This window comes from Microbacterium sp. NPDC058021 (assembly GCF_042885955.1).
Taxonomy (GTDB): Bacteria; Actinomycetota; Actinomycetes; order Actinomycetales; family Microbacteriaceae; genus Microbacterium.
The window spans coordinates 618,692-675,928 of the sequence record NZ_JBHVRF010000002.1; the positions used below are offsets into that span (position 1 = coordinate 618,692).

At 71.4% G+C, this 57,237-nt stretch carries 51 protein-coding genes (2 of these 51 only partly in view); 27 read left to right on the forward strand and 24 right to left on the reverse strand.

What is annotated here, in order from left to right; translation table 11 throughout:
- The 17 genes from ACFVR6_RS06460 to ACFVR6_RS06540 all read left to right on the forward strand — a co-directional run.
- On the forward strand, positions 1 to 527 hold the 3' portion of the coding sequence (locus ACFVR6_RS06460; protein ID WP_386960034.1) for an AAA family ATPase. It extends 439 nt beyond the left edge of the window; the window shows 527 of its 966 coding nt (coding positions 440–966); its start codon lies off the left edge, out of view; its stop codon occupies positions 525 to 527.
- Positions 524 to 1,879 (forward strand): DUF58 domain-containing protein, encoded by a 1,356-nt coding sequence (locus ACFVR6_RS06465; RefSeq protein WP_386960037.1) that lies wholly within the window; start codon positions 524 to 526, stop codon positions 1,877 to 1,879. Before ACFVR6_RS06460 ends, ACFVR6_RS06465 begins: the two co-directional genes overlap by 4 nt.
- Entirely contained in the window at positions 1,876 to 4,404 is a 2,529-nt protein-coding gene (locus tag ACFVR6_RS06470) for a transglutaminase domain-containing protein (RefSeq protein ID WP_386960039.1), read from the forward strand. Before ACFVR6_RS06465 ends, ACFVR6_RS06470 begins: the two co-directional genes overlap by 4 nt.
- A 66-nt stretch (positions 4,405 to 4,470) precedes the next feature.
- On the forward strand, positions 4,471 to 5,832 hold the full coding sequence (locus ACFVR6_RS06475) for an FHA domain-containing protein (RefSeq protein ID WP_386960041.1): 1,362 nt from the start codon (positions 4,471 to 4,473) through the stop codon (positions 5,830 to 5,832).
- Positions 5,832 to 6,683, forward strand: coding sequence for a PP2C family protein-serine/threonine phosphatase (locus ACFVR6_RS06480; protein WP_386960047.1), 852 nt, complete (start codon positions 5,832 to 5,834; stop codon positions 6,681 to 6,683). The genes ACFVR6_RS06475 and ACFVR6_RS06480 overlap by 1 nt, the downstream gene beginning before the upstream one ends.
- The gene (locus tag ACFVR6_RS06485) at positions 6,676 to 7,791 is read left to right on the forward strand and encodes an FHA domain-containing protein (protein WP_386960050.1); all 1,116 of its coding nucleotides are present in this window, start codon (positions 6,676 to 6,678) and stop codon (positions 7,789 to 7,791) included. The genes ACFVR6_RS06480 and ACFVR6_RS06485 overlap by 8 nt, the downstream gene beginning before the upstream one ends.
- Positions 7,788 to 9,302, forward strand: a complete 1,515-nt coding sequence (locus tag ACFVR6_RS06490) for a serine/threonine-protein kinase (protein WP_386960053.1) — start codon at positions 7,788 to 7,790, stop codon at positions 9,300 to 9,302. The genes ACFVR6_RS06485 and ACFVR6_RS06490 overlap by 4 nt, the downstream gene beginning before the upstream one ends.
- 14 nt (positions 9,303 to 9,316) lie before the next feature.
- Complete coding sequence (locus tag ACFVR6_RS06495; RefSeq protein WP_386960056.1) at positions 9,317 to 10,069, forward strand: hypothetical protein; 753 nt, start codon at positions 9,317 to 9,319, stop codon at positions 10,067 to 10,069.
- A complete protein-coding gene (locus ACFVR6_RS06500; RefSeq protein WP_386960058.1) occupies positions 10,066 to 14,586 on the forward strand; it encodes an FtsK/SpoIIIE domain-containing protein in 4,521 nt (1,506 codons plus the stop codon). Before ACFVR6_RS06495 ends, ACFVR6_RS06500 begins: the two co-directional genes overlap by 4 nt.
- Positions 14,587 to 14,636: 50 nt before the next feature.
- Positions 14,637 to 14,930 carry a WXG100 family type VII secretion target gene (locus tag ACFVR6_RS06505; protein WP_257495991.1) on the forward strand — a complete coding sequence of 98 codons (294 nt, stop codon included), beginning with the start codon at positions 14,637 to 14,639 and terminating at the stop codon, positions 14,928 to 14,930.
- 71 nt (positions 14,931 to 15,001) lie between these two features.
- A complete protein-coding gene (locus tag ACFVR6_RS06510) occupies positions 15,002 to 15,289 on the forward strand; it encodes a hypothetical protein (RefSeq protein WP_386960062.1) in 288 nt (95 codons plus the stop codon).
- Positions 15,286 to 16,914 (forward strand): hypothetical protein, encoded by a 1,629-nt coding sequence (locus ACFVR6_RS06515; protein WP_386960065.1) that lies wholly within the window; start codon positions 15,286 to 15,288, stop codon positions 16,912 to 16,914. The genes ACFVR6_RS06510 and ACFVR6_RS06515 overlap by 4 nt, the downstream gene beginning before the upstream one ends.
- On the forward strand, positions 16,914 to 17,396 hold the full coding sequence (locus ACFVR6_RS06520; RefSeq protein ID WP_386960068.1) for a hypothetical protein: 483 nt from the start codon (positions 16,914 to 16,916) through the stop codon (positions 17,394 to 17,396). The genes ACFVR6_RS06515 and ACFVR6_RS06520 overlap by 1 nt, the downstream gene beginning before the upstream one ends.
- Positions 17,393 to 18,019, forward strand: a complete 627-nt coding sequence (locus tag ACFVR6_RS06525) for a hypothetical protein (RefSeq protein WP_386960070.1) — start codon at positions 17,393 to 17,395, stop codon at positions 18,017 to 18,019. Before ACFVR6_RS06520 ends, ACFVR6_RS06525 begins: the two co-directional genes overlap by 4 nt.
- A gap of 145 nt (positions 18,020 to 18,164) precedes the next feature.
- On the forward strand, positions 18,165 to 22,142 hold the full coding sequence (gene hrpA, locus ACFVR6_RS06530; protein WP_386960073.1) for an ATP-dependent RNA helicase HrpA: 3,978 nt from the start codon (positions 18,165 to 18,167) through the stop codon (positions 22,140 to 22,142).
- Positions 22,143 to 22,169: 27 nt separating this feature from the next.
- On the forward strand, positions 22,170 to 23,117 hold the full coding sequence (locus ACFVR6_RS06535; protein WP_386960076.1) for a quinone oxidoreductase family protein: 948 nt from the start codon (positions 22,170 to 22,172) through the stop codon (positions 23,115 to 23,117).
- A 207-nt stretch (positions 23,118 to 23,324) separates the two neighbouring features.
- Positions 23,325 to 24,635 (forward strand): O-acetylhomoserine aminocarboxypropyltransferase/cysteine synthase family protein, encoded by a 1,311-nt coding sequence (locus ACFVR6_RS06540; protein WP_386960078.1) that lies wholly within the window; start codon positions 23,325 to 23,327, stop codon positions 24,633 to 24,635.
- 55 nt (positions 24,636 to 24,690) lie between these two features.
- Here the strand turns inward: ACFVR6_RS06540 and mmsB are convergent, their stop codons facing one another.
- From mmsB to ACFVR6_RS06565, 5 genes are all read right to left on the reverse strand, one after another.
- Positions 24,691 to 25,926, reverse strand: coding sequence for a multiple monosaccharide ABC transporter permease (gene mmsB / locus ACFVR6_RS06545; RefSeq protein ID WP_386960081.1), 1,236 nt, complete (start codon positions 25,924 to 25,926; stop codon positions 24,691 to 24,693).
- Positions 25,927 to 25,948: 22 nt separating this feature from the next.
- On the reverse strand, positions 25,949 to 27,475 hold the full coding sequence (gene mmsA, locus ACFVR6_RS06550; protein WP_386960085.1) for a multiple monosaccharide ABC transporter ATP-binding protein: 1,527 nt from the start codon (positions 27,473 to 27,475) through the stop codon (positions 25,949 to 25,951).
- A gap of 96 nt (positions 27,476 to 27,571) precedes the next feature.
- Positions 27,572 to 28,699, reverse strand: coding sequence for a multiple monosaccharide ABC transporter substrate-binding protein (gene chvE / locus ACFVR6_RS06555; RefSeq protein WP_386960088.1), 1,128 nt, complete (start codon positions 28,697 to 28,699; stop codon positions 27,572 to 27,574).
- A gap of 63 nt (positions 28,700 to 28,762) precedes the next feature.
- The gene (locus ACFVR6_RS06560; RefSeq protein ID WP_386960310.1) at positions 28,763 to 29,497 is read right to left on the reverse strand and encodes an L-ribulose-5-phosphate 4-epimerase; all 735 of its coding nucleotides are present in this window, start codon (positions 29,495 to 29,497) and stop codon (positions 28,763 to 28,765) included.
- Positions 29,498 to 29,645: 148 nt separating this feature from the next.
- Positions 29,646 to 30,665 carry a LacI family DNA-binding transcriptional regulator gene (locus ACFVR6_RS06565; protein WP_386960091.1) on the reverse strand — a complete coding sequence of 340 codons (1,020 nt, stop codon included), beginning with the start codon at positions 30,663 to 30,665 and terminating at the stop codon, positions 29,646 to 29,648.
- 404 nt (positions 30,666 to 31,069) lie between these two features.
- Between ACFVR6_RS06565 and ACFVR6_RS06570 the strand changes: the two genes are divergently transcribed.
- Complete coding sequence (locus ACFVR6_RS06570) at positions 31,070 to 31,615, forward strand: hypothetical protein (protein WP_386960094.1); 546 nt, start codon at positions 31,070 to 31,072, stop codon at positions 31,613 to 31,615.
- Between the two features lies 1 nt (position 31,616).
- On the opposite strand, the gene ACFVR6_RS06575 is transcribed toward ACFVR6_RS06570, so the two are convergent.
- Positions 31,617 to 32,945 (reverse strand): M20/M25/M40 family metallo-hydrolase, encoded by a 1,329-nt coding sequence (locus ACFVR6_RS06575; protein ID WP_386960097.1) that lies wholly within the window; start codon positions 32,943 to 32,945, stop codon positions 31,617 to 31,619.
- A 44-nt stretch (positions 32,946 to 32,989) separates the two neighbouring features.
- On the opposite strand from ACFVR6_RS06575, the gene ACFVR6_RS06580 reads away from it, so the two are divergent.
- Positions 32,990 to 33,973, forward strand: coding sequence for a Gfo/Idh/MocA family protein (locus tag ACFVR6_RS06580; protein ID WP_386960100.1), 984 nt, complete (start codon positions 32,990 to 32,992; stop codon positions 33,971 to 33,973).
- Positions 33,974 to 33,975: 2 nt separating this feature from the next.
- Complete coding sequence (locus ACFVR6_RS06585) at positions 33,976 to 34,845, forward strand: NYN domain-containing protein (RefSeq protein ID WP_386960104.1); 870 nt, start codon at positions 33,976 to 33,978, stop codon at positions 34,843 to 34,845.
- Between the two features lie 4 nt (positions 34,846 to 34,849).
- On the opposite strand, the gene ACFVR6_RS06590 is transcribed toward ACFVR6_RS06585, so the two are convergent.
- Positions 34,850 to 35,242 carry a DoxX family protein gene (locus ACFVR6_RS06590; RefSeq protein WP_386960107.1) on the reverse strand — a complete coding sequence of 131 codons (393 nt, stop codon included), beginning with the start codon at positions 35,240 to 35,242 and terminating at the stop codon, positions 34,850 to 34,852.
- Positions 35,243 to 35,346: 104 nt separating this feature from the next.
- Here ACFVR6_RS06590 and ACFVR6_RS06595 point away from each other — a divergent pair, with 104 nt between their 5' ends.
- Positions 35,347 to 36,606: a DUF4921 family protein gene (locus ACFVR6_RS06595; protein WP_386960313.1), complete on the forward strand. Its 1,260-nt coding sequence runs from the start codon at positions 35,347 to 35,349 to the stop codon at positions 36,604 to 36,606.
- Entirely contained in the window at positions 36,603 to 37,718 is a 1,116-nt protein-coding gene (locus ACFVR6_RS06600) for a class I SAM-dependent methyltransferase (protein ID WP_386960109.1), read from the forward strand. The genes ACFVR6_RS06595 and ACFVR6_RS06600 overlap by 4 nt, the downstream gene beginning before the upstream one ends.
- A 947-nt stretch (positions 37,719 to 38,665) precedes the next feature.
- Here ACFVR6_RS06600 and ACFVR6_RS06605 read toward each other — a convergent pair.
- The 9 genes from ACFVR6_RS06605 to ACFVR6_RS06645 all read right to left on the reverse strand — a co-directional run bounded on the left by ACFVR6_RS06605 (position 38,666) and on the right by ACFVR6_RS06645 (position 46,243).
- Entirely contained in the window at positions 38,666 to 39,442 is a 777-nt protein-coding gene (locus ACFVR6_RS06605) for an ABC transporter ATP-binding protein (protein ID WP_386960112.1), read from the reverse strand.
- Positions 39,442 to 40,272 (reverse strand): ATP-binding cassette domain-containing protein, encoded by an 831-nt coding sequence (locus ACFVR6_RS06610; RefSeq protein WP_386960115.1) that lies wholly within the window; start codon positions 40,270 to 40,272, stop codon positions 39,442 to 39,444. The genes ACFVR6_RS06605 and ACFVR6_RS06610 overlap by 1 nt, the downstream gene beginning before the upstream one ends.
- Entirely contained in the window at positions 40,269 to 41,153 is an 885-nt protein-coding gene (locus ACFVR6_RS06615) for an ABC transporter permease (protein WP_386960118.1), read from the reverse strand. Before ACFVR6_RS06615 ends, ACFVR6_RS06610 begins: the two co-directional genes overlap by 4 nt.
- Entirely contained in the window at positions 41,150 to 42,097 is a 948-nt protein-coding gene (locus ACFVR6_RS06620) for an ABC transporter permease (protein WP_386960120.1), read from the reverse strand. The genes ACFVR6_RS06615 and ACFVR6_RS06620 overlap by 4 nt, the downstream gene beginning before the upstream one ends.
- Before the next feature lie 32 nt (positions 42,098 to 42,129).
- Positions 42,130 to 43,641, reverse strand: coding sequence for an ABC transporter substrate-binding protein (locus tag ACFVR6_RS06625; protein WP_386960123.1), 1,512 nt, complete (start codon positions 43,639 to 43,641; stop codon positions 42,130 to 42,132).
- 62 nt (positions 43,642 to 43,703) lie between these two features.
- Positions 43,704 to 44,456 carry a DUF1684 domain-containing protein gene (locus tag ACFVR6_RS06630; RefSeq protein WP_386960126.1) on the reverse strand — a complete coding sequence of 251 codons (753 nt, stop codon included), beginning with the start codon at positions 44,454 to 44,456 and terminating at the stop codon, positions 43,704 to 43,706.
- A 73-nt stretch (positions 44,457 to 44,529) separates the two neighbouring features.
- The gene (locus ACFVR6_RS06635) at positions 44,530 to 45,297 is read right to left on the reverse strand and encodes an LLM class flavin-dependent oxidoreductase (RefSeq protein WP_386960129.1); all 768 of its coding nucleotides are present in this window, start codon (positions 45,295 to 45,297) and stop codon (positions 44,530 to 44,532) included.
- Positions 45,298 to 45,336: 39 nt separating this feature from the next.
- Positions 45,337 to 45,798, reverse strand: a complete 462-nt coding sequence (locus tag ACFVR6_RS06640) for a DUF3817 domain-containing protein (RefSeq protein WP_386960132.1) — start codon at positions 45,796 to 45,798, stop codon at positions 45,337 to 45,339.
- Between the two features lie 4 nt (positions 45,799 to 45,802).
- The gene (locus tag ACFVR6_RS06645) at positions 45,803 to 46,243 is read right to left on the reverse strand and encodes a MarR family winged helix-turn-helix transcriptional regulator (RefSeq protein ID WP_386960135.1); all 441 of its coding nucleotides are present in this window, start codon (positions 46,241 to 46,243) and stop codon (positions 45,803 to 45,805) included.
- A gap of 98 nt (positions 46,244 to 46,341) precedes the next feature.
- Here ACFVR6_RS06645 and ACFVR6_RS06650 point away from each other — a divergent pair, with 98 nt between their 5' ends.
- Both ACFVR6_RS06650 and ACFVR6_RS06655 read left to right on the forward strand, forming a co-directional pair.
- A complete protein-coding gene (locus ACFVR6_RS06650; protein WP_386960138.1) occupies positions 46,342 to 46,833 on the forward strand; it encodes a hypothetical protein in 492 nt (163 codons plus the stop codon).
- 360 nt (positions 46,834 to 47,193) lie between these two features.
- Positions 47,194 to 47,859, forward strand: coding sequence for an SDR family oxidoreductase (locus tag ACFVR6_RS06655; protein ID WP_386960141.1), 666 nt, complete (start codon positions 47,194 to 47,196; stop codon positions 47,857 to 47,859).
- A 9-nt stretch (positions 47,860 to 47,868) separates the two neighbouring features.
- On the opposite strand, the gene ACFVR6_RS06660 is transcribed toward ACFVR6_RS06655, so the two are convergent.
- Together ACFVR6_RS06660 and ACFVR6_RS06665 are read right to left on the reverse strand one after the other, a co-directional pair.
- Entirely contained in the window at positions 47,869 to 48,159 is a 291-nt protein-coding gene (locus ACFVR6_RS06660; RefSeq protein ID WP_386960144.1) for a DUF4287 domain-containing protein, read from the reverse strand.
- Between the two features lie 10 nt (positions 48,160 to 48,169).
- On the reverse strand, positions 48,170 to 48,553 hold the full coding sequence (locus tag ACFVR6_RS06665) for a cupin domain-containing protein (RefSeq protein WP_386960147.1): 384 nt from the start codon (positions 48,551 to 48,553) through the stop codon (positions 48,170 to 48,172).
- Positions 48,554 to 48,739: 186 nt separating this feature from the next.
- Between ACFVR6_RS06665 and ACFVR6_RS06670 the strand changes: the two genes are divergently transcribed.
- On the forward strand, positions 48,740 to 49,111 hold the full coding sequence (locus tag ACFVR6_RS06670) for a VOC family protein (RefSeq protein WP_386960150.1): 372 nt from the start codon (positions 48,740 to 48,742) through the stop codon (positions 49,109 to 49,111).
- Positions 49,112 to 49,157: 46 nt separating this feature from the next.
- Here the strand turns inward: ACFVR6_RS06670 and ACFVR6_RS06675 are convergent, their stop codons facing one another.
- From ACFVR6_RS06675 to nrdH, 5 genes are all read right to left on the reverse strand, one after another.
- Positions 49,158 to 50,678: an ATP-dependent DNA ligase gene (locus tag ACFVR6_RS06675; protein ID WP_386960153.1), complete on the reverse strand. Its 1,521-nt coding sequence runs from the start codon at positions 50,676 to 50,678 to the stop codon at positions 49,158 to 49,160.
- 113 nt (positions 50,679 to 50,791) lie between these two features.
- The gene (gene nrdF, locus ACFVR6_RS06680) at positions 50,792 to 51,766 is read right to left on the reverse strand and encodes a class 1b ribonucleoside-diphosphate reductase subunit beta (RefSeq protein ID WP_386960156.1); all 975 of its coding nucleotides are present in this window, start codon (positions 51,764 to 51,766) and stop codon (positions 50,792 to 50,794) included.
- A gap of 49 nt (positions 51,767 to 51,815) precedes the next feature.
- On the reverse strand, positions 51,816 to 53,972 hold the full coding sequence (gene nrdE, locus ACFVR6_RS06685; protein WP_386960159.1) for a class 1b ribonucleoside-diphosphate reductase subunit alpha: 2,157 nt from the start codon (positions 53,970 to 53,972) through the stop codon (positions 51,816 to 51,818).
- Positions 53,954 to 54,388: a class Ib ribonucleoside-diphosphate reductase assembly flavoprotein NrdI gene (gene nrdI / locus ACFVR6_RS06690; protein ID WP_386960162.1), complete on the reverse strand. Its 435-nt coding sequence runs from the start codon at positions 54,386 to 54,388 to the stop codon at positions 53,954 to 53,956. The genes nrdE and nrdI overlap by 19 nt, the downstream gene beginning before the upstream one ends.
- A gap of 50 nt (positions 54,389 to 54,438) precedes the next feature.
- Entirely contained in the window at positions 54,439 to 54,672 is a 234-nt protein-coding gene (gene nrdH / locus ACFVR6_RS06695; RefSeq protein ID WP_257525618.1) for a glutaredoxin-like protein NrdH, read from the reverse strand.
- A gap of 342 nt (positions 54,673 to 55,014) precedes the next feature.
- On the opposite strand from nrdH, the gene ACFVR6_RS06700 reads away from it, so the two are divergent.
- Positions 55,015 to 56,220 (forward strand): MFS transporter, encoded by a 1,206-nt coding sequence (locus ACFVR6_RS06700; protein WP_386960166.1) that lies wholly within the window; start codon positions 55,015 to 55,017, stop codon positions 56,218 to 56,220.
- Positions 56,221 to 56,239: 19 nt separating this feature from the next.
- Here ACFVR6_RS06700 and ACFVR6_RS06705 read toward each other — a convergent pair whose 3' ends face one another.
- Positions 56,240 to 56,644 (reverse strand): pilus assembly protein CpaE, encoded by a 405-nt coding sequence (locus ACFVR6_RS06705; protein ID WP_386960169.1) that lies wholly within the window; start codon positions 56,642 to 56,644, stop codon positions 56,240 to 56,242.
- Positions 56,645 to 56,725: 81 nt separating this feature from the next.
- Between ACFVR6_RS06705 and ACFVR6_RS06710 the strand changes: the two genes are divergently transcribed.
- A protein-coding gene (locus tag ACFVR6_RS06710) for an alpha/beta fold hydrolase (RefSeq protein WP_386960172.1) crosses the window boundary here: on the forward strand, positions 56,726 to 57,237 show its 5' portion. It continues 274 nt past the right edge of the window; the window shows 512 of its 786 coding nt (coding positions 1–512); the start codon lies at positions 56,726 to 56,728; its stop codon lies off the right edge, out of view.

Sequence of the window (57,237 nt, forward strand, 5' to 3'; positions counted from 1 at the left end):
CGTTCCTCGTCGTCGCGACGCAGAACCCCGTCGAGCAGGCGGGCACGTATCGCCTCCCCGAGGCGCAGCTGGACCGCTTCCTGCTGAAGACGTCGCTGGGCTACCCCGACCACGCCTCCACCGTGCGCATCCTCGAGGGCACCGGCACGGTGCGCCGGGAGGTGGAGCCCGTCATCACCCCGCAGGGGGTGGTGAGCATGGCCGACGTCGCCCGCGACGTGTACCTCAACCCGCTCGTGCTGGACTACATCGCCCGCATCGTGGAGGCCACCCGTCTTGCCACCGAGGTGCGCCTGGGTGTGAGCGTGCGCGGCGCCATCGCGCTGACGAAGGCGTCGAAGACGTGGGCCGTCGCGCATGGACGCGGGTACGTGACCCCCGACGATGTGAAGGCCCTCGCCGAGTCGGTGCTCGCCCACCGCCTGATCCTCGACCCCGAGGCGGAGTTCGACGGGGTGACGGCGGGAGCGGTGATCGGTCAGGTGATGCTCGACACCATGCCCCCCAGCCAGCGGGATGCCGTGTGACCATTCCGTCCGAGTCCCGCCTCACCCGCACCGCCGAGTCGACCGGCACCGCCCACGCGCACACCCGGTACGCCACCGCACGCTCGACGACGGTGCTGGCGGTGCGCGGTGAGCGCGCCTGGCGCCGGGCGCGGCAGACCGTCGTCACGGCGTGGCGCGCGGTGGCGGGCACCGTCACGGTGGCGGGGTGGCTGCTGCTCGCAGCCGCGGCGGTGGGGCTCGCTCTCGGAATCACGTTCGGCTGGCTCGAATTCGCCGTCGCCGGGGTGATCGCGGCGGCGCTGCTGGTGCTGTCGGTGCCGTTCCTGTTCAGCGCGCGGTCGTACGACGTGGACCTCGGCCTCGACCACGACCGCGTCGTCGCCGGCACCCAGGTGCACGGCACGCTGCGGGTCACCAACATCGGTCGCGGCATCGCCCTGCCCGGTCGCATCGACGTGCCCGTGGGCGAAGGCCTCGTCGACGTGTACGTGCCGATCCTCCGCAGCGGCCACACGCACGTGCAGGAGGTGCTCGTGCCGACCCACCGCCGCGGCGTCATCACGGTCGGCCCCGCCCACACCGTGCGCGGCGACCCCCTCGGCATCCTCAAGCGCGAAGCGACGTGGGACGACACGCACACGCTGTACGTGCACCCCGTCACGACCACCCTGCGCAGCACCAGCACCGGTTTCATCCGGGACCTGGAGGGGTCGGCCTCGCGCACCATCGTCGACGCCGACATCTCGTTCCACGCGATCCGTCCGTACGTCCCCGGCGACGCGCAGCGGCAGATCCACTGGAAGTCGACGGCCAAGACCGGCACGCTCATGGTGCGCCAGTATGAGGAGACCCGGCGCTCGCGCATGGTGATCGCGCTCGCCCTCGCCGAGGGCGAGTACGGCAGCGACGACGAGTTCGAGCTCGCCGTGAGCGCCGCCGGATCCATCGGCATCCGCGGCATCCGCGATGGGCGGGACGTCGATGTGGTCGTCGGCGGCGAAGTGCCCGAGTTCGCCCGCAGCACCGTGCGCACGATCCGTGAACTGGCCACCGTGAGCACGCGGACGCTCCTGGACGATCTGGCCGGGGTCGAGCGCACCGCGCTCGTGGCCCCCCTCACCGGTGTCACCTCCCTCGCGCGCGAGACCCACCCCGACGCGTCCATCGCCTTCCTGGTGTGCGGGTCGGCGCAGACCGCCCGCTCGCTGCAGGCCGCCGCCCTGGCGTTCCCCGCCGAGGTCGCCGTCGTCGCCGTCGTCTGCAACCCCGAAGCCGAACCCGGCTTCCGCCGCCTCGGCACGATCTCGGTCATCTCGATCGGGCTGCTCGACGACCTGCGCCAGCTGCTCGCCCGCGGAGCGCAGTCGTGAACGCCACCCCGTCGCTGCGCCGGCGCTCCCGCGGCCGCACCTCGACGGTGTCCGTCGGATTCCTCATCATCAACGCCGTCGTACTGGACGCGCTGTTCGTCGTGGGGGCGGTGGCGGTCTGGCCGATCTACCGCGACTCGGCATTCGTCGTCGTGGTGGCCGCGGCACTCGTCCTCGCCCACCTCATCGCGTGCGCGGGGCTCCGCTGGCGCTGGTCGGGGTGGTGGGTGGCCCTGGCCGCGATGGGCACCTACCTCGTCGTGGGCGTCCCTCTGGCCTCCCCCGCCTCCCTCACCCGCCTCGACGCGCTGCTGCCGGCGCTGCTGGGCGTCGTCACGGCGCCGATCACCGGGTGGAAGGACCTGCTCACCCTCGAACTCCCCCTCGGCAGCTACCAGACGACCCTCGCCCCGGCGCTCCTGCTCTTCCTCGGCATCCCCACAGCCGCCCTGTCCCTCGCCTGGCGCGCGACGCAGCTGTGGGTGCTGTCTGCGCCGCTCGGACTCGTGCTGACCGCCTTCGGCGTGCTGTTCGGCGCCCGTTCGCTGAGCGCGCCGGTGATCGGCGGGGTGCGCGTGCCCGGTGCGCTGGAAGTCTTCGTGGGCGCCGCGGCGATCCTGCTCGCGCTCACGTTCACCGTCTGGCGCACGGTTCACCGGCGCCGGCGGGCGCTGCGCTCGGCGGAGGTCGCCAGCGGCGTGCGGACGACCGGCCGCACCGGATCGGCCGTGGCCGGACGCGTGGGCATCGCGTCGGGCATGATCGTCCTGGCGCTGACCGCCGGCGCGCTGATCGCGCCGTGGGCGATCGCCGGCCAGCCGCGCGATGTGCTGCGGGCGGGCATCGACCCGCGCATCGAACTGGCCGGCCAGCTCAGCCCGCTGTCGCAGTACCGACAGTTCTTCACCGACGAGCAGTTCGACACCGTGCTGTTCACCGTCGAGGGTGCCGAAGGCGCCGACCGGGTGCGCCTGGCGACGCTGTCGTTCTTCGACGGCCAGGTGGCTCGGGCCATCGACCCCGCCGCCGGGGTCGCCGACCAGACGACGGCGTTCGTGCGCGTGCCAGCATCGCTGCCCGCGCCGCCGGACACGACCCCCAGCACCGCCGAGGTCACCGTCGGAGCGTACGAGGGGATCTGGGTGCCCACCGTCGGCTCCCTCACCTCGATCGTCTTCGAAGGCGGTGGCAGCGGCGACCGCGCCGACGGATTCTTCTACAACGCCGAGACGCGCATGGGCATCGCCCTGCCCGAGCCGGGCCTCGTGCCGGGCACGGTCTACCGTCAGCGGGGCGCCGTCGAAGGCGAGGCTCCGCCGCTGGCCGAGCTCACCCCCGGCCGCGACACCCCGCAGCTGCCTGCGACCATCGTCCCCGAGAGCGTGACCGACTGGATCGCCGCGCAGGAGGCTCCCACCGGCGGCGAGGGCCTGCAGGTGCTCATCGATCGGCTGCGCGCGCGTGGCTTCCTCAGTCACGCGCTCGCGGTCGACGCCGAACAGCCCGCGCAATGGACCACGGCGCTCGGCGACTACGCCTTCGAACCGAGCCGCGCCGGCCACTCCACCGACCGCATCGACCGGCTGTTCACGGCGCTGCTGGACCGGCAGAACGAGATGGGCGGTGACGACGACGCCGCGCTCGTGGCCGGCGTCGGCGACGATGAGCAGTTCGCGGTCGCCGCGACGATGATCGCAGACCAGCTGGGGTTCGCCTCGCGGATCGTCCTGGGGGCGCGGCTCGTGGATGCCGGCGACACCGGCGCCGTGCCCGCGTGCGTCGCCGGCGAGTGCCGCGGCGCGAACATGTCGGCGTGGATCGAGGTGCAGGATGCCTCCGGACTCTGGGTGCCGGTCGATGTGACGCCGCAGCACGAGGTGGGGATGCGCCCCGACCTCGAGCAGCGACGGGACCCGCAGAACCCGACCGAGGTGCGCCAGGAGGTGGCAGAGCCGGTGCTCCCCGCCGAGGCCAACCCCGCCGACAGCGGGGAACGCGACGAAGACGACACCACGACCGAGACCGACCTGTCCGCGCTGTGGACGGCGCTGCGCATCGCCGGCATCAGCCTGCTCGGCCTCGTCGTGCTGGTGGGACCGTTCCTGCTGGTGGTGCTCCTCAAGGCACTCCGCCGCCGTACCAGGCGGGGCTCCCCCGACGCGGTCGACCGGTTCACCGGCGGCTGGGACGAGTACGTCGACACCGCCGTGGACCACGGCTATCCGGCGCCGCGCACGCAGACGCGCTCCGAACTGGCCGCCGGCTACGCGAGCGAGGCGGGCGGTGATCGCGGCGCACTCCTGGCCGAGTGGACCGACCGCTCGGTGTTCGACGTGGCGGAGCCCACGGCCGACGACAGCGCGCGCTTCTGGGAGATCGTCGACGAGGAACGGCAGCGGTTCGCGGGCGAAGCGGGCTGGTGGGCGCGGCTGCGGGCGCGGCTGTCGCTGCGGTCGTTCGCACGTTCGCGGCGCACGCCCGCGAGGCGACGGACAACGACGAGGCCCGGGCGTGATCGCCGCTAGGGTGTCCAGGGCGATGCGCTCCCCCACGATCGGAGAGCGCATTCCACACGAGACGGAGGAGAACCGATGACGGGCCTGGTGGGGACGACGGCGGAAGCCGCGACATGGGTGCTCGCCTACTACGGCGGCGGGATGGGGGCGCAGACACCGCTGATCGTGTGGATCCTCCAACTCGTGGTCGCGGTCGGTGTCTACGTGTGGCTGTCGCTCGCGTTGACCGCCCTCTTCCGCAAAGCCGGCCGGCCCGCATGGAAGGCGTGGGTCCCCGTCGTCAACGTGTGGACTCTGTTCACCCTCGGCGGCATGGCCGGGTGGTGGGCCGTCGTGCTCGCCGTCGGAGGTCTGGTCGCGGGCGTGGCAAGCGTCGTCGTGGCCGCGCTCTTCGCCGGTGCAGCGCTCGGCGCCGGCGGCGAGGGCCAGGCCGGTGCCGCCGGTGCCGCCGTGATCGGTGCGGTGCTCGTGCCCGCGCTCATCTGGGTCGTGTACGGGGTGGGCGTGCTGATCCTGCAGATCCGGATGCTGCTGGCGGTCAACCGCGGCTTCGGTCTCGGCGGCGGCTACACGGTCCTGGGCATCCTGCTCTTCCCGGTGTGGGTGAGCATCGTCGGCTGGGGGTCGGCGCGCTGGCTGGGCCTGCCGCCCAAGGTCGCACAGCCGAGCCTCACGGCACCGCCGCCGCCGCCGGCGGCGAGCCCGTTCACCCTCGGCGCCGTCTCCCCTTCGCCCGACGGCGACATGCAGATGGCGTCCGCCCCGCTCCCCGCGGCATCCTTCCCCGGCGCTGTCGCCGCGACGGGCGCCCCCGCCACGGCCGTACCGCCCCCGCCGCCGCCCGTGGGCGGCAACCCGTGGGCCCCGCCGCCGCCGCCCGGCGCGGCACCGGCGGCCGCCCCCGCAGCGGCTCCCGCCGCACCCGTGTCGGTGCCCGCACCGGCATCCGCCGTGCCCGCACCGGTCGCGTCGGCGGCGCCCGTGGCCGCTGCGGCACCGGTCATCGCCGCCCCCGTACCCGCCGTCGCCTCCCCGGCACCGGCGGTGGCGCCCGTCGCGGCCGCGCGACGCGACGCCGTGGCCGACGACCTCGACGAGCGCACGGTGCTCGCTGCCCGTCGCCAGGGCGGCTGGTCGCTCCTGCTCCCCGGCGGCGCGAGCGTGCCGCTCAGCGGCGATGTCGCGGTGCTCGGCCGCAACCCCGTCGCGACCGGCACCCACGCGGGAGCGCAGGTCATCGCGATCGACGACGCCACCCGCACCGTATCGAAGACCCACGCGGCGCTCGAGCGCCGCGGCGACGGCTGGGTGGTCATCGACCTCTCCTCCACCAACGGCGTGTTCCTCCAGGACGAGCGCGAGGTGGAGGGCACCGCCGAAGTGTCGGGGGCGTTCTTCCTCGGCGACGCCCGGCTCGAGCTGCGCGCAGACGCCTGATGACGGCGCCACCCCTCTCCGCGACGCTGGTGGTCACCAGCGGCGCGCGCACCGACCCCGGGCTGCGGCGCGCGGTGAACGAGGACGCGCTGCTGGCCGAGCACCCGGTGTACATCGTCGCCGACGGCATGGGCGGCCATGACGCCGGCGACCGTGCCAGCGCCGCGATCATCGATGTGTTCCGCGCGCTGGTCGGACGCGACGACCTCGCCCCCGAGGAGGTCGCGGGTGCGGTGGAACGCGCGCACACCGCCGTGTCGGCCATCGCGGCGGGCACCGCGCGAGGCGCGGGCTCCACGCTCACCGGGGTCGTCGCCGTCCGCCAGGACGGCCTGCCGCGCTGGCTCGTGGTCAACGTGGGCGATTCGCGCGTCTACCGGCTGCTGACGCACCACCTCGAACAGCTCACGGTCGATCACTCGGTCGCCCAGGAGCTGGTGGACGAGGGCAAGCTCGCGCGCGACCAGATGTCGAGCTACCGGGGGCGCAACGTCATCACGCGCGCCATCGGCGAAGAACGCAGTCGCGCCGACTACTGGCTGCTGCCCATCGTCACCGGTGAACGTCTGCTGGTGTGCTCCGACGGCCTGTCGGGAGAGCTCACCGACGAGGCGATCCGCGCCGGTCTGACCCTCGGCGGCGCCCCTTCGGGTACCGCCGCGGCGCTCGTGACGCAGGCGATCGGCAACGGCGGCAGGGACAACATCACCGCCATCGTGGTCGACGTCGTCGCCGGGGGTATCAGCCCGCGCCAGGACGACACCACCGGCGGTCTGGGCGGCTCCAGCGCGTCGGCGACGATCGAGGTGGCCACCCTGCGGTCGGCCCGCACGAGGGCGCGCCGTGGCTGAGTGGTCCTACGCCGCGGGCGACCTGCCGGCGATCCTCACCGGCCGGCTCGCGCTGCTGTTCGCCGGCCCCCAGGCAGCGCCCACGGCGCGCACGGTGCTCGCGGCCGCCCGGCCGGAGGACACGTGGGAGACGGCGCTGGACGTCGTGCTGCGCGCGGGCCTGGCCGCCGCCCCCGACCTGTTCGTGGGGCAGCTCGACGGCGCCGGGCTGACCGGGGTCGTCCGCGGTGGGGTGCGGGTCACCGTGCAGCATGACGACGGCCGCACGACCGAGCTGACCGGCGAGGGGCTGCGCACCTGGCAGGAGTTCCACCTGGGCGGCGTCGCATCGTTCGCCGTCGACGCCGGGGTCGCCGCCGGCACGCACCGCGCCGCTGCGCCCGGCCCGCTCGCGGTGTCGCAGCTGACCTGCCGCGTCGCGCCTGCGGCGGCCGACCCCGGGCTGACGCTGGAGTTCTCCGACACCCTCTTCGAGCAGGCGCCCGAGCTCATGCCGGGCCTGGTCGCCGCGCTCGAATCCGCGCCGGCCACGGGACGCTACGACGATCTGTTCGGCGCGACCATCCACTTCGGCGTCGAGGCCGCCGCGGTGCGCCCACCGGACGATGACCTCGAGCAGGCACCGACCGATCGCGTGCCGCTCGAGGAGCCGCCCGCCGCCGTCAGCGGCATCGTCTGCGTCGCCGGACACCCCAACCCGCTGGAGCGCGATGTGTGCACCCGGTGCGGCGCGTCGCTGTCGGGCGCGGCCGTCGCGCGAGTGCCCAGCCCCGACCTCGGCACCGTGGTGCTGCCGGACGGGCGGGTCATCGCCCTCAGCGGAACGCTGCTCATCGGCCGCAGCCCCCGCGCCGATCGCACCGACGGCGACGGGATCCCCACCCTCGTCGAGATCGACGACCGCGACGTCTCCCGCACGCACGTGCGCATCCGCACCGAGGGCTGGCAGGTGCTGCTGGAGGACCTCGGCTCCACCAACGGCACCGTGTTCACCGCGGTGGGGACGGGCCCGCGCCGCATCCGTCCCGGCGAGACGGTGCTGGTCACCGACGGCGCGGTCGCCGATCTCGGCACCGGCAGCCGCCTCACCTTCGCGGGGCTCCCGTGACCGCGCGCTACGGACCGGTCGAGCTGCCCGGCTTCACCCTCGAGCGTCCGCTCGGCTCCGGCGGCTTCGCCGACGTGTTCCTGTACGCACAGCATCTGCCGCGGCGCCTGGTCGCGGTGAAGATCATGCACGAGCCCGTCGACGACCGCGCCGCCCGCGCGCGTTTCGAGAGCGAAGCCAACCTCATGGCGGCGCTGTCGTCGCATCCGTCGATCGTGACGATCCACCATGCCGCCGTCGCCGACAACGGGCGGCCGTACCTCGTGATGGAGTACTGCTCCCGCCCGACGCTCGCCGAGACGTACGCGGCCCGGGTGGTCACCGTCCCCGAGCTCCTGCAGACCCTGGTGCGGCTGTGCGGCGCTGTGGAGACCGCGCACCGCGCCGGCATCCTGCATCGCGACATCAAGCCGGGGAACGTCCTGACCACCGACTACGGCTGGCCGGCCCTGACCGACTTCGGGCTGTCGTCGATCTACGGCGCGTCGGCGGATGCCGCAGGGATCTCGGTGCCGTGGGCCGCTCCCGAAGTGGTCAGCGGTCGCGGCTTCGATGCGCGCTCCGACGTCTACGCGCTCGCCGCGACCGCCTACACCGTGCTCGCCGGCCGTACGCCGTTCGAGGGTGCGGCGGCCCCCGCCGACCTCACCGGTCTCGTCACCCGCGTGCTCACCGAGCCCGCCCCGCCGATCGGCCGCGACGACGTGCCGCCTGCGCTGGAGCGGCTGATCCTCACCGCCCTGGCGAAGGATCCCGACCGGCGCTCTCAGAGCGCCGCGGAATTCGCGCGCGGGCTGCAGCGCATCGAGCAGGACCTGCACCTGCCGATGACCCACCTCGACATCCCGGCGCTCGCACCGCGCGCCGACGACGCGTCCGCGGGACCTGCCGACGAGGACGACGACGCCGAGGCCACACGGTTCGCGGCGCGCCGCCGCACCGAGGCCGAGGCTGCCGGCGCGGCCGAACCCGACGACAAGACCGTGCTCGCCGCGCGCGCCGTGCCGCGCCCCGCTTCCCCAGCCGCCGAGCCGTCTCCCGATGACGCCGAGCCGACGCGGCTCGCCGGGCGCCGCCACCGCGATCCGCTCCGCAGCAAGGGCGAGGACGAGCAGCCCGGCCCGCGTCGCACCGGCCCGGCCGATCCGGTGGCCGATCGCGCGCACGAGGCCGACGCGGAGGAGCCGACGCAGTTGGCCGAGCGTGCCGCAGGTCCGTCGCCCGCCGCCCGCGCGGCCGCCGACCTGCCCGCCGCGGTCGAGACTCCGGCCGGCAGCCGCGCGGCGCACGACCCGGGCGCGGACGTGGGACGGCAGGCGTACGGCATCCGTCATATCGAGGTCGCACCCGTCGTGCGCGCCGAACCGCCGAGCACGACGCCTGCCGCACCCGCCCGGCCGGTGGCGCGCCCGCGGCGTCGGCGCGGTGTGGTGACGGCGATCGCGATCGTGGGGAGCGTGGTGGTGCTCGCGGTGTGCGTGGCGGGGATCGCCGTGCTGGTGGGCTTGTGATGATGGGGGATGCGATGACGATGACTCAGGACGGCGCGATCGGCGAGGGCACACTCGGGATCGAGTTCTGCGGCGAATGGCACCACCCGGTGCCCGGCACCACCTTCTCGGTCGGGCGCGACGCCGACCTGACGGTGGACACCAACCAGTACCTGCACCGGCGACTCCTCGCCTTCGACGCCGAAGGCGACCTCTGGTGGATGTCGAACACCGGGCAGACGATCTCGGTGAGTCTCGCCACCCCCGACGGCGCCTACCAGGCCGTCCTCGGCCCCGGCGCCCGGGTGCCGCTGGTCTTCCCGGACCTCGCGGTGATGTTCTCCGCCGGGGCGTACACGTACGAGCTCGCCGTGCGCAACGACTCCGCCAGCTTCACCGGGCGCGACCCGCGCGCCGTGCAGCACGAGGACGACGGCACCACCACGATCGGAGCGGTGAGTCTCACCCCCAGTCAGCGGCTGCTGCTGATCGCGCTGTGCGAGCCCATCCTGCGCGGCGGCATGGTGGGCGCGAGCCAGCTGCCCTCCTCGGCGGCCGCCGCCGCGCGGCTGGGCTGGCCGCTGACGACGTTCAACCGCAAGCTCGACAACGTCTGCGACAAGCTCGACCGCGAGGGCGTGCAGGGCCTGCGCGGCGGCGTGGGCAAGCTCGCCACCAACCGGCGAGCGCGACTGGTCGAACACGCGATCCTCTCGCGGCTGGTCACGCCGCAGGATCTCGATCTGCTCGAGGTGGCTTCCACCCTGGGCGAGAAGGGCACCCGATGAAGGTCCGCGTCACCCTCCGCCGTCCCGACGGCTCCACCGACGACATCGCCCTGGCGGCCGAGCCGGGCGTCAAGGTCGGGGAGGTCGCCGATTCCATCGTCGCGCGCGATCCGCGCGGCACCTACCACGGGTCGGCCTACGCCCCCGGGACGGTCACCCTCGAAGCCCACGCCCCCGCCGTCGGCGGTGTGCCCGAGGTGCTCGACCCCGACGACACCCTCGCCGACCTCGCCCTGGCCTCCGGGGTCGAGGTCGCGGTGGTGGGCCTGGACGATGCCCCGCGCCCCGACGTCGCCTACATCGAGATCGTCAGCGGGCGCGCCGCCGGCCGACGCTACACCGTGCCCCGCGGGTCGACGATCATCGGCCGCGGGGACGACTGCGGCATCGTGCTGGATGACGCGATGGTCTCCAAGCGCCACGCGCGCGTGCACGTCGGCCGCGACCGCATCGAGCTGATCGACCTCAACTCCGCCAACGGCATCATCGTGCAGGGCGCACCGGTGGGCCGCCTCGAACTGCAGCACGGTCAGGACGCGCTGCTGGGCAGCACCGTGATCCGCGCCGGCTACCTGCCGTCCACCGTGGCGCAGTCCTCGCCGCTGGGCGAGGTGCGCCACACCCGCTCCCCCAGCGTCGAACCGCGCTACGTCGGCCGGGAGCTCGACGGTGCGGAGCCGCCCACGCCCGCCGACCCGCAGCCGTTCCCGTGGGCCGCCGCGATCCTCCCCGCGTTCGCCGGCATCGCCATGTTCGCCTTCACCCGGTCGCCGCTGGCTCTGGTGTTCGTCGCGATCTCCCCGCTCATGATGATCAGCACCTGGGCGACGGCGAAGTCGCAGCAGAAACGCAAGAAGCGCCTGGAGCACGAGCGGTTCGTCGCCCAGATGGAGCGCCTCTCGGCGCGGCTGGCCCACGAGCGCGAGGAGGAGATGCGCATCCGCGCCCGCGAGGCCGTGCCGCTGCACGAGGTGTACGACGCCGTGCAGAACCGTTCCGCGCTGGTGTGGACCCGCCGCCCCGAGCACTGGTCGTTCCTGCAGGTGCGCCTGGGGGTGGGCGACGTCCCGACCCGCAACACCGTCAAGGAGACCGGCAACACCGACCGCGCGCTGCCCGAGCAGGTGCAGCAGCTCGAAGAGCTCATCGCGACCTACGAGACCGTCCCACGCACCCCGGTGGTGGAGAAGCTGTCGGATGCCGGTGCGCTCGGCATCGCCGGCGACCCGGCGGCCGTCGCCGCCTACGGCCGCGCGGTCACGGCGCAGCTGGCGGGTCTGCATGCCCCGGGCGACCTCGTGATCGGCGGACTGTTCGGCCCCGGCTGGGCGGCGCAGTTCACCGACGCCAAGTGGCTGCCCCACGCGATGGCATCCGACGCCGTCTTCGGCGGCGCCCCGTTCGCCGACACCGCGTCGGCCGGCGCCACCCTGCTGTCGCGACTGGAGGAGATCCTCGCCGCCCGTTCGCCACGCGGGGAAGACGCCCCCGTGCAGCTCGGCGCGATCGGCGACAAGCGCGCCGCGCTCAACGCCGGCGAGAAGGTGGGCGCCGACACCGGCGCGACCACCGGCGCGACCGACCCGCTGCCGGCGATCGTCGTGCTCATCTCCGACGACGCGCCCGTCGACCGCGCCCGCCTCATCCAGGTGCTGGAGCGGGCCGCAGGCCGCGGCGTGTACCCGATCTGGATGGCCGCAGACACCGCGGCCCTCCCCGCCGCCTGCCGCACGTTCGTCGAGCTGGGCGCCGACGGCTCCGCCGCGGTCGGCTACGTGCGGCTCGGCCGCACCCTGGCCCCCGTCGAGGTCGAGGGCCTCACCCTCGAGCACTTCACGCGCTTCTGCCGGCGGCTGGCGTCGTTCGTCGACGCCGGCGAGATCGCCGCCGACACCAGCGACGTACCCCGCTCGGTGCCGATGCTGCAGCTGATCGGCAAGGAGATGGCCACGGCGCCCGGCGCGGTCGTGGACCGCTGGGAGCAGAACGGCTCGATCCTCGCCTCCGCGACCCGCGCGCCGTCGACGCCGAAGCTGCGCGCCATCGTCGGACAGGCCGCGTCCGGGGCGATGCACCTGGACCTGCGCGCGCAGGGTCCGCACGCCCTCGTGGGAGGCACGACCGGCTCCGGCAAGAGCGAGTTCCTGCAGGCGTGGGTGCTCGGGATGGCCGCCGAGTACAGTCCGCAGCGCGTCACGTTCCTCTTCGTCGACTACAAGGGCGGTGCCGCCTTCGCGGAGTGCACGGCACTCCCCCACTGCGTCGGGCTGGTCACCGACCTCAGCCCTCACCTCGTGCGCCGGGCGCTCGTGAGCCTGCGGGCGGAGCTGCATCACCGCGAGACGCTCTTCACCCGCAAGAAGGCCAAGGACATCCTCGAGCTCGAGAAGCGCGGCGACCCCGACACCCCGCCCGCGCTCGTCATCGTCATCGACGAGTTCGCCGCCCTGGTCAACGAGGTGCCCGACTTCGTCGACGGGGTCGTCGACGTCGCGCAGCGGGGCCGCTCGCTCGGCATCCACCTCATCATGGCCACCCAGCGCCCCGCCGGCGTCATCAAGGACAACCTGCGCGCCAACACCAACATGCGCGTCGCGCTGCGGATGGCCGACGAGGTCGACTCCGACGACGTCATCGGCACGAAGGATGCCGCCGGCTTCGACCCCGGCATCCCCGGTCGTGGTGCGGCCAAGACGGGACCCGGCCGCCTGACGGTCTTCCAGTCCGCCTACACCGGCGGATGGAGCTTCGTCGAGGAAGAGGCGCCCGAGGTTGAGCTGGAGTCGTTCGCGTTCGGGCCGCCCCGCCGGTGGGAGCTGCCCAAGGCGGACGCAGGCTCCGTCGAGCGCGACCTCGGCCCCACCGACCAGCAGCGCCTCGTCGCCACGATGGTTGCGGCATCGCAGTCGGTGTCGATCCCCTCGCCCCGTCGCCCGTGGCTGGACGAGCTCGCCACCGTCTACGACCTCACTCTGCTCCGCCAGCGCACCGACGAGAAGCTGCTGCTGGGTGTGCAGGACGTGCCGCAGCGCCAGGCGCAGGACACGGTGTACTTCGAACCCGACACCGAGGGGCACCTGGCCGTGTTCGGCACCGGTGGCGCCGGCAAGAGCTCCACGCTGCGCACCCTGGCCGTCGCTGCCGGCATCACGCCGCGCGGCGGACCCGTCGAGGTGTACGGGCTGGACTTCGGCTCGGGCGGCCTGCGGATGCTGGAGGCGATGCCGCACGTCGGCGCCGTCATCCCCGCCGATGCCGGCGAGCGCGTCACTCGCCTCTTCCGCATGATCAAGAGCGAACTCGACCGCCGCGGCGAGGCGTACGCCGCCGTCAACGCGGGCACGATCTCGCAGTACCGCACCCTCGCCGGCCGCCCCGACGAGGCGCGCATCCTGCTGCTCATCGACGGGTTCCCCACGTTCCGCGCCGAATACGAGGCCGTCACCGGTCGCGCCGACGCCTATCAGGTGTTCCAGCAGGTCATGACCGACGGTCGCTCGGTCGGCATCCACGTGGCCCTCACCGCCGACCGCGGTCAGGCGGTGCCGACGGCGCTGCAGTCCACCATCCAGAAGCGGGTCGTGCTGCGACTGTCCGACTCCGACGCGTACGCGATGGTCGGGGCTCCCCGCGACGTGCTCTCGCCGGAGTCCCCGCCCGGACGCGCGATCGTCGACGGCCTGGAGACGCAGATCGCCGTCATCGCCGGCACGACCGACCCCCGCGCCCAGGCGCAGGCGATCGGCGAGTTCGCCGAGGCGATGCGCCGCCAGGGCCGCACCGACGCACCGCCGGTGCGGGCGCTGCCCGAGCTGTACCCGATCACCGAGCTCCCCGCCCACCTCGACGGTCGCCCCGTGCTGGGGCTCTCCGGCGACACGCTCGGGCCGCTCGCGTTCGATCCGACCGGGCTGTTCGTGGTGGCCGGCCCCCCGCAGAGCGGTCGCAGCAACGCCCTGCAGGCGATGGCCGAGTCGCTGCGACGCGCCGACCCCACGGTGCGGCGCTACTACGTCGGCAGCTCTCGGTCGCCGCTGCGCGACGCCGTCGCGTGGGACGGCGTCGCCACCGACGGCGGCTCGGCCAGCCGCCTCATCAACGAGCTGCTGCAGGACGAGCAGGGTCTCGCGGGGGTCGCGGTCTTCCTCGAGGGGGCGTCCGAGTACGCGACCTCGCTCGCCGAGATGCCGCTGTCGGACTTCGCCAAACGGGTCAAGCGCGGAGACGGGCTGCTGGTGGCCGAGGGCGAGACGAGCGACTGGACCACCGGGTTCGGGCTGCTCGGCGACATCAAGTCGTCGCGCCGCGGCGTCGTGCTCCAGCCCGACACCCACGACGGCGAAGTGGTGCTGAAGACCGCGTTCCCGCGGCTGCTCAAGCGCGAGTTCCCGCTCGGTCGGGCGATGCTCGCCGCGGGCGGCAAGACGGTGAGGGTGCAGTTCCCGCTGGCCGGCGAGAGCCCCGCGGCGCCGAATGGGGAGTACTCCCCATTGGTGGCTCAGCCCGCCCTCCCATAGGTTGAACACGTCGGCAGGAACTGCCGCCCCACGACACAAGGAGTGAGATCATGGCGAACCTCAACGTCACGTACGACCAGATGCAGAGCGCCGCGAACCGTCTGCGTTCGGGCCAGTCCGACCTCGAAGGCAAGCTGCAGGAGCTGCGCGCCCTCGTCAGCCAGCTGGTGCAGGACGGCTTCACCACGACCCGCGCCTCCGGTGCGTTCGACTCGTCGTACGAGCAGTTCACCTCCGGCGCCCAGCGCACCGTGCAGGGCATCGACGGCATGGCGCAGTTCCTCGAGAAGGCAGCTTCCGCGCTGCAGTCGACCGACGAGCAGCTCGCCAGCTCCATCGGCTGATCACGACCCTGTGAGCGGGGCCGGTCCACTTCGGCCGGCCCCGCTTCGTCGTCTCACGGAGGAGGACACCGATGGCCGACCTGAAACTCGACTTCGCGGAGCTGCGCCGCAGCGCCCGCACGGCGGAGCGCATCGCTGCGGACTTCGCCGGGGCGGAGCGTATCGCCGGTGAGACGGCGGCGGCGACCGGCCACGACCGGCTGGCGGCCGCCGTGCGCGAGTTCGGCGACAAGTGGGACATCGCCCGTGGCGACCTGCAGGAGAACCTGCGGCTGGTCTCGGACTACCTGGGCGCCGTCATCGACACCTTCACCGACCTCGACACGGACCTGGCCGCGGCGACGAAGGGCGACCGGTGAGCGTCCTGCCCGGCTCCCCGGGCACACTCGCCGAGCGCGCCGAGTCGCTCGTCGCCTCGGCCTCGCGCATCCAGCGCGCGGCCGACGACCTGCGCGCCCTCGCGTACGAGAGCACGGGCCGTTCCCTCGATGGCATCCGCGAACGCACCGCGCAGGTCGCCCGCGATCTCGACCGCGTGCACGAGCGGTACCAGGGCACCGCAGGCGCCCTCACCGACTACGCCGTCGCGCTCAAGGCCGCCCATGACCGCGCCGACGCCGGCGAACTGGACGCCGCCCGTTACGACGCCCTCGCGGCGACCACCGAGTACGATCTGCTGGTCTCCGAGCGCCGCCTGGAGCGGCTGGAGGAAGCCGACGCCCCGGCCGGGAACATCGGCACGGCGGAGAACGACGTGCGGTCGCTGCGCAGCACGCTCGGCCGCCGGGAGGATGCCGCCGACGCGGCACGCGCCGAGATCGACGCCGCCCGCCGGGATATGGATGCCGCGGCCGAGGTCGCCATCGGGCGCATCAACACGGCGATCGACGCGACGAACGAGGGGTTCTGGGACGCCGTCGGGGACTTCTTCGGCGACATCGGGGACGTCCTCGGGGACATCGCGCGATGGGCGGGCGACTTCCTGTCCGAGGTCTACCACGAGCTGCTGCGGATCCTGTCGACCGTCGTTGCGCTCCTCGGCGTCGCGATCATCCTGCTGCTGGTGTATTCACTGCTGGCGCTGGTGCCGTTCATCGGCCCCGCGATCGCGCTGTTCGTCACCGTGCTGCTGGCCGGATTCCTCCTCGGCAGCGTCCTGTCGGACGTGCTCTCCCCCACTCCGGCGGTGGGCAGGCACGAGCGCAGCGACGCGGAGCGCGGGTCCCACAAGGGCCAGCCGGCCGACCTCTCCCAGGCGCTGGCGGACGCGGGATACGTCGACACGCTGGGCTGGGCCTACGACGCCGACGGCGAGAAGACCGGGGTCGAGCAGACGGTGATCAGCGTCACCCGGGTCGTCGACGCCGACGGCGTCGTCCGGTGGCGCGTCGTCCTCCCGAGCACCCAGGAATGGCTGTCGCGCCTGAACGGCGACCAGGGCGGCGTGCACGATCTCGACAGCAACCTCGCGCTCGTCCTCACGCCCGCCCTGCGGTCGCAGTACGAGCGCGCCGTGCTCGAGGCGATGCGTCAGGCCGGCGTCGGCGCCGACGACCCGGTCATGCTCGTCGGGTTCAGCCAGGGCGGCATCATGGCCGGCACCCTCGCCGCCTACAACGACGACTACAACTGGTCGGCGGTGGTGGCCGCAGGCGCCCCCATCGACCACATGCCGATCCCCGCCACGACCTCGGTCGTCTCGGTGCAGCACGAGGGCGATCCCGTGCCCATGCTCGACTCGGTCGTCACCGTCGGCACTGACGGCGCCCCGCCGCGCCGTCCCCACTGGACCACGATCGACACCGCTTCCCCCGACGCCGACCTGGGAATCCACGGCATCCACAATGCCGCGGCGTACGACGAGACCCTGAGGTCGCAGATCGGTCAGGTGCCCGCGGGCACGGTCGACGCGCTCGACGCGTACTTCGTCGGGGATCCGGACGCCTACGGCTACCAGCAGAGCTATTACGGATGGTCGGAGTGATGCCGCCACGCACCGCGCGCCTGAGCGCCGCGCTTCTCACCGCGGCCTTCGCCGCCGCAGTGGTGACCGGCTGCGCCGGCATCCCTGCCCCCGCACCGACCGAGACGCACCAGGGAGAGGCCACCGTGAGCCCCGAGACCGTCACCGGCGCCGTCGCCGCAGCCGACCCCCGCATCACCGACGTCATCAGCGTCCAGGTGGTCCAGTCGGGACTCGCGCGCATCATGAACGTCGCCGTCGCCGTTTCCGGCGACGAGCCCGTGAGCACCGAGACGGTCGTCAACATCGCCGCCACCGCGCTCGAACACGCCAAGAGCGACGTGCAGTACATCGTCCTGTTCGTCCGCGACGACGACGACACGTCCGTCTTGCTGGACCTCACGGACGCCGCCGCAGGCCTGCCGCCCGAGGTCGACTACCGCGTGACGGACGGGTCGCTGGAGATCATCGGCGCAGACGCGGCGGAGCTGCGCGGACGATGAGCACCGTCGCCGCCGAGCCGCGCCTGGTGTTCCGCATGATCGGGACGTGGTGGCGCATCGATCTCTCCTCGCCTGAGGCGGTTGCGGCGTCGGTCAAGGCGATGGCGACGGGCGTGCTCGGGCGTGCGGACGAGCGCGCGACGGCGCGGGCGCGGCTGCGCGAGGAGTTCACGCGGGCGGCCACCGCCGCCGCCGACGCGGACGCGCAGCTGCTGATGATCCAGACGGAGCTCGGCCCCGGGGAGCCGATGTCGGCGACCCTCACGGTGTTCGAGCACGAGCGGATGCGCATGAGCCCCGCTCTCGGCACGGGCGACGACGCGGTGCTGGCCGTGTTCGAGAAGTCGCTGCCGATGATGGATGCCGCCGGCGCGAGCACCGCGGTGCGGCGGCGCTGCCTCGATTCCGAGGTCGTCCGCGTGCACCGGGTCGAGGAGACGGTGGAGATCGAGGACGGCGAGCGGTTCACCCAGCGCCGCCTCGTCGCCCAGTACTGGTACCCGGTGCCCGGCAGCAAGCGCCTCCTCACGGCGGTGTTCTCCACGCCGCTGGGCGACATCCCGCACACCCTGCTGTCGTACTTCGACGCGATCGTCGCGGCGTCGGCCTTCCGGGACGCCTGAGCCCCGGCATCCGCCCCACCCCACTCTCCCCAGAACAGCAGATCGCACCGCAGCAGGACGTTTCCCGCCGGATCGGTCCTGCTGCGGTGATTCCTCCTGTCCCCGTGCGCCGCGCCGGGCGCCGCCGGGCATACGATGGAGGGCTGTGTCCGCACCAGAGCCCGTCATCGTCTACCCGCCCGAGCTGCCCGTCAGCGCGGCGCGGGACGAGATCGCGCGCGCCATCGCCGAGCACCAGGTCGTCATCGTCGCCGGTGCGACCGGGTCGGGCAAGACGACACAGCTGCCGAAGATCTGCCTCGAGCTCGGCCGCACCCGCATCGCGCACACGCAGCCCCGCCGCATCGCCGCCCGCACCATCGCCGAGCGCGTGGCCGAGGAGATGCAGGTGCCGCTGGGCACGACGGTCGGCTACAAAGTGCGTTTCACCGACAACGTCTCGGCCGACACGCGGGTGGCGCTGGTCACCGACGGCATCCTCCTCAACGAGATCCACCGCGACAAGCTGCTGCGCCGCTACGACACGATCATCATCGACGAGGCGCACGAGCGGTCGCTGAACGTCGACTTCCTCATCGGCTACCTGCGGCGCATCCTGCCGCGCCGCCCCGATCTGAAGGTCATCGTCACCTCGGCGACGATCGACCCCGAGAGCTTCGCGAAGCACTTCGCGGATGCCGCAGGCAACCCGGCCCCCATCATCGAGGTGTCCGGGCGCACCTATCCCGTGGAGATCCGCTACCGCGGCCGCGTCGCCGAAGCCGGTTCCGACGGGGAGGACGGCGGCCCCGACGACGTCGATGCGCTGCTCGGCGCGCTGCGGGAGCTCGACCGCGAGCCCGCCGGCGACGTGCTCGTGTTCCTCCCCGGTGAGGCCGAGATCCGTGATGCGATGGATGCCGTCCGCGGCATGTATGCCAAGGACACCGCGCCCACCGAGGTCCTCCCCCTCTACGGCCGGCTGTCGTCGGCTGAGCAGCACCGCGTGTTCGAGCGCTCGACGGTGGCGGGGCTGCGCCGGCGGGTGATCCTGGCGACGAACGTCGCCGAGACGAGCCTCACCGTGCCCGGCATCAAGTACGTCATCGACGCCGGCACCGCGCGCATCTCGCGGTACAGCGCGCGGTCGAAGATCCAGCGGCTTCCGATCGAGGCGGTCTCGCAGGCCTCGGCGCAGCAGCGGTCGGGGCGCGCGGGCCGCACCTCGGACGGCATCGCGATCCGGCTGTACACCGAAGAGGACTTCACGTCGCGGCCCGAGTACACCGAGCCCGAGATCCTGCGCACGAGTCTCGCCTCGGTCATCCTGCAGATGCTCGCCCTCGGCTTCGGCGACATCACCGAGTTCCCCTTCCTCACTCCCCCGGACTCCCGCGGGGTGAAGGCCGCGTTCGACCTGCTCGTCGAGCTCGGCGCGGTGCGCTCCTCCGGGGGCACCGGCGCCGCCGCCCGCAAGGCGTCCGACGCCGGCAAGGGCTGGCGCCTCACCGACATCGGCCGCGAGATCGCCCGACTGCCGATCGACCCGCGCTTCGCCCGCATGCTCATCGAAGCCCGCCGGCTCGGCGTCGTGCGCGACGTGCTGGCGATCGTGGCGGGGCTGTCGATCCAGGACGTCCGCGAGCGCCCCGAGGAACGCCGCGAAGAGGCCGACCGCCTGCACGCCCGGTTCACCGACCCCACGAGCGACTTCCTCAGCCTGCTGAACCTGTGGAACCACCTGCGCGAGCAGCAGAACGAGCTCGGCTCCAGCACGTTCCGGCGCCTGTGCCGCGCCGAGCACCTCAACTACGTGCGGGTGCGCGAGTGGTTCGACGTGCACCGGCAGCTGCGCTCGCTCACGAACGCCCCGAAGCCGGATGGCGCAACGGCCGACCCGGCACTCGTGCACCGGGCGATCCTGGCGGGGCTGCTCTCGCACCTCGGCATCCTCGACACCCGCACGACGTCGTCGCCGTCGGCCACCGGCGCCCGCGCGGCCAAGGGCCCGAAGGGCCGGCCCCGCGCCGAGTACCGCGGCGCCCGCGGCGCGCGCTTCGCGATCTTCCCCGGGTCGGGACTGCGCAAGGCCTCCCCCGACGCCGTCATGGCCGCGGAGCTGGTCGAGACGTCGCGGCTGTATGCCCGCACCGTCGCGGCCATCGACCCGGAGTGGGCCGAGGAGCTCGCCGGCGATCTCGCCCACCGCAGCCTCAGCGACCCGCATTGGTCCAAGGATGCCGGGGCGGCCGTCGCCGCCGAGAAGGTGACGCTGTTCGGGCTCGAGATCGTGCCCCGTCGCCGGGTGCAGCTGGCCCGCATCGACCGCCCGCTCGCGCGGGAGCTGTTCATCCGCCACGCCCTCGTCGAGGGCGAGTGGAACACCACTCACCTCGACAAGCGGCTCACCGCGTTCGAACGGCGCAACCTCGAGCTGCGCCGCCGCCTCGAGAAGATCGAGGAGCGCGAGCGTCGCCGCGACATCCTCGCCGGCGACGAGGCGGTCTACGCCTTTTACGCCGCGCGCCTGCCGCAGGACGTGTTCGACGTGCGCTCGTTCGAGGCGTGGTGGCGGGATGCCGCGAACCGCACGCCGCGCCTGCTCGACCTCACCGAGGCCGACCTCGTCGACGACGCCTCCCGCGCCGACGAGCGCGACTTCCCGATGCGATGGCAGCAGGGCGACCAGGTGCTGTCGCTGGCGTACCGTTTCGAACCCGGCGCCCCCGACGACGGCGTGAGCGTCGTGGTGCCGCTGGCGCTGCTGGCGCAGCTGCGCCCCGACGGCTTCGACTGGCAGGTGCCGGGGCTGCGCGGTGAGCTCATCGCCGGGCTCCTGCGCGCCCTCCCCAAGGCCATCCGCCGCTCGGTGGTGCCTGCTGCCGACTGGGCGGCGCGCTTCGCCGAGGAACTCGCCGGCGACGGCCCCGAGTCGCACGACGGCCTCCCGCCGCGCACCCTGCGCGACGCACTGGCCGCCCGCGTGCAGCGCGTCGCGAACCAGCTCGTGACCGCCGCGGACTTCGACCTCGAGCGGGTCCCCGCTCACCTGTGGATGTCGTTCCGCGCCGTCGACGAGCGGGGGCGCACCGTGGCGTCCGGCCGCGACCTGCGTGCGCTCCAGGACAAGCTCGCCGACCGTGCGCGCGGCGCCGTCACCCGCTCGCTCACGGCGCCCCGCGGCGCGAGGCCCGGCACACCGGCGCCGGGCCCCGCCACCGCGGCATCCGCCGGCGCGTCCGGCGCCCCCGCGGCCGCCGGTGGCAGCGGCGCAATCGCGGAGCAGAGCGGTCTGGTCGACTGGACGATCGGCGACATCCCCGCCCTCGTCGATTCCCGCGTCGCGGGCGGCGTCGTGCGCGGCTACCCGGCACTCGTCGACGAGGGCGCCACGGTGGCCCTGCGCATCCAGGCGACTCCCGAGAGCGCCGAGCGACTCATCCGCGCCGGGGTGCGGCGCCTGCTGCTGCTGACCGTGCCGTCCCCCGCCTCGTATGTGCTCGAGCACCTCACCGCGCACGAAAAGCTCGCTCTGGCCGCCTCCCCGTATCCCTCGGCCAAAGCCCTGATCGAAGACGCGCGCGTCGCCGTCGCCGATGCCGTGCTGGCGCGCACGACGGGCGGAGCGGTCGTGCGGACGGCGGCCGAGTTCACCCGCGCACGGGAGGCCTTCTCCGCGGCCGTCGTCGACGAGCTGTTCCAGACGGTGTCGCTGACCGCCCGCATCCTCACCGCCGCTCGCGATGTCGACAAGGCGGTGCGCGCGCAGAACTCGATGGTCCTGCTCGCCGCCCTCGGCGACATCAAGGCGCAGCTGGCGGGCCTGGTCTTCCCCGGCTTCGTCTCCCGCATCGGCGTCGCCCGGCTCGCGCACCTGCCCCGCTACCTCGCCGGCGCCCGCGAACGCGTCGCGCAGCTGGCGGACAACCCCGGACGCGACCGGCAGCGGCTCACCGAGTACGAGCGCATGGCGGCCCTGTACACCGAGGCGGGCGGCACGATCCCGCTCGCCGAGGATGCCCCCGCGAACCTCGCGCACACCCGGTGGCTGCTGGAGGAGTACCGCGTGAGCCTGTTCGCGCAGCGTCTGGGCACCGCCGAGCCGGTGTCGCCGCAGCGGATCCAGAAGGCTCTGCGAGGATAGGCACGAACCCCGACGGAAGAGGTACAGATGTCCCGCGCGATCGTCTACACCGAGTTCGGCGAGCCCGAGGTGCTGCACGAGATCGAGGTGCCGGACCCGCAGCCGGGCGCCGGCAAGGTCGCCGTGCGCATCCAGGCCGCCGGCGTGAACCCCATCGACGCGAAGCTGCGGGCGGGCCTGCGCGCCTCCGCGCCGCCGAGCGTGGCGAAGCCGCGCCGCCTGGGGATGGATGCCGCGGGCATCGTCACCGCCGTCGGCGACGACGTGGACGGCTACCGACCCGGCGACCCCGTCGTGCTCTCCGGCGTCAACGGCTGCTACGCCGACGAGGTCGTCGCCGCGGTCGACAAGGTCTTCGCCCGCCCCGCCGCCGTCACCGCCGCCGCGGGGGCGGCCCTGGGCATCCCCGTCGGAACCGCCTACCAGTGCGTCCGCTCGCTCGCCATCGGATCCGGCGACACGTTGCTCGTGCACGGCGGGTCGGGCAGCGTCGGCCAGGCCGTCATCCAGTTCGCCCGCCTCGCCGGTGCCGATGTCGTCGCGACCTCCTCCGAGCGTCGCTCCGACCGCGTGGCCGCTCTCGGGGCGACGCCGGTGGTCTACGGACCGGGCCTGGTCGACCGCGTGCGCGAGGTCGCCGGCGACGGCGTCACCGCGATCCTCGACTGCGCCGGCACCGATGAAGCGCTGGATGCCTCCTTCGCGCTGCTCGAGGACCGCACCCGCATCGCGACGATCGTGCGCGGACCCGATGCCGAACGCCTCGGCATCCGTGCCTTCTCCGGCGGCGCCCCCTGGCCGCTCACCGAGCAGCAGCTCGCCTGGCGGGCCGAAGCGGTGCCGGTGGCGCTGGCGCTCATGGCAGCCGGAGCGTTCGACGTGGAGCTCGGCCCCACTCTGCCGCTGTCGGACGCCGCCCAGGCGCACCGTCTCGTCATGGGCGGCGTGGACGGGAAGATCACGCTGGTCCCCTGATCCGCGCCGCGCCGCGTCGCGGCGCCCCGGCGCCCCGCGTCGCGAGCGTAGGAGATGTGCCCGGCGTAGGACGTTCGCCGCGGCATCCGTCCTCCCTCCGCCACATCTCCTGCCCTCGGCACGCCCCCGCGCGACGAGCGGGTGGATGCCGCAACAATGCGACACACGAACCCGGCCGTGCCCGCGGCGGGCGCGATGATGGGTGCCATGCCCGACGCCCCGTGTCCCTCGTTCGCGACCGCCCAGGTGCAGGCCGGCTATGACCCGGCCGCCGTGCAGCACGCCAGCGTGCCGCCGATCTACCAGTCCAACGCGTACGAGTTCGCCTCGCTCGCCGAGGCGAGGGACCTGTTCGCGCTGCGCCGCGAGGGGAACGTCTACAGCCGCACCGGCAACCCCACCGCCGCCGTCCTCGAGCAGCGCGTGGCCACCCTCGAGGGCGGGGTCGGCGCGGTGTCGGTGGGGTCGGGTCAGGCCGCCGTCGCACTGTCGCTGCTGACCCTGGCACGCCAGGGCGAGCACATCGTCGCGGCCCACCAGCTGTACGGCGGCACCATCTACCTGCTCGCCGACACGTTCGCCGACTGGGGGATCGAGGTCACCTTCGTCGATCAGGACGACCCGGAGGCATGGCGTGCGGCGGTGCGGCCGACCACCCGCGCCTTCTTCGCCGAAACCGTCGCCAACCCGCTCGCCCAGGTGCTGGACGTCCGCACCGTCGCCGACATCGCCCACGACGCCGGCGTGCCGCTCGTCATCGACAACACCGTCGCCACGCCCTACCTGCAGCGGCCGAAGCAGCACGGCGCCGACATCGTCGTGCACTCCGCGACGAAGTTCATCGGCGGTCACGGCGCGGCGCTCGGCGGACTCGTCGTCGACCTCGGCACGTTCGACTTCGCCGCGGATGCCGCGCGCTGGCCGCAGCTGAACACGCCGCTGGCCCGCGTCCCCGGCCCGGCGCTGGTCGAGCAGTTCGGCCCGAAGGCGTATCTCACCCTGCTGCGCACCAAGTACTCGCAGGACATCGGTCCCTCGCTGTCGGCGTTCAACGCGTTCCAGCTGCTGCAGGGCCTCGAGAGTCTCGACCTGCGCATGGCGCGCCACAGCTCGTCGGCGCAGACGGTGGCGGAGGCGCTCGACGCCCACCCCGCCGTCGCCCGCGTGCACCACCCGGGCCTTCCCGCGAGCCCGTGGCATGCGGCAGCCGACCGCTACCTCCCGCGCGGCGCGGCATCCGTCTTCTCCTTCGAGCTGCACCCCGGCCGGGACGCCGACGACGACTTCGCCCGCGCGGCGGCGCTCATCGACCGGCTGCAGGTCGCGCACCTCGTGGCCAACATCGGCGACGCCCGCACGCTCGTCGCCCACCCCGCATCGATGACGCACAGCCATCTCAGCCCCGAGCAGCTGGTCGCCGGCGGCATCTCGACCACCACGATCCGCCTGTCGATCGGGCTGGAGGATCCGGCCGACATCGTCGCCGACCTCACCGCCGCCCTCGACGCGGTCCGCTGACGCAAACGACGAACGCGGCCCCCGCAGGAGCCGCGTTCGTCGCCGTACCGATCGGTCAGTTGCCGGAGCGGCGCTTGTTGTAGACGTCGAACGCGACGGCCAGCAGCAGCACGAGGCCCTTGACGGCCTGCTGCCACTCGATGCCGATGCCCATGATCGACATGCCGTTGTTGAGCACACCGATGATGAGACCACCGATGATGGCGCCGCCGATGGTGCCGACGCCGCCCTGCACGGCTGCGCCGCCGATGAACGCCGCCGAGATCGCCTCGAGCTCGAAGCCGTCACCGGCCTTCGGGCCGGCGAGGTTCAGGCGCGCGGTGAAGATGAGGCCGGCGAGGGCCGCCAGGAACCCCATGTTCACGAAGAGCCAGAAGTCCACGCGACGGGTCTTGATGCCCGACAGCTCGGCGGCGTGACGGTTGCCGCCGATGGCGTAGATGTGGCGTCCGAACACGGTGCGGTTCATGACGACGCCGTAGACCATCACGAGCGCGGCCAGGACGATCAGGGTCACCGGGATGCCCTTGTAGGTCGCCAGTGCCCACGTGAAGAACCCGATCGCGACGGCCACGGCGACGAGCTTGATCGTCACCCAGACGATCGGCTCCACCTCCTGGCCGTACTTCAGACGCCCCGCCCGGGTGCGCAGCTGCTGCACGACGATCGCCACGATCGCCACGGCACCCACCACCAGGGTGAAGATGTCCGGGTCGCTCTCACCGAACAGTCCCGAGAGGAACCCGTTGCCGATCGCGCGGTATTCCGTGGGGAACGAGCCGATGTTCTGGTTGCCGAGGACGACGAGGGCGAGGCCGCGGAAGATGAGCATGCCCGCGAGCGTCACGATGAACGCGGGGATGCCGACGTAGGCGATCCAGAACCCCTGCCACGCACCGACCAGGGCGCCGATGAGCAGCGACAGGACGATCGCCAGCCACCAGGGCAGCCCCCAGTGCACGGCGAACACGCCCGACACCGCACCGATGAAGGCGGCGACCGAGCCGACCGACAGGTCGATGTGGCCGGCGATGATGACCATCACCATGCCGATCGCGAGAACGAGGATGTAGCCGTTCTGCACGATCAGGTTGGAGATGTTCTGCGGACGCAGCAGGATGCCGTCGGTGAGGATCGTGAACAGCACGATCACCGCGATGAGCGCGATGAAGATGCCGTTCTTGCCGAGGTCTGCCAGCACGGTGGACAGCCACCGGGTGAACTTGTTGTCGGCCGGCTGGATCAGCGCGCCTGCGGCCTGGGACTCGGTCGAGGGTGTCTCGTTGGACATGGTCGTTGTCTCCTGCGCCCGCTCAGCGGGGCTTCTCCATGGTCATCAGCTTGAGGACGGATTCGGGTGTGGCCTGCTCGGTCGGCAGCTCACCGGTGATGCGCCCCTCGGACAGGGCGTACACGCGGTCGGCGATGCCGAGAAGCTCGGGCAGCTCGGAGGAGATGACGATGATCCCCTTCCCGGCCGCAGCGAGCTTGTTGATGATCGTGTAGATCTCGTACTTCGCACCGACGTCGATGCCGCGGGTCGGCTCGTCGAGGATGAGCACCTCCGGGTCGGAGTAGATCCACTTCGACAGGACGACCTTCTGCTGGTTGCCGCCGGAGAGCTTCCCGGTCTTGACCAGCACGTTCGGCGCCTTGATGTTCATGCTCGCGCGGTACTCGTTGGCGACGGCGTACTCCTCGTTGTCGTTGACGAGTCCGCCCTTCTCGAGCTTGCGCAGCGACGCCATCGAGATGTTGCGCTTGATGTCCTCGATGAGGTTGAGGCCGTAGGTCTTGCGGTCCTCGGTGGCATACGCGATGCCGTTCTCGATCGCCTCGGCCACGGTGCGCGTCTTGATCTCCTTGCCGCGCATGAAGACGCGGCCCGAGATACGCGAGCCGTAGCGGCGGCCGAACAGGCTCATCGCGAACTCGGTGCGTCCGGCGCCCATGAGCCCGGCGATGCCGACGATCTCGCCGGCACGCACGTTGAGGGAGACGCTGTCGACCATGACGCGGGTGGGATCCTGCGGGTGATGCGCGGTCCACTCCTCCACGCGCAGCAGTTCTTCACCGAGCTGCGGCTCGTGGTCGGGATAGCGGTGCTCGAGGTCGCGACCCACCATGTCCTTGATGATGCGGTCCTCGGTGACGTCGGACTTCTGGATCGTCTCGATCGACTTGCCGTCGCGGAGGACCGTGACGGTGTCGGCGACCTTTTTGATCTCGTTCAGCTTGTGGCTGATGATGATCGACGTGATCCCCTCCTCCTTGAGGCTGAGGATGAGATCGAGCAGGTGGTCGGAGTCCTCGTCGTTGAGCGCGGCGGTCGGCTCGTCGAGGATCAGCAGCTTCACTTCCTTCGACAGCGCCTTGGCGATCTCGACGAGTTGCTGCTTCCCGACGCCGATCTGATTGATCTTCGTCGTCGGGTTGTCCTTGAGCCCGACGCGCTTGAGCAGTGCCGCGGCTTCGAAGTTCGTCTTGTTCCAGTCGATGAGCCCGCGGGTCTTGCGCTCGTTGTTCAGGAAGATGTTCTCGGCGATCGACAGGTACGGGCTCAGCGCCAGCTCCTGGTGGATGATCACGATGCCCTTGGCTTCGCTGTCGCTCAGGCTCTTGAACTGCACTTCCTCGCCGGCGTAGATGATCTCGCCGTCGTAGGTGCCGTGCGGGTAGACGCCCGACAGCACTTTCATGAGCGTCGACTTGCCGGCGCCGTTCTCACCGCAGATGGCGTGCACTTCACCGTTGCGCACGCTGAAGTTGACGTTGGCGAGTGCTTTGACTCCAGGGAACGTCTTGGTGATGCCGCGCATCTCCAGGATGTTGTTCGTCACGTTCTCCGACTTCCTCGAGGGTGTGTGAGGGGTGGGGCGGTGGTGGTGGATCGGGTGTCCACCACCACCGCCGAGTAACCGGTGAGCGGGGCCTGGTTAGAGGCCGAGCTCCTCGGCCGTCCAGTAGCCGGTGTCGACCAGGGCCGACTCGACGTTGTCTGCGACGACGGGCACCGGGCCGAGCAGGTACGAGGGAACGACCTTGACGCCGTTGTCGTACGTCTCGGTGTCGTTGACCTCGGGCTCCTCGTCGTTGAGCAGGGCGACGGCCATCGCCGAGGCGACCTTCGCCAGCTCACGGGTGTCCTTGAAGATCGTCGCGTACTGCTCGCCGGAGAGGATCGCCTTGACCGAGTCGACCTCGGCATCCTGACCGGAGATGATCGGCCACTCTTCGCCGACCGTGTAGCCGGCGTCGGTGAGGGCGCCGATGATGCCGCGCGAGATGCCGTCGTAGGGCGAGAGCACCGCGTCGACCTGCGAGCCGTCGGAGTAGTTCGCCGTGATGAGGTTCTCCATGCGGCTCTGCGCCTCTTCGCCGTCCCAGCGCAGCGTCGCCGCCTGCTCGATGTCGGTCTGACCCGACTTGACGACGAGCGTGCCGTCGTCGATCAGCGGCTCGAAGACGCTCATCGCGCCGTCGAAGAAGAAGAAGGCGTTGTTGTCGTCCAGCGAGCCGGCGAACAGCTCGATGTTGAACGGTCCGGTGGGCGCACCCTCGGTGGGGTTGCCCTCCAGGTCGGTCAGGCCCAGGCCGTTGAGCACGGTCCATGCCTGCTGCTGTCCGACGAGGAAGTTGTCGAACGTCGCGTAGTAGTCGACGTTCTCGGTGTCGCGGATGAGGCGGTCGTAGGCGATGACGGGGATGTCGGCGTCGGCTGCGGTCTGCAGCACCTCCGACAGCGTCGTGCCGTCGATCGAGGCGATGATCAGCGCCTCGGCGCCCTTGGTGATCATGTTCTCGATCTGCGAGACCTGGGTGGGGATGTCGTCCTCTGCGTACTGCAGGTCGACGGTGAATCCCTGCTCCTCCAGCGTGGCCTTGACGGCGTCGCCGTCCTGGATCCAGCGCTCGGAGCTCTTGGTGGGCATGGCGACGCCGATGAGGCCGCCGTCTCCGCCGCTACCTTCGTCGCCGCCGTCGGTGTCGCCGGTGCACCCCGAGAGGACGAGGGCGCCTGCGGCGATCGTCGCCGCCGCGAAGAAGATCTTCTTGGTCTTCACTGTGTTTCCTTTCCAGTGGACTGCTCTGTCTTGGTGTTTCATGCTGACCGCTCGCCCGGAGGGCTACCGGCGGTCGTCGGTGGTCTGTCCGTACACGTTCTGGTACCGGTCGTAGAGCCGGTCGATCGCGTCCTGCGGGATCGGGAGGACCTCGCCGCCCTGCCGTGCCAGGTGCACGGTGCGGGCCACGTCCTCCACCATCACCGCCGCCTTCACGGCATCCTTCGCGCTGGCCCCGATCGTGAACGGGCCATGGTTCTGCATCAACACCGCCCGCGACCGGTGTCCCGTCAACGTCTCCACGATGCCGCGGCCGATCGAATCGTCCCCGATGATCGCGAACGGGCCCACCGGCACCTCCCCGCCGAACTCATCCGCCATCGCCGTGATCACACACGGAATCGCCTCACCCCGCGCCGCCCACGCCGTCGCATACGGGGAATGCGTGTGCACCACCCCACCCACCTCCGGCATGTTCCGGTACACATACGCGTGCGCCGCGGTATCACTCGACGGCGACCGGTCACTGCCGGGCGTCCCCGCCACCACGGCACCGTCCAGGTCGCACACGATCATGTTCTCCGGACCCAGATCGTCATACGACACCCCCGACGGCTTGATCACGAACAGATCCGCCCCCGGCACCCGCCCCGACACGTTCCCACCGGTCCACACCACCAGGCCGTACCGCACCAACTCCGCATGCAACGTCGCGACTTCCGCGCGCACGCGTGCGACGGCGACCTCGGTCTTGACCCCGCTCACATAGCGCTGCTTGCGTTCGGCGTCACTGCCCATTGCCACGGGTTCGGCTCCCTTGCCTGATCGTCGATGTCGGGTGGTCGACTGTGTTGCGGTCAATGTGACCGTTCACATTGAGGAAACTATAGCGATCCGTCGGTGGTGCGTGTCAACCCGTCGTCGATCTCGGGTTGATAACGCCGGGTCAGGCGTGCACACGGGCGGCGGCCGACGCGCGCACGATGAGCTCGGGCACGAGGGCGTTGCCCGCCGGCGACGGCGCCCCCTCCTCCGCCCCCAACAGCACATCGACGCAGCGGCGGCCGAGTTCGGCGAAGTCCTGACGCACCGTCGTCAGCGGCGGCCAGAAATGCGCCGCCTCGGGGATGTCGTCGAATCCGACGATGCTGATGTCGCGCGGCACGTCGAGTCCTTCGTCGCGGATCGCGTGCATGAGTCCCAGCGCCATCTGGTCGTTGGAGGAGAAGATCGCGGTGAAGTCCCGCACCCTCAGCAGTTCACGCCCGGCGTAGTAGCCGAACTCGGCCGTCCAGTCCCCCAGGATCGGCGCGGTGGTGGGGATGTCGGCGGCGCTCATCTCATCGAGGAACCCGGTCATGCGCGCCTCGGCCTCGATCCAGTCCTGGGGACCTGCGAGGTGGTAGATCTCGCGGTGTCCGAGCGAGATGAGGTGGCGCGTCGCCAGTCGCGCTCCTGCGATCTGGTCGACCGAGAGCGTGTGCCCCGGGTCGAGGTCGGTGGACTGCAGGGTGACGTAGGGGATGTCGAGGCGCTGTGCGGCGATCGCGCGGAAGACGCGCACCTGCGGGGCGATGACGACCAGGCCCTCGATCGACTGGGCCATGAGGTGCGACAGACCGTCCGGGATGGACTGCGGGTCGCCGGGCTCGATGTTGGCCGTCGACACCCAGTACCCGCGGGCGCGGGCGGCGGCCTCGATCGCGGCGATGCTCGATGCCGGCCCGTACTGCGAGCTCGACCCGGCGAGGATGCCGATCGTCTGCGAGCGGCTGGTCACGAGGGCCCGCGCGGCACGATTGGGGCTGTACTGCAGTTCCGCCATGACCGCCAGCACGCGATCGCGTGTCTCAGGCCGGATGCTCGGGTGGTTGTTCAGCACGCGCGAGACGGTCTGATGCGAGACGCCCGACAACCGCGCGACATCGCGGATGCTGGGCCTTCGCCCGCTCGCATCGTCGGTCATCCTCGTCCGCCCTTGCATGTGCACGGTCACATCATTCCCACCCATTATGTCCCGCGCACCCCTTCCGTGCCGCCGCCGCGCAGCATCCGCTTCCCTCCGTCGTGGCATCCGCCCCGCTGCCAGCGTCCCGCCGGGCCGATTGCGACCACCGAACGCCGCCAGCGCCCGCCGCCCCGCACCTTCAGTCGTCGCAAACACCCCACTCCCCGCCCCACGCAGGGCCGAACGCGACCACCGAACCCCCGCCAGCGCGCCACCCCACCTTCAGTCGTCGCGAACGCGCCGCTCCCGCGGCCCACAGGTGCGGATGCGACGACCGAACCCTCCAGCGCCGGCTGCACCACCCCGCCTCGGTCTCAGCGCACACCCGCGCCAGCGGGCGCCGCGCGGCCTAGACTGCCCGCATGCCGGATCTCGGACGCTTCCTTCCCCTGAGCAATCGACCGGGTTCCGACGAGTCTGCGGTGTCCCGCGACCGTCGCAACCAGATCGCCGACGTCGTGGCGGCTGCGGCGCGCATCGTCGCGGCGGCCCCGCCCGAACAGGCATCCGCCCTCGCCGGGGAGTTCGTGTCGACGGCGCGCCTGCGCGAAGAGGTCTCCCCCGATGCGGCGGGCCTGGCACTGCTGGACGCCCGGGTGCGCGACGGCCGCCGCCGCGGCATCCGCACCCTGTCGCGCGTCGTCCGCGCCTACCTGCTGCTGACCCAGAGCGCGGGGGTCACCGCTCAGCTGCCGCCCGCGGTCACCGGAGCCGTGGCGCTCTACGCCGCGACGACGGCGCCGCTGCCCCGCCGTGCCGTCGTGGCGGGCCACCGGGTGCGCGCGAGCGACGACGGCTGGGAGTTCGGCCGCGGCACTCGACTGGAGGGCACGGGGGTGCAGATCATCGCGTTCCTCCTGGCGGTCTCCGAGGAGCCCCCGAGGCCCCCCGCACCGTCGCCGGAGTGAGTCAGCTCCCGCGAATGAGATCGCGGTAGAAGCCGATGCCCCGCAGCCAGGTGTCCACGCGGATGCGTTCGTTGTGCGAGTGCAGCGCGTCGCGCTCCTCGCGCGTGAGGTGGAACGGCGTGAAGCGGTAGACGTTCGCGCTGATGGCGGTGAACCAGCGGCTGTCACTCGCTCCCAGCTGCAGGTACGGCGTCGTGACGATGTCCTCACCCAGGGCCGAGGCCACGGCGGTGGCGATGCGACGCCAGGCGGGACCGCGCCACGGCGACACCGGCGACGGGTCGGAAGCGTGACGCACCTCGATCTCCACGGCGTCGTCGGCGATCACCCGGCGCACCCGGTCGGTGGCGGCGGCGACGGTGTCGCCGGTGAGCAGGCGGATGTTCACGGCGGCCTTGGCGCTCGTGGCGAGCACGTTCTCCCCCGGCGCGCCGCTGAGCTGGGTGGTCACCGCGGTCGTGCGGGCGATCGCGTTCATCTCGGGCCCGAGGCGCGGCAGCACGGCTGCCAGCAACGGCGCCGACAGGTCGATGCGCGACAGCAGCGCGCGCAGCGGCTGCGGGGCGTGCGGGGCGATGGTGGCGAACATGGCGCGCACCGGCGGCGCGAGGCGGGCGGGGAACGGATGCCGGTGCAGCCGCGTGATCGCCCGCGCCAGCCGTGCGGTCGCGGGGAACGCCGGCGGCGTGGACGCGTGTCCGCCGCCCTCGCGGGCCGTGAGCAGCACCGTCATGATGCCGCGCTCGGCGACTCCCACCATCGCGGTGGCCACCGTGACGCCGGGGATGACGCCCTCGACGACGGCGCCGCCCTCGTCGAGCACGAGCCCGGGGGTGACGCTCCGCTCCCGCAGCACCGCGACGATCTCCTGCGCGCCGGCGCCGGCGGTCTCCTCGTTGTGGCCGAAGGCGAGGTACACGTCGCGCGCCGGGGTGAACCCGTCGGCGAGGAGCTGCTCGACCGCCTCGAGGATCGCCACGAGCGATCCCTTGTCGTCGATCGCGCCGCGGGCGTGGATGGCGGCATCCGCCCCCTCCCCCACGATCTCCGCCGCGAACGGGTCGGTGTCCCACTCCTCCACGACGACGGGGACGACGTCGATGTGCGCCATCAGCACCAGCGGCTCGGCTGACGCCGCGCCCGCCCAGCGGTAGAGCAGCGAGTGACCCGCGACGATCTCGCGCTCGAGCACCGCGTGCAGCCGCGGGTAGAGCCGCTCGATCGCGGCGGTGAACGCCTCGAACGGTTCCCAGTCGGTCAGCGTCTCGTCGACGTTCGACACGGTCGCCAGGCGCAGCAGTTCACGGAAGCGGTCGACGGGGGATGCCACGGATCGAGCCTATCCGGGGGTGCGCCGCCGGGTACGCTCGGACTATGACCGGACTTCGCTGGGGGATCCTTGCCACGGGCGGTATCGCCCACGCTTTCACGAGCGACCTGCAGACGGCGGGGCTCGACGTCGCCGCCGTCGGGTCGCGCAGCGCCGAATCGGCGCAGCGCTTCGCCGACGAGTTCGGCATCCCCCGGGCCCACGGCTCGTATGACGAGCTCGCCGCGGATCCCGACGTCGACATCGTGTACATCGCCACGCCCCACCCGGCGCACGCCGAGAACGCCATCGCGATGCTCGACGCCGGCAAGCACGTGCTCGTCGAGAAGCCGTTCACCCTCACCGCCGCCGAAGCCGCGGCCGTGCGCGACGCCGCGCGACGCAACGGACTCCTCGCGATGGAGGCCATGTGGACGCGGTATCTGCCGCACATGGTGCGGGTGCGCAAGCTCATCGCCGACGGGGCCCTGGGCGAGGTGCGCACCGTCTTCGCCGACCACACGCAGAAGATCACCGCCGACCCGACCCATCGCCTCAACGCCCTCGAACTCGGCGGCGGGGCGCTGCTGGATCTCGGCATCTACCCCCTCTCGTTCGCGTGGGACATCCTCGGCGCCCCCACCTCGGTGCAGGCCGCCGCGCGGCTCGCCGAGACGGGCGCCGACGCCGAGGTCGCGACCGTCATGACGCACGGCAGCGGCGCCCTCTCGACGACCATCTCCTCGTCGCGAGCTGCCGGTCCCAACAGCGCCCACATCGTGGGAACCGAGGCGCGCATCGACATCGACCGCGTCTGGTACACGCCCACCACGTTCCGTCTCACCACGCCAGACGGCACCGTGCTGGAGGAGTACGTCTCCGAGGTCGACGGGCGCGGCATGCAGTACCAGGCACTCGCGGCCGAACGCCTCATCTCCGAGGGACGGGTCGACAGCGACCTGCTCCCCCTCGACGAGAGCGTCGCCATCATGGGCACGCTCGACGACATCCGCGCGCAGATCGGCGTGCGCTACCCCCAGGAGGCATGAGCATGGCGGATCCCCAGCCGGCACGCGTGGCGGTGTACCTCGACTTCGACAACATCGTCATGAGTTGGTACGACCGCGTGCACGGGCGCAACGCCTACTCCCGCGACCGTCAGAAGATCGCGGCGGACACCACCGACCCCGAAGTCGCCGAACGCCTTGCGGCGGCGACCATCAACGTCGGCGCCATCATCGACTACGCCGCCTCGTTCGGCACCCTCGTGCTCACGCGCGCCTACGCCGACTGGTCGATGCCGGTCAACGCGGAGTACCGCGCGCAGCTCGTCGCCCGCGCCGTCGACCTCGTGCAGCTGTTCCCCGCGGCGGCCTACGCCAAGAACGGTGCCGACATCCGCCTCGCCGTGGATGCCGTCGAGGACATGTTCCGCCTGCCGGACCTCACCCACGTGGTCATCGTCGGCGGTGACAGCGACTACGTGCCGCTCGCGCAGCGCTGCAAGCGGCTCGGCCGCATCGTGGTGGGCGTCGGGGTGGCCGGCTCCACGGCCAAGTCGCTCGCCGCCGCCTGCGATCAGTTCGACTCGTACGACTCGCTGCCGGGTGTGACCCGCCCCGAGACCAGCGCCGAGAAGAAGGATGCCGCCCCGGCGCGCTCCCGCGCCCGCAAGCGCGTCGTCGACCCGTCCACCGAGCTGCTCGAGCGCGCGCTGCGCCTGGAGGGCGTGCGCACCGACGACGAATGGGTCAACGCCTCGGCGGTGAAGGACCTCATGCGTCGCATGGACCCCTCGTTCAGCGAGAAGGAGCTCGGGCACAAGACGTTCACCGACTTCCTGCGCGAGCACCCCACGGTGGTCGAGCTGCGCGAAGAGGGCAACACCCGTCAGGTGCGCTTCCACCCCGACGCGCGCTGAGCGTTCAGCGTCGGCGGGCGGGAGCGGTCGACCAGAGCGCCCACGCCACCAGCAGCGGCTGGAAGAACAGGCGCACCAGCCGCTTCTGATCGGTGTCGAGACCGAACCCGTCGCGCTTGTGCGTGTACTGCGCGATGTTGCCGGGGAAGACGGCGACGAAGAAGGCTGCGAGGGCCGCGCCGATGCGCCGGCGCTCCTTCGGCAGCGCGATGAGCGCCACCCCGAAGGCGGCCTCGACCACGCCCGACGCGACGACGACGCCGTCCTTGTCGATGGGGACGATCTCGGTGATGGCATCCGGCACCTGCGCCTGGAACTCCTTGCGGGCCCAGAACAGGTGGCTGAGGCCGGCGAACAGCATGAACCCGGCCAGCAGCCAGCGCGCGACGATTCTCATGGGGACAGTCAACTGCACTGCGGCGAGGGCGGCGACGCCTTGACAGTGGGCGTGGCTAGGCTGAGGTGGTGAGCGAGGCCAGGCAACGCACCCCCCTTCAGCGGATGCCGGACGGCACCGTCAAGCAGATCGGTCCCCTCACCGGCACCCGCGTCTGGACGGTTCCCGGTCGTGCCGGTCGTCCGCTCTTCGTGCCGCGTGAGCATGTCGCCGTGCTCGCGCCGGGTGACGAGCGGCGGCTCTGCGCGTTCTGCCAGGACCGCTACCTGGAGACCACGCCGGAGAAGGTGCGGCTGATCGGTCCGGACTTCACGGAGGTGCGGCGGGTGCCGGCGCGCGAGCTGTCGGACACGGTCGCGCAGTTCCGCCGGTTCGGCAACCTGTTCGAGATCGTCTCCGCGGAGTACTGGCGCGAGAACCACGGGTTCCGCCAGCCCACCCGCGTCGTGCAGTGGGCGCAGGAGTACCTGTCCGACCCGGTGGGGCGGCGGCATCTGGAGCATCTGGCGGCGATCCGCGCGGCCGCGACCGGTACGGCGCAGAGCCTCGAGGAGGCGGCGCTGGATCTCGTCGGCGGATCGCACGACGTGGTGGTGGCCCGCCGCCACGTGGTCGACGGCGCCGAGACCGATGACCAGCTGGCTTCATCGGGCATGCTCAGCCCCGACGAGCACGCGGCCTACATCGCCTTCACCGTGCAGTCGCTCGAGGAGATCGCCCGCGCCCAGCCGAACGCCGCCTACGTCGCGGTGTTCCAGAACTGGCTGCGCGCCGCCGGCGCCTCGTTCGACCACCTGCACAAGCAGCTCGTCGCGATCGACGAACCGGGACCGCAGCTCGACCACGAACTGCGGATGCTGTCAGCCGACCACGGGCTCTACCAGCGGGCCATCGCCGACATGGCGGTGCGGGAGGGGCTCGTCGTCGCCGCGACCGACGGTGCGGTGGTGTTCGCCGGGGTCGGTCACCGCTACCCCGCGTTCGAGGTGTACTCGACCTCCCCCGCGAACCTCCCCCACGAGCACACCCCCGCCGGGGTGCGCGCGATGTCGGATCTCATCCACGCGCTCCACGCCGCGACCGGGCCCCAGGTGCCGACCAACGAGGAGTGGCACTACCGGCCGCCGGGGGCGCCGTGGCCCATGCCGTGGCGCGTCGTGCTGAAGTGGCGCATCTCGAATCCGGCCGGGTTCGAGGGCGGCACGAAGATCTACGTCAACACGATCGATCCGTGGCAGCTGCGTGAGCGCGCCGTCACGCAGCTGCGGGTGCTCCGCGACGAGGGCCGCATCGCCGCGGGCATCCGCATCGGCGACGAGTGCACGCCCGACGACGCGCGCCTGCGGTACGCCGACGACGCATGATCGACCTCGATCAGCTGCGGCGGTGGCCCGATGTCGAGTCGGCCGACCTCCCCGCCGTCGACGCCGCCGACCGCCTGCTGCTGGACGAGTCCGCCGCCGCGCGGCAGGGTCTCGGCGATGGCTCGCTCGTCGTGATCGGCGACGCGTACGGCGCGCTCGCGCTCGGAGCGGCGGATGCCGGCGCCACCGGCATCCGGGTGCATCAGGATCCGGTGACCGGCGAACGGGCGCTCGCGGCGAACGCCGAACGATTCGCCCTGGCGGACCGGGTGCGGTCGATGCCGCTGGAGGCCGACCTCGTGCGCGACGCGCGCGTGGTGCTGCTGCGCCTCCCCCGTTCCCTCGCGGCGCTGCGGGACATCGCCGGGCTCGTCGCCGCGCACGCCGACCCCGACGTCGTCGTGTTCGCGGGCGGGCGGATCAAGCACATGGCGCTCGCGATGAACGATGTGCTGCGGGAGCGGTTCACCCGGCTCGACGTGACGCATGCCCGGCAGAAGGCGCGCGTGCTGGTGGCGCGCGGGCCGCAGCACGGCGCCGACCCGGTGCCGGCGCGCGAGAGCCACGACGGTCTCGTGGTCTGCGCCTTCGGTGGCGCGTTCGCGGGGCCGCGCATCGACATCGGCACGCGGCTGCTGCTCGCGCACCTGCCGGAGCGGATCCCCACCGGGGCGCCCGGCGACCTCGTGGTGGACCTCGCCTGCGGCACCGGAGTCATCGCGACGACCGTGGCGCTGCGGCATCCGTCCGTCACGGTCTATGCGTCGGATGCCTCCGCCGCCGCTGTCGCCTCGGCGCGTGCGACGGCCGAGGCGAACCAGGTCGCGGGGCGGGTGACGGTCGCGCGGGACGATGCGCTGTCGGCGCTGTCCGACGGCACGGCCGGCTTCATCGCGCTGAACCCGCCGTTCCACAGCGGGGCGGCCGTCACCGACGCGCTCGCGCCCCACCTGTTCGCCGATGCCGCCCGCGTGCTGCGGCCCGGCGGCGAGCTGTGGTGCGTCTGGAACTCGCCGCTGCGCTACCGTCCCGCCCTCGAGCGCCTGGTGGGACCGACCCGGCAGGTCGCGCGCGACGCGAAGTTCACCGTGACGGTCTCCACCCGCCGCTGACGCGCCGTCGCGAGTGTCGGGACTCGGGACTCGGGTGTCGGGTGTCGGGATCCTCGTCGCTCCCGCTCCCCGCCGCTCCCGCTCCGCCATCGCCCCCGATCCCCGTCGCCACAACTTCGGAGAAAGCCACAACCTCGGAGCCGAACCCCCGATCCACTCCGAAGAACCGGCGATCCCCGAAGAACCGGCGACGACCGGATGCCACGCCCGCCGTCGCGGCAACAGATCGCCCCGCGGCATCACATCGCCTCGCGGCATCCACCCCGCCGCCGCGGCATCCACCCCGCCATCGCCGCAACTTCGGAGAAAGCCACAACCTCGGAGCCGAACCCCCGCCCCACTCCGAAAAACCGGCGATCCCCGAAGAACCGGCAACGACCGGATGCCACGCCCGCCGTCGCGGCAACAGATCGCCCCGCGGCACCCACCCGCCGTCGCCACAACATCGGAGAAAGCCACAACGCCGGGGCCGAACCCCCGATCCACTCCGAAAAACCGGCGATCCCCGAAGAACCGGCGACGACCGGATGCCACCCCCGCCGTCGCGGCAACAGATCGCCTCGCGGCAACACATCGCCTCACCGCATCCACCCGCCGCACGGGATCTACCCCGCCGCCGCGGCATCCACCCCGCCATCGCCACAACATCGGAGAAAGCCACAACGCCGGAGCCGAACCCCCCGATCCCCTCCGAAGAACCGGCGATCCCCGAAGAACCGGCAACGACCGGATGCCACACCCGCCGTCGCGGCAACACATCGCCTCGCGGCATCCACCCCGCCATCGCCACAACTTCGGAGAAAGCCACAACCTCGGAGCCGAACCCCCGCCCCGCTCCGAAGAACCGGCGATCCCCGAAGAACCGGCGACCACCGGATGCCACGGCCACGGCCACGCGGCCCCGCACCGGCACCCCCGCGCGTCACGCGGCCCCGCCCGGCACCGCGCTACGCGGGCAGGCGCGGCACCGACGCGAGCAGCCGCTGCGTGTACGGATGCTCCGGCGCGGTGAGGAGGCGCTCGGTCGGCCCCTTCTCCACGATGCGGCCGCTTTCGAGCACCGCCATGCGCCGGCACAGCGCCGACACGATGGTGAGGTCGTGGGAGACCAGCAGCATCCCGATGCCCTGCTCGCGCGCGAGGCGCTGAAACAGCTCGATCACGTGCATGCGCACCGAGGTGTCCAGGGCACTCACCGGCTCATCGGCGAGGATCAGCCGCGGGCGCGGCGCGAGCGCACGCGCGATCGCGATGCGCTGCCGCTGCCCGCCGGAGAAGGCCTCGGGGTAGCGTTCGGCGGCATCCGCCGGCAGATCGACCGCTTCGAGCAGCTCCGCGACGCGTGCCGCACGCGACGCGCGATCGTCCCCCAGCCGCAGCGACTGCAGCGGCTCGGCGATCGACTCCCCCACGGTCATCCGCGGATCCAGCGACGAGAACGGGTCCTGGTACACCGGCTGCACCGCGCGGCGGAATGCCCGCATCGTCGAGGCCGACCGCCGGTCGAGCGGGCGGCCCTCGAACAGCACGCGACCCCCGGTCGGGGCGGCGAGCCCGAGCAGCACGCGCAGCAGCGACGTCTTGCCCGCGCCCGACTCGCCCACGAGCCCCAGGCTCTCCCCCGGCGCGAGCGCGACCGACACGCCACGGAGCACGGGTGTGCCCTTCCCGTACGCGAACGCGACGTCCTCGGCCGCGAGCAGCGGCGTCTGCGCGTGTGGCATCAGGCGCCCCTTCCCGACGTCGACCGCGGCAGGAAGTCGTCCAGGCGCCGGGATGCCGCGACGAGCTCGGCCGTGTACGGATCGCCCGGGGCGCCCAGGATCTGCGCGGTGTCCCCCAGCTCCATCTGCCGGCCGCCGCGCATCACGAGCACGCGGTCGGCGATGCCGGAGACGACCGGCAGGTCGTGGCTGATGAAGATGAGCGCCATGCCGCGCTCGGCGACCTCGCGCTGCAGCAGCTCCAGGATGCCGGCCTGCACGGTGACATCCAGCGCCGTGGTCGGCTCGTCCGCGATGAGCAGCCGGGGCCCCGCCGCCAGCGCGATCGCGATCGCCACGCGCTGGCGCTGACCGCCGGAGATCTCATGGATGTACGACCGCGCGATGCGCTCCGGGTCGCTCAGCTGCACGTCGGCGAGGGCGTCGAGCACGCCGCGGCGGAGAGCCTCGCCGCGCAGGCCGCCGTGGTGCGCGAGCGGCCACGCCACCTGCTTGCCGACCCGCATGAGCGGGTCCAGCGACGACAGCGGCTCCTGGAACACCGCGCTCATGATCGCGCCGCGCACGCGGTCGAGCCGCCGCGACGGCGTGCCGACGATCTCGACTTCACCGGCATCCGTCGCCACGCGCGCCGATCCGTGTGCGACGAGCGGGTGCCCGAGCAGCCCCAGCACCGCGAGGGCGGTGAGTGACTTGCCGGATCCGGACTCGCCGATGATCCCGAGCCGCTCGCCGGGGGCGAGGGTGACATCCACGGCGTGGACGAGATCGACGGGGTCGGGCCCGTCGATGCGCACACCGAGTCGATCGACCGTCAGCAGGGCGCTCATCGGATGCTCCGGGAGGTCGGGTCGGCGACGTCGCGCAGGCCGTCGGCGAGCAGGTTGACCCCGATGATGAGGGCCACGAGCAGAATGCCGGGGAGGATCGCGGCGGTCGGCGCGACGAGCACCGTGCTCTGCGCCTCCTGCAGCATCCGCCCCCACGAGGCGTTCGGCGGCGGTGAGCCGAGCCCGAGGTACGACAGCGATGCCTCGGCCCCCACGGCGCCGCCGAACTGCAGCGCGAGCGGCACGATGAGTGTGGGCCAGACGTTGCGCAGCACGTGGCGGCGCAGGATGCCGAGGGTGCCGGTGCCGGAGGTCCGCGCCGCGGTGACGTAATCCATCGCGAGCACCCGGGTCGCGGTGATGCGCGTGAGCCGGGCGATGACCGCCGCCCCGGCGAGCCCGATCGCGAGGATGGCCGAGTCGAGCGAGGCCCCCCGCCACGCGACGATGAGCATCGCGAGCAGCAGCGTCGGGAAGGCGATGGCGATGTCGAGCAGACTCGAGATGGCGTCGTCCACCCAGCGCCGGGCGACGGCGGCGGCCAGCCCCAGCGTGATGCCGACGATCGCCGCGATCAGGACGGAGCCGAACCCCACCGCGAGCGCGAGGCGCGCGCCGATCATGAGCTGGGTGAACAGGTCCCGGCCGAGCCGGTCGGTGCCGGCCCAGTGCTCGAGCGACGGCGGCTGCAGCCGGTCGCCGGTGGTGTCGTCGTAGGCGAACGGCGTCCAGAACACCGAGACGAGGCCGATGACCGCGATGAGGCCGAACAGCGCCGCGCCGACGGCGAGGTTGACCGACCGCCGCGCGCGCCGACGGCGGGCGGATGCCGCCGGCGCGGGGGCCGGTGCGGGCACGGTGGGCAGGATGGTCGCGGTCATGCCAGAGCCTTCGTCCGCCGGTTGCCGGAGAGGGAGTCCCGCAGGCGCGGGTCGATGATGCGCTGCAGCACGTCGGCGATGAACCCGAGCACGAGCACGAGCGCCGTCGAGAACAGCAGCACGCCCTGCACGCTCGGGAAGTCCTGCTCCTTGATGCCCACCAGCAGCATGTCGCCCAGCCCCGGCAGCGCGAACACGCGCTCGATGATGACGGCGCCCACGAACGTCGTCGACAGCTGGATGGCGAGGATCGAGATGAGCGGCACGACGCCGTTGCGCACCCCGTGGCGCCACAGCGCCGTGGCGAAGCTCTGCCCCGCGGCCCGCGCGGCGCGCAGGTACTGCTGCCCGAGGATGTCGAGCGTGGCGCTGCGCACGTACCGCGCGAGGTCGCTGCCGGCGACGATCGCGATCGTGATCACCGGCAGGGCCAGCGAGTACAGCGCCGCGCCGGGATCCTCCCAGTCGGTGCGGGGGAACCCGCCGGCGGGGAACAGCCGCCACCCGAGCGACAGCACCGCGACGAGCAGGATGCCGACCCAGAACACCGGGATCGCCCCGCCCAGCTGCGACACCGCCGAGAACGTCGTGCCGTACCAGGTGCGCGACTTCCAGGCGGCGAAGAAGCCGACAGGAACCGCGATGAGCACCGACAGCGTGAACGACAGCAGCGTCAGCGGGAGGGTGACGTTCAGTCGCCGCACGATCTCGTCGCCGACGTTGAGGTGGTTGGTGAACGACTGTCCGAGATCGAACGACAGCAGCTGCCCGATGTAGGCGAAGAACTGCTCGTGGATCGGCCGGTCCACCCCCAGGCGGGCGGCGGCCGCGGCGATCTCGGCATCCGTCGCGCCGACCGAGATCAGCGCGAACACCGGGTTTCCGAGCACCCGGAGCACGACGAACAGGATTGTCACCGCCAGCGCGAACGCCAGCAGCAGCAATCCTGTCCGTCGAAGCAGGTACCGGGTGATCGCTACGCCTTCGTGATGTCGTACACGTAGAACAGCGAGTTCAGGCCGTTCTCGGGCACCCCGGTCACACCCTCGGCGGCGATGCGCAGCTGCGGGTTGAGGTAGAGCCACACGCTCGCGGCGTCATCGGAGATCTGCTGGTTCGCCTTCGCGATCAGCTCCGTCTGCTCCTCGACGGTGGATGCCGCCTCGGACGCGGCCAGCCACGACTGCACGTCGGCGTTGTCGTAGCCCCAGTAGAAGTCGGGGTTGCCGTAGAAGTTGATGTCGCGGTCGTTGACGTGGCCCTGCAGCGTCGCCTGGAAGTTCTTGTCGGTGTAGACCTTCTGGTACCACTCGTCGTCGGTGATGATGTTGATGTCCACCGTCACGCCGACCTTCGCCAGCTCAGACTTCAGGAACTCGGCGACCGTGGAGTGCACGCCCGAGTCGGGGGTGTCGATCGTGAAGGTGAACCCGTCGGCGTAGCCGGCCTCGGCGAGCAGCTGCTCGGCCAGTGCCGGGTCGTAGGGGTTGTTGTCGGCGAGGTCGAGGTACCACGGCTCCGACGGCGGCACCATCGAGCCGATCAGTTCGCCGCGGCCGTCCCAGATCGCATCGAGCAGCTTCTCGCGGTCGATCGCGGAGTACAGCGCCTTGCGCACGGCGACGTCGTCGAACGGCGCGAGGCGGTCGTTGAAGGCCAGCAGCTCCTTCGTGGTGGAGGTGCCCTCGATGATCTGGAAGCCGGCGGCCTCGAACTCGGCGAGGCTGTCGGGGTTCGACTGGCTGGTGACGAGGTCGACGGCACCGGTCAGCAGCGCGTTGTTCAGCGCGGTCGGGTCGGCGTAGTACTGGTAGACCACGCCGCCGTTGGCGGGCGCGTCGCCCCAGTAGTCCTCGTTCACCTCGAGGGTGATCGAGTCGCCCTTGCGGTAGTCGGCCAGGGCGTAGGGTCCGGTGCCGTCGGCGGTGGTGGTCAGCTCCCCCGCCTCGTCGTTGACGATCCAGACGTAGCCGAGGTTGTAGGTGAAGCTGATCGACGGCTGCGCGAGGGTCACCGCGACGGTCTTGTCGTCGACGACATCGACACTCTGGATGACCTTGAGCTGGTTCTTGCGCGCCGCGATCGACTCGTCGCCGACGAACCGCTCGAGGCTGTACTTGACGTCTTCTGCCGTGAGGGGGTCGCCCGAGTGGAACGACGCGTCGGCGAGGGTGAAGGTGTAGACCAGACCGTCGTCGGAGACCTCGGTCTCGGCGGCGAGCAGCGGCTCGACCTCGGCGTCGTCGGTGATGCGGAACAGGCCCTCGTAGACGTTGCCCGTGAACACCTCGGTCACGCCCGACGAACCGCCGAAGATCTGGTCGAGGTTGGTGGGCTCGTTCTGCGAGCCGACGACGATCTCGGCCGACGCGTCGGCGTCACCGGATGCCGCGGGGGCTGCGCCCGAGGCGCATCCGGCGAGCAGGAGCGCACCGGCGGACACCGCGGCGGACGCGGCGAGGAGTCGATTGAAGCGGCGTGAAGTCACGTCGGGTCCTTTGCTGTGAGGGTGAAGCAGTCGGCGCGAAACCGGATTCGGGTGGGAGAGAGTCAGAGGGAGAAGCCGTCGGCGAAGCGCACGCGCTTCTCGCCCGCGCGCAGCGCGAACGGCAGCCGGTTCTGCGCCGGCGGCAGCGGACAGTTCATCTGGTTGGAGAAGCCGCACGGCGGCACGGTCGCGCGGTTGAAGTCGATCGTGAGCGCGACGCTGTCGCCGGGGCGGAGGTCGCGCGACTCGGCGGGACGGTCGAGGAAGAGGAAGCGCCCGGCGCCGTAGGTCTCCGACCCGTTGGTGAGGTCACCGAAGACGAGCTGCAGCTTGGCGGTGCCGCCGTAGACCGTGTCGAAGGCGCTGAGTCGGTACTCGGTGCCGTCGAGGTCGAACACGAGGTCGCCCGAGACGGGCAGGCCCCGCGTGGCGCCGGCATCCCGGATGTGCTCGAACGGCACGACGCGCTGCTCGTCGACGAGCTCGAAGCGCCCCTCGAGCACCCAGGCGGGGTCGTACGGGTAGCGCTCGATGTCCTCGAAGGCGAGGTTCGCGGGAGAGTCCTGACGCCAGATGCGGTACGCGTGCTGCGGCAGGCCGGTCTCGATGTCGGTGCGCTCGAGACGGGTGAACAGCGCGGATGCCGGGTGCCCCTGCCGGGCGACGGACTCCTCGACGGGAGGCTCGCCGGCGGGCGACCAGTTCGTGAGCACGAGGGAGAGGGCTCCCTGCGGCGCGGTGACAGCCTCGCGGCGAGCGCGGATCCACTCGGAGTGGGTGACGGGCTCGGCTGTGGAGGTATCTGTGCTCACCATGACAGGTAATCAAACGCGGCGGCCGTTGAGAAATTCCGTTGCGTCGTGTTTCTTTTGCGACGTCGTGGCGTGGTCAGGGCCGGCGGGCGCCGGCGACGGCATCCACGAAGCCGAGGTAGTCCGCGGTGTCGTCGGTCGGGGTGATGGCCCGCAGCACCACCTCGTCGACGCTGTTCTCGTACGCCTCGAGGGCGGCGCGGAGGTCGGTGGTGCTGTCGATGACGGTGGCGGCCGGGTCGATCCCGAGGCGCGCGAAGTGGGCCGCGTAGTTCGGGAACCCCGCGTAGCGCGCGGTCTCGGCGGCCAGGCGCGCGTCGGCGTCGGGGTGCACCGAGGTGCGCACGTACACGGCGACGTGGGCGTCGGGTGCGGCGGCGTGGGCGTCGGCGGCCTGCGCGGCCGCAGCGGTGGGGGTGAGCCAGCTCAGCAGCAGCCCGTCGGCATCCGCGGTGCCGCGCCGGCGCATGCGCGGCCCCAGCGCCCCGACGATGACGCGGGCGTCGGTGTCGGCGCGCAGCGTGCGCGCCGCGTCGCCGACGGCATCCAAGGCTCCCGTGCGCAGGGCGCCCGACCCGATCCCCAGCACCAGGCGGTCCTGCGGCAGGCCGAGCCGCTCCGCCGCGGCGACGATCTGCGCCGGGCTGCGGCGATCGACGGGGATCACACCGGTGGCGAGCGTCAGCGTGCTCGTCACCGCAGCGGCGGCAGCCAGCACCTCGAGCGCGTCGGCGCCCGGGGTGTCGTTGACCCAGAGCGCGCGCAGGCCTGCGGCTTCCAGCGCCGGAGCCAGGGCCGCCGCGACGGCGGGTCCGGCCGCGGCGGCGATGCCGATCGACAGCATGGCGTCTCCTCGTGTCGGTGAGCCGCCCACGCTACCGGCTCAACGGCCTCCGGGCGGGCCGAGAATCAGCAGCACCGTGAAGACGACGACGACACCGACCGCGAGCGCCAGCGCGAACAGCCACGGGCGGCGCAGCAGCGTGCGGAACAGGCGGTCGTGCCAGGTGCGGTCGCGCGGGTCGTCAGTCTCGGTCGGGCGCCACTGGCCGGCGAGGCGGCCGGTGCGGTTGAGCCAGATCTCCACCGGGATGGTGGCGTACGGGATGATCGCCGCGACGATCGCGACGGCGGTGGGCCAGGGCGACCAGCGGTTGTTCTTCGCGACGACGACCGCGGTGGCGGCATAGGAGAGGAAGACGAACCCGTGGATACCGCCGCCGATCGACACGGCGATGTCGAGCCCCACCGTGGCACGCAGCACGAGACCGGTGATCAGCAGGGTCCACGAGACGGCTTCCGCGAACGCGAGCACGCGGAACAGAGCCAGAGGGGTGCGGAACATACCTTCAGTCTACCTGAAGGTTATGCTCCTCTTCGCCGAACGGGCGCTCGTGCAGGCCCTGCAGGGCCGAGGCGAGCCCCGGGAGCGCGGCGGTGAAGGCCACGTCGAGCGAGGCGACGAGCGCGTCCGCGCTGTCCAGCGCCTGCTGCCCCTTCTTCGTGACGCGCAGGTCGGATGCCGCGCCCGCGTGCGCCGTGGCATCCGAGACCATCCCCGCCGCGGCGAGGGCGCGCACCGCGGTGTGGGCGGTCTGCACGGTGATCTGGCTGCGGCGGGCGAGCTCGCTGAAGGAGATGCCGGGTTCGGCGCCGATGTGGGCGAGCAGACCGAACTTGCGCGTGGTGAGGCCGACGGACTTCAGGGCACCGCCCAGGCGGGCATCCCAGATGGCGGACACCGTCAGCAGCGAGATGACGGGGCTGAAGGGGGGACGTTCGGCGTTCATCGCGATTCCTCCCTCGTATGTGGACCTGTATGTGGACCGGCACTCTCGATGCTATCGATGCGTCACGCTGTGGCACGACGCCGGGCCATGATTAAACGATGACCCGCCCGATCAGTCCCACGACCGCCCGCCTGACCGGCATCGCCCTCGTCGTGCTGCCGCTGGTGGCGCTCGCGCTGAAGCTGGCCTCGGCGGGCTGGATGGTGGTCGCCATCATCTGGACCGCGCCCGTGTGGCTCATCGGCTACGGGATGCAGGTCGCGGTGGCTGCCAGCGGATACCTCGGCGGGCGCGCCGCGCTGCGCGAGGGCACCGGGGCGCGGCGCGCGCTGATCGCGGCGTGGGCGACGAGCATCGCCGTCGTGCTCGTGGGGATCTTCCTGGTCGACGGCGGCGACAGCGGCGACTGGGGATCCACCTTCATGCTCGCCGCCGGCCTCGCCGGCGACGGCGATGCGGCGGACGTCTCGTCCGGCATCTTCGTCATCGCGGCATCCGTCTGGATCGCCGGCTGGCTGTGGCTGGTCGTCGAGTGGGTCGTCGCGCTCGTCCGCCGTCGCCGCGCCGCCCGCGTCCCCGCGCCCGCCTGACCCCCGCCCCCGTCAGCCGTTCCGCGCCGCCCGCGTCCCCGCGCCCACCTGACCCCCGAACCCGTCAGAATTCAGGCTCCCGCTCCCCCGCACCGCCGTCTCCGGCCCGTCACCCGCCCCCAGCCTGAATTCCGACGCCCACCGGCTCCACCCCGTCGCCCGGCGCCACCGCCCGGCCCGACCGCCCACCCCCACCCGACCCCCACCCCACCCGGCACCCGGCCCCGGTCCGGTGGCCACCCACCCGCCGTCCCTGTCGGAATTCAGGCTCTCGCGGCGGCGCGGCCGCGGGCTGTCGCCGAGACCGGCCCGCAGCCTGAATTCCGACAGCAGATGCGGCGACCACCTAGCATCGGGGACATGCCCCTCGCCCTCGTCACCGGCGCTGCCCGCGCCAACAGCATCGCCGCGGGCGTCGTGCCGCGGCTGGTCGCCGACGGTTGGCAGGTGGTCACGAGCGACCTCGAGTCCGCGGACTACCCCGCCGACCTGTCGTCACCGACCGCACCCGACGACCTGATCGACGCCGTCCGCGCCGACCACGGCGCCATCGACGCCCTGATCCTCAGCCACGCGCACGACGTCGAGTCCGGGATCCTCGACACGACCGCCGAGAGCTTCGACCGCCACGTCGCGGTCAACGCCCGCGCCAGCATGCTGCTGATCGCGGCGTTCGCCCGCCAGGTGCCGCCCACCGGCGGCGCGGTGGTCGCCTTCACCAGCGACCACACCACCGGCAACCTCCCCTACGGCGCGTCCAAGGGCGCGCTCGATCGCATCGTCATCTCCGCCGCACGCGAGCTCGGCCCGCTCGGCATCTCCGCCAACGTCGTGAACCCCGGCCCCATCGACACCGGCTGGATGGATGCCGCGACGCGCGAACAGCTCGGCGCGCACCATCCCCTGGGCCGCCTCGGCACGCCCACCGACATCGGCGGCGTCGTGTCGTTCCTCGTCTCCCCGGAGGGCCGGTGGATCTCCGGCCAGCTGCTGCACGCGGACGGCGGGTTCTCCGCCCGCTTCTGACGTCGCTCGTCAGGGATGCGGGTTGGTCGCAGCCCCATCCAGCCACAGCGTGTCGGTCGGATCGGCGTGCGTGCCGCCGCTGCCGACGTGCTTCGCGCTGATCTGCGGCCCCTTCGTGATGACGTGGACCATCGCCATCGCATGCCCACGCCCGAGTCCGTAGTCGTCGGCGAGCCACTGCACGATAGGCGTGGCAGCCGTCGACGAATCGAACCCCTTCTCCCCTGCGATCGCCACCAGTTCGCGCGGCGTGAGCCCGGTCTTCTTCTCGACGGCGTCGAGGTACGCCTGGAAAGACATGTGCACTCCTTCAGTCGGTCAGCGACGGGATGTCGAGCGTGCCGCGCGAGTCCCACCACTCCTGGATGATCACCGGCGACGCGTGCATGCAGACGATCCGCAGCCGCGACGTGCCGGAGTTGACGAAGCGATGCCAGGTCCACAGCGGCGCGGTGACGGTGTCCCCCGCCGTCGCCCGCAGGACGCGATCGCCGATCGTCACCTCGGCCTCGCCCTCCAGCACGATCCACGTCTCTGTGTAGGGATGCCGGTGCAGTCCCGGGCCCTGCCCGGGATCGTTGTCGACGAAGAAGTACGACAGGCCCGCCCCGTGCTCGCGCCCGACGAACCGACGGGTGCGGCCGCTCCCGATCCGCAGCGACTCGGCGGGAATCGGTCGCAGAGCTTCGTCCATCGTTCCTCCCGGTGCGTCATCGCTGCTCCGAGCGTGGCACAGACACCGGGCCGACCCAAGCCCCGATCACCTCCGGCGCACGAGCACTCCGACCACGCCGCTGAACGCGGACACGATGTGTCCTCGTTGCCGCGTACCGTCGGCGATACAGCGATCCCGCCGGGATCCCAGGCTGAGGAGAACGCCATGGACTGGAAGATCGAGCTCATCTTCGTGCCGGTGACGGACGTCGACCGCGCGAAGGACTTCTACGTGAAGATCGGCTTCCACGCCGACCACGACCAGGTGCCGTACGAAGGGCTGCGATTCGTGCAGCTCACTCCGCCCGGGTCGGCGTGCTCGATCGCCTTCGGCACCGGACTCGGCTCTCGGATGCAGCCGGGCGATCAGGACTGCATCCAGGTCGTCGTGCCGGATGCCGACGCGGCGCTGGCCGACCTGCGCGCTGCGGGCGTCGACGCACAGGGTGTCGACGAGCAGGCGTGGGGGCGCTTCGTGACGTTCGACGACCCCGACGGCAACACCTGGACGCTGCAGCAGTTGCCGCCGCGCGACTGATCCCCGCCGGCGCGCCACCGCCCGGCCGCCAGCGGGCGACGCCCGGCTACCGCAGCAGGCCGCGCAGCGTCTGGATCGTGTCGGCGTCCGCGGCGCGTTTGTCGTCGCGGTACGCCTTGACGCGTGCGAACCGCAGCGCGATGCCGCCGGGGTAGCGCGGCGACCGCTGCACGCCGTCGATCGCGATCTCCACGACCGTGATCGGCTGCACCCACAGCGTGCCGGGCGTGCGGCCGGTGGCGATCGTCGGGAAGTGCTCGGTCTGCCAGCGCAGCGTGGCATCCGTCAGCCCCTTGAAGGTCTTGCCGACCATGACGAATCCGCCTGGCTCACCGAACTCCCCCTCAGGATCGAGGGCACCGAGGTGGAGGTTGGAGAGCATCCCCGAACGGCGCCCCGAGCCTTGCTCGACCGCGAGCACCACGAGGTCGAAGGTGTGGACCGGCTTGACCTTGATCCAGCTCGACCCGCGTCGACCCGCCGCGTAGGTCGAATCGATGGCCTTGACGACGACGCCCTCATGCCCGGCGGCGAGGGCATCACGGCTCACCCGTTCAGCGACCTCGGGATCGGGCGTGACCTCGCCGCGGACGCGGTGGGCCGGCGCGATGCGGGCGAGCTCTGCCATGCGAGTGCGCAGGGGCTCGTCGATCAGGTCCCGACCGTCCAGATGCAGCACATCGAAGAACCATGGATGCAGCACGAGTTCGCGCGCCGCCTCGGCACCGAACCGCGCCATCGTCTCCTGGAACGGCCGCGGCGACTCGTCCTCGTCGAGGGCGAGCGTCTCGCCGTCGAGCACGACGGCGCGCACCGGCATGGCCCGGACGATGTCCACGATCTCGGGGAGGCGATGGGTGATGTCGGCGAGATTGCGGGTGAAGATGCGCACGTCGTCGCCGCTGCGGTGCACCTGGATGCGGGCACCGTCGAGCTTGTACTCCACGGATGCCTCGCCGACGGTCGTGATCGCCTCGGCCACCGTGGATGCGGTACTGGCGAGCATCGGCAGCACGGCGCGTCCGACGACGAGGCCCGTCCCCGCCAGATCGGCTTCGGTGCCGTGCAGCGCGATACGCGCGGTCTCGCCGAGGTCGCCCGACAGCATCGCCGCGCGGCGGACCGCCGCGAGGGGTCGGGCGGCGGCCTGCGCGATCGCATCGGTGACCACACCCTCCAGCGCGCCGGTGCGCACGTCGCCGAGGAGTGATCGCCGCAGGAAGTCCGCCTCCCGGGCGGTGGCCTGCCCGAGCAACGCGGCGAGCGAAGCCGAGCGGCGCTCCGCCGAGCCGGGCCCCGACGTCGTGGCGAGCTCGGTAAGGGTCGCGTCGACGTCGGCGATCGTCAGGGTCGCCTCTTCAGCCGGCGCTCCCGCAGCCGACGCCAGACTGCGCCACCCGACGCCGATGCGCCCCTGTCGCGGCTTGCCCAGTAAGAGGCCCAGCGCCGGAGCGAGGTCGTCGGGCTCGAGACGTCGCAGCAGCGCGGCGAGCGCATCGACTTTCGCCCGGCGCGAGCGCGTGGCCGTCACGGCATCGGCGGTGTCGACGAGCTCGGCGAGCAGCATGCGGTCAGTCTGCCACCGGCATCCGACGCCCGCGCCGTCCCCTTCGATCCCCCCACGAGAAAGCCCGGCGACACCTCACGAGGAGGCGCCGCCGGGCATCACGCAGCAGCGGGTCAGAAGTCCCAGTCGTCGTCTTCGGTCGCCTCGGCCTTGCCGATGACGTACGAAGAACCCGACCCGCTGAAGAAGTCGTGGTTCTCGTCGGCGTTCGGCGACAGGGCCGACAGGATCGCCGGGTTGACGTTGGTGGTCGTCGCCGGGAACATCGCCTCGTAGCCGAGGTTCATCAGCGCCTTGTTGGCGTTGTAGTGCAGGAACTTCTTGACGTCCTCGGTCAGCCCGACGGAGTCGTAGAGGTCCTGCGTGTACTGCACCTCGTTGTCGTAGAGCTCGTACAGCAGCGAGAACGTGTAGTCCTTGATCTCATCGCGCTCGGCCTGCGAGACCTTCTCGAGCCCCTTCTGGAACTTGTACCCGATGTAGTAGCCGTGCACGGCCTCGTCACGGATGATGAGGCGGATGAGGTCGGCCGTGTTCGTGAGCTTCGCCCGCGACGACCAGTGCATGGGCAGGTAGAAGCCCGAGTAGAACAGGAAGCTCTCGAGCAGGGTGGATGCCACCTTGCGCTTGAGCGGCTCGTCGCCCCGGTAGTACTCCATGACGATCTGAGCCTTCTTCTGAAGGTTCGGGTTCTCGACGGACCAGCGGAAGGCCTCGTCGATCTCCTTCGTCGAGCAGAGCGTGGAGAAGATCGACGAGTAGCTCTTGGCGTGCACCGACTCCATGAACGCGATGTTGGTGTACACGGCCTCTTCGTGCGGCGTGATCGCGTCGGGGATGAGCGAGACGGCGCCGACCGTGCCCTGAATGGTGTCCAGGAGCGTGAGCCCCGTGAACACCCGCATCGTGAGGGTCTGCTCCTCGGGGGTGAGCGTGTTCCACGACTGGATGTCGTTGGACAGCGGCACCTTCTCGGGCAGCCAGAAGTTGTTCACCAGGCGGTTCCAGACCTCGAGGTCCTTGTCATCCTCGATGCGGTTCCAGTTGATGGCCTGGACGTGGTCCAGCAGCGGCAGTTTTTCGGTCATGTCGATGTCTTTCCTCGGCTCGTCTCGTGTGCGTGTGCGGTGACCGGGGTCACAGCATGCAGGAGACGCACTCGGTCATGTCCGTGCCCTCGAGGGCCAGCTGACGCAGACGGATGTAGTAGATGGTCTTGATGCCCTTGCGCCAGGCGTAGATCTGGGCCTTGTTGATGTCACGCGTCGTGGCGGTGTCCTTGAAGAACAGCGTCAGCGACAGACCCTGGTCCACGTGCTGCGTCGCGGCGGCGTACGTGTCGATGACCTTCTCGTAGCCGATCTCGTACGCGTCCTGGTAGTACTCCAGGTTGTCGTTCGTCATGAACGGCGCCGGGTAGTAGACGCGGCCGAGCTTGCCTTCCTTGCGGATCTCGATCTTCGACGCGATCGGGTGGATCGACGACGTCGAGTTGTTGATGTACGAGATCGAGCCGGTCGGGGGCACCGCCTGCAGGTTCTGGTTGTAGATGCCGTGCTGCTGAATGGATGCCTTCAGCGCGCGCCAGTCGTCCTGCGTCGGGATGTCGATGCCGGCGAACATCTGCTTGACCTTCTCGGTCTGCGGCACCCACTCCTGCTCGAGGTACTTGTCGAAGAACTCCCCCGACGCGTAGGTCGAGTCGGCGAAGCCCTCGAAGGCCGTGCCGCGCTCGATCGCGATGAGGTTCGACGCCCGCAGGGCGTGGAACAGCACCGTGTAGAAGTAGATGTTCGTGAAGTCCAGGCCCTCTTCGGAGCCGTAGTGCACGTGCTCGCGGGCGAGGTAGCCGTGCAGGTTCATCTGCCCGAGGCCGATCGCGTGCGAGCGGTCGTTGCCGTCCTCGATCGAGCGGACCGAGCGGATGTGGCTCTGGTCGCTGACCGCGGTGAGGGCGCGGATGCTGGCCTCGACGGTCTTGCCGAGATTGCCGCCGTCCATCGCGAGGGCGATGTTCATCGAGCCCAGGTTGCAGGAGATGTCCTTGCCGATCTCCTTGTACGAGAGGTCCTCGTTGTAGGTGGTCGGGGTGTTGACCTGCAGGATCTCCGAGCACAGGTTGGACATGTTGATCCGGCCCTTGATCGGGTTGGCCTTGTTCACCGTGTCCTCGAACATGATGTACGGGTAGCCCGACTCGAACTGGATCTCGGCGAGGGTCTGGAAGAACTCGCGCGCGTTGATCTTCGTCTTCTTGATGCGCTCGTCGTCGACCATCTCGCGGTACTTCTCGGTGACCGAGATGTCGCCGAACGGCACGCCGTAGACCTTCTCGACGTCGTACGGCGAGAACAGGTACATGTCCTCGTCGTTCTTGGCGAGCTCGAAGGTGATGTCGGGGATGACGACACCCAGCGACAGCGTCTTGATGCGGATCTTCTCGTCGGCGTTCTCACGCTTGGTGTCGAGGAAGCGCAGGATGTCGGGGTGGTGCGCCGACAGGTACACGGCACCGGCACCCTGACGCGCACCGAGCTGGTTGGCGTAGCTGAAGCTGTCTTCGAGCAGCTTCATGACGGGGATGATGCCGCTGGACTGGTTCTCGATCTGCTTGATCGGGGCGCCGGCCTCACGGATGTTCGACAGCAGCAGCGCCACGCCGCCACCGCGCTTGGACAGCTGCAGGGCGGAGTTGATGCCGCGGGCGATCGACTCCATGTTGTCTTCGATGCGCAGCAGGAAGCACGACACCAGCTCGCCGCGCTGGGCCTTGCCGGTGTTGAGGAACGTCGGGGTCGCCGGCTGGAAGCGGCCCGAGATGATCTCATCGACGAGCTCCGTGGCCAGCGCCTCGTCGCCGTCGGCCAGGCCCAGCGCCGTCATCACGACGCGGTCCTCGAACCGCTCGAGGTAGCGCTTGCCGTCGAAGGTCTTCAGCGTGTAGCTGGTGTAGTACTTGAACGCGCCGAGGAACGTCTCGAAGCGGAACTTCTTGCCGTAGGCGAAGTCGTTGAGCTGCTTGATGAACTCCATCGAGTACTTCGCCAGCACGGCCGGCTCGTAGTACTCCTTCTCGACGAGGTAGTCGAGCTTCTCCTCGAGGGAGTGGAAGAACACGGTGTTCTGGTTCACGTGCTGCAGGAAGTACTCCCGCGCGGCGCGCTTGTCGGCGTCGAACTGGATCTTCCCGTCCGGCCCGTAGAGGTTGAGCATCGCGTTGAGGGAGTGGTAGTCCATGCCCTCGAAGCGTGCGTCGGCCTTGAAGGCCAAGTCGGTCAGTGCTGATTCCACCATTGCTCCAGTCCCTCGCTTACGCGATCGACGTCTTCTGGCGTGCCGAACAGTTCGAGCCGGTACAAGTGCGGCACGTTGCACTTGCGGCTGATGATGTCACCGGCGAGGCAGAAGGCCGCGCCGAAGTTGGTGTTGCCCGCAGAGATGACTCCGCGGATCAGGCGCCGGTTGCTCTCGTCATTGAGAAACCGGATCACCTGCTTGGGAACCGCGCCCTTCTCCTCACCCCGGCCCTGACCGCCACCGTAGGTGGGGGTGACCAGGACGAAGGGCTCGTCGATCGTGAGCGCGGGCTCTGAGGAGCGCAACGGGATACGCGCGGCCGGGAGGCCCAGCTTCTCCACGAATTTCGCGGTATTGCCGGACAGGCTGGAGAAGTAGACGAGCAATGGTGCTCGGGTCGCCGTCATGTGCATGTCCACCCCCTTCCCCGATCGCAGCACCGCAGCGCTGCGCGTCGAGACCGTCAGGCCAGGCGCGAAGCGAGCTCGTCGATCTTGTCGGGGCGGAAGCCCGACCAGTGGTCCTCGTCGGTGACGACGACCGGCGCCTGCAGGTAGCCGAGCGACTTCACGTGCTCGAGCGCCGCGGCGTCTTCTGAGACGTCGAGAACTTCGTATTCGATGCCCTTCGAGTCCAGCGCGCGGTAGGTCGCGTTGCACTGCACGCAGGAAGGCTTGGTGTAGACCGTGATCGCCATGTCGTCCGTGTTTCCCCTCAAAATCCGTGGTGTCCTCGGCCAGACCGCGCCGGGAGTTCAATACTACATATGGGTGCCGACGTTCAGAAGCACCACAAGGGATAGTAGTTACATCCGTGTAGTTTTCCACCGCTCTCCCCATGTACAACACATGTTGTCCACCGTTTCATCCACAGGACGAGCGATTCCCAGAGGCCTCGAAAGGCGCTGAATCACGCGGCTCGCGCCGCCGCCGGGACGATTCATCCACAGGTCGCACGCTACGGACCCCCTCCGACATCGCCGTTCCTGTGGAACCGGCGGTACGGCGTGTCGCGACCCGCGGAGGTAGCGTTGACAGACGTGGCGGGCTATCGGGATCTTCTGCGCACTCCAGGGGTGGGGCGCATCATGGCGGCGCAGCTGACGGCGCGCTTCCCCAACGGCATGACCAGCCTGGCGATCCTGCTGCACATCGAGCACGTCACGGGCTCCTACGGCGCGGCGGGCCTCGTGCTGGCCGCCACCTCGGTGGGCCAGGCGGTCGCAGGCCCGGTCACGAGCCGCTGGATGGGCCGCTGGGGCATGCGCAAGGTGCTCACCCTCACCACGCTCGTCTGCGCCGTGACGATCGCCACACTCGCGTTCGTGCAGACCGTCGTGCCCGTCTACATGCTGCTCGCGCTGGTCGCAGGCCTGTCGACGCCGCCGGTGCAGCCGGCCGTGCGCACGATCTACCCCAAGATGGTCACCTCGCGGCAGCTGACTCCGCTGTTCTCTCTGGACGCGTCGCTGCAGGAGATCATCTGGATCATCGCCCCGGTGCTCATCACCTTCATCGCCACGCAGGCGGGCACCGTCCCCGCCCTCGTGTGCATCGTGGTCATCCTGTTGCTGGGGTGCACCTGGTTCATCCTCTCGCCGGAGGTCGGGCGCGTCCGCATCCCCCGCAGCCGCCGCAGGCTCGGCAAGGTGCTCACCCGCCCCGCCGTGATCCTCGCCACGGCCACCGGCTTCCTCCTCATCGGTGCGGCCGCCGCGGTCGAGGCCGGGGTCGTCGCCACCTTCGACCACGGCGGGCTCGAGGCCGGTCTCGTCCTGGCGGTGTTCTCGATCGGCAGCCTCGCCGGCGGGCTGGGCTTCGGGCACATCCCCATCGGGCCCTGGGCCATGGCGCGGCGGTTCGCCATCGTCGCGGTGGGACTGTGCCTGGCGATGATCTCCCTCGACGTCTGGTGGATGGGCGGGTCGCTCCTCATCGCCGGCGCCGGCGTGGCTCCCGCTCTGGCGGTGATGTTCGCCATGACCACCGCCAGCGTCAAGTTCAGCGACACCGCCGAGGCCTTCGGCTGGGTGGGCACCGGTCAGCTGATCGGCTCGGCCGCGGGGTCCGCGACCGCGGGATTCCTCATCGACGGCGTCGGGCCGCAGGGGGCGTTCTTCGCCGGTGCCGCGTTCGCCGTGGCCGGGGTGCTCGTCTCGATCGTCTTCGTGCGCGGCTTCCCCGACCTCCGCGGCCGGGACGCCAGCCCCATCCCCGACACCGAACCGGTGTCGATCGTCACCTGACCGGCGGGTGCAGCAGCGCTCAGGCCAGTCGCGCCAGCAGGAACAGCACGGCCCGCGCATACGCGTCGGCCGGCTCCGGATGCCGGAAGCGATGACGGATGCCGGCGACCTCGATCTCCACCTCGTACGTGTCGGGCAAGCGGCTGAGGGTGCGGAAGGCGCCCCGCAGCATCTCGCGCAGCTGACCCTCGGACGGCAGCCACAGCGCGTCCTCGAGGGCGACCGAATCCAGCGCCCACTCCGTCGTGCCGTTGAAGGCCAGCAGCGTTCCGGTCGGGTAGCTGCGCGGCTCGATCGTCATGTCGCTGACGGTGAAGACGTCGGCGTCGAACTCGGGTTCGTCCAGCTGGAACCGGTCGCCCGACCGCGGCCGCCACACCAGTCCCGCCGCTCGGAGTTCCCGTGCCAGGTCTGTGGAGATCACCCTCCCCATCATGCCGTCGTCCGCGGGAGCGGGGGCCGCCGCCGCCGGCACCCCGTCGCACCTCCGCTTTAGGCTGGGGGCATGCCCGCTCCCGTCGTCCTCCCCCGTCAGGCCTGGGGCGAGCCCCACGCGTCCCGCCGGGCGCTGCTCGTCCACGGGCTCGGCTCCAACGGCGCTCTCATGTGGCTCTACGGCACGGCGCTGGCGAGCATCGGCTGGCACGCGACGGCGGTCGACCTGCGCGGGCACGGCACGGCGCCCCGCGCGCTGGATTACTCGCTCGCGGCGTACGCCGCCGACGTCGCGGCCACGACTCCGGATGCCGCAGCCCCGGATGCCGCGACGCGCGGCGCCGCGCGCCCGTGGGACCTCGTCATCGGCCACTCCCTGGGCGGGGCCGCGGCCACGGTGGCGGCTGCGGCGCACCCCGACTGGACTCGCCAGCTCGTACTCGTCGACCCCGGCATCCGGCTCGCCGGTCGCGACCGCTCCGTCGTGCGCATCAGCCAGACGCGGGCGTTCGCCGACCCCACCGAGGCTGCGGTGCGCGCGCAGCACCCCGCGTGGCATCCGAACGACGTCGAGCTCAAGGC

Coding starts and splice junctions, on each gene's coding strand:
- ACFVR6_RS06475 (WP_386960041.1), top strand. CDS start 4,471: ATGACGGGCCTGGTGGGGACGACGGCGGAAGCCGCGACATGGGTGCTC.
- ACFVR6_RS06480 (WP_386960047.1), top strand. CDS start 5,832: ATGACGGCGCCACCCCTCTCCGCGACGCTGGTGGTCACCAGCGGCGCG.
- ACFVR6_RS06495 (WP_386960056.1), top strand. CDS start 9,317: ATGACGATGACTCAGGACGGCGCGATCGGCGAGGGCACACTCGGGATC.
- ACFVR6_RS06500 (WP_386960058.1), top strand. CDS start 10,066: ATGAAGGTCCGCGTCACCCTCCGCCGTCCCGACGGCTCCACCGACGAC.
- ACFVR6_RS06505 (WP_257495991.1), top strand. CDS start 14,637: ATGGCGAACCTCAACGTCACGTACGACCAGATGCAGAGCGCCGCGAAC.
- ACFVR6_RS06510 (WP_386960062.1), top strand. CDS start 15,002: ATGGCCGACCTGAAACTCGACTTCGCGGAGCTGCGCCGCAGCGCCCGC.
- ACFVR6_RS06520 (WP_386960068.1), top strand. CDS start 16,914: ATGCCGCCACGCACCGCGCGCCTGAGCGCCGCGCTTCTCACCGCGGCC.
- ACFVR6_RS06525 (WP_386960070.1), top strand. CDS start 17,393: ATGAGCACCGTCGCCGCCGAGCCGCGCCTGGTGTTCCGCATGATCGGG.
- ACFVR6_RS06535 (WP_386960076.1), top strand. CDS start 22,170: ATGTCCCGCGCGATCGTCTACACCGAGTTCGGCGAGCCCGAGGTGCTG.
- ACFVR6_RS06540 (WP_386960078.1), top strand. CDS start 23,325: ATGCCCGACGCCCCGTGTCCCTCGTTCGCGACCGCCCAGGTGCAGGCC.
- mmsB (WP_386960081.1), bottom strand. CDS start 25,926: ATGTCCAACGAGACACCCTCGACCGAGTCCCAGGCCGCAGGCGCGCTG.
- ACFVR6_RS06560 (WP_386960310.1), bottom strand. CDS start 29,497: ATGGGCAGTGACGCCGAACGCAAGCAGCGCTATGTGAGCGGGGTCAAG.
- ACFVR6_RS06565 (WP_386960091.1), bottom strand. CDS start 30,665: ATGACCGACGATGCGAGCGGGCGAAGGCCCAGCATCCGCGATGTCGCG.
- ACFVR6_RS06570 (WP_386960094.1), top strand. CDS start 31,070: ATGCCGGATCTCGGACGCTTCCTTCCCCTGAGCAATCGACCGGGTTCC.
- ACFVR6_RS06580 (WP_386960100.1), top strand. CDS start 32,990: ATGACCGGACTTCGCTGGGGGATCCTTGCCACGGGCGGTATCGCCCAC.
- ACFVR6_RS06585 (WP_386960104.1), top strand. CDS start 33,976: ATGGCGGATCCCCAGCCGGCACGCGTGGCGGTGTACCTCGACTTCGAC.
- ACFVR6_RS06590 (WP_386960107.1), bottom strand. CDS start 35,242: ATGAGAATCGTCGCGCGCTGGCTGCTGGCCGGGTTCATGCTGTTCGCC.
- ACFVR6_RS06595 (WP_386960313.1), top strand. CDS start 35,347: ATGCCGGACGGCACCGTCAAGCAGATCGGTCCCCTCACCGGCACCCGC.
- ACFVR6_RS06600 (WP_386960109.1), top strand. CDS start 36,603: ATGATCGACCTCGATCAGCTGCGGCGGTGGCCCGATGTCGAGTCGGCC.
- ACFVR6_RS06605 (WP_386960112.1), bottom strand. CDS start 39,442: ATGCCACACGCGCAGACGCCGCTGCTCGCGGCCGAGGACGTCGCGTTC.
- ACFVR6_RS06610 (WP_386960115.1), bottom strand. CDS start 40,272: ATGAGCGCCCTGCTGACGGTCGATCGACTCGGTGTGCGCATCGACGGG.
- ACFVR6_RS06615 (WP_386960118.1), bottom strand. CDS start 41,153: ATGACCGCGACCATCCTGCCCACCGTGCCCGCACCGGCCCCCGCGCCG.
- ACFVR6_RS06630 (WP_386960126.1), bottom strand. CDS start 44,456: ATGGTGAGCACAGATACCTCCACAGCCGAGCCCGTCACCCACTCCGAG.
- ACFVR6_RS06635 (WP_386960129.1), bottom strand. CDS start 45,297: ATGCTGTCGATCGGCATCGCCGCCGCGGCCGGACCCGCCGTCGCGGCG.
- ACFVR6_RS06640 (WP_386960132.1), bottom strand. CDS start 45,798: ATGTTCCGCACCCCTCTGGCTCTGTTCCGCGTGCTCGCGTTCGCGGAA.
- ACFVR6_RS06645 (WP_386960135.1), bottom strand. CDS start 46,243: ATGAACGCCGAACGTCCCCCCTTCAGCCCCGTCATCTCGCTGCTGACG.
- ACFVR6_RS06650 (WP_386960138.1), top strand. CDS start 46,342: ATGACCCGCCCGATCAGTCCCACGACCGCCCGCCTGACCGGCATCGCC.
- ACFVR6_RS06655 (WP_386960141.1), top strand. CDS start 47,194: ATGCCCCTCGCCCTCGTCACCGGCGCTGCCCGCGCCAACAGCATCGCC.
- ACFVR6_RS06660 (WP_386960144.1), bottom strand. CDS start 48,159: ATGTCTTTCCAGGCGTACCTCGACGCCGTCGAGAAGAAGACCGGGCTC.
- ACFVR6_RS06665 (WP_386960147.1), bottom strand. CDS start 48,553: ATGGACGAAGCTCTGCGACCGATTCCCGCCGAGTCGCTGCGGATCGGG.
- ACFVR6_RS06670 (WP_386960150.1), top strand. CDS start 48,740: ATGGACTGGAAGATCGAGCTCATCTTCGTGCCGGTGACGGACGTCGAC.
- ACFVR6_RS06675 (WP_386960153.1), bottom strand. CDS start 50,678: ATGCTGCTCGCCGAGCTCGTCGACACCGCCGATGCCGTGACGGCCACG.
- nrdF (WP_386960156.1), bottom strand. CDS start 51,766: ATGACCGAAAAACTGCCGCTGCTGGACCACGTCCAGGCCATCAACTGG.
- nrdE (WP_386960159.1), bottom strand. CDS start 53,972: ATGGTGGAATCAGCACTGACCGACTTGGCCTTCAAGGCCGACGCACGC.
- nrdI (WP_386960162.1), bottom strand. CDS start 54,388: ATGCACATGACGGCGACCCGAGCACCATTGCTCGTCTACTTCTCCAGC.
- nrdH (WP_257525618.1), bottom strand. CDS start 54,672: ATGGCGATCACGGTCTACACCAAGCCTTCCTGCGTGCAGTGCAACGCG.